General features: G+C 56.1%; 55 protein-coding genes and 2 tRNA genes (2 of these 57 only partly in view). 23 read left to right on the top strand and 34 right to left on the bottom strand.

Translation table 11 applies throughout. The annotated features are described in order from the left end of the window. The 3 genes in view from FS690_RS08645 to FS690_RS08635 are tightly spaced (at most 33 nt apart) and all read right to left on the bottom strand, a layout consistent with a single transcriptional unit that may run on beyond the window. Positions 1-1,115 carry the 5' portion of a cytochrome c gene (locus FS690_RS08645; RefSeq protein ID WP_104085579.1) on the bottom strand. Its footprint begins 130 nt before the window's first position, so the window shows 1,115 of its 1,245 coding nt (coding positions 1-1,115); its start codon is at positions 1,113-1,115; the stop codon falls past the left edge of the window. A gap of 4 nt (positions 1,116-1,119) precedes the next feature. Further along, the gene (locus tag FS690_RS08640; protein WP_145339410.1) at positions 1,120-2,889 is read right to left on the bottom strand and encodes a GMC family oxidoreductase; all 1,770 of its coding nucleotides are present in this window, start codon (positions 2,887-2,889) and stop codon (positions 1,120-1,122) included. Between the two features lie 33 nt (positions 2,890-2,922). After that, positions 2,923-3,654: a gluconate 2-dehydrogenase subunit 3 family protein gene (locus FS690_RS08635; protein WP_071669127.1), complete on the bottom strand. Its 732-nt coding sequence runs from the start codon at positions 3,652-3,654 to the stop codon at positions 2,923-2,925. 534 nt (positions 3,655-4,188) lie between these two features. Between FS690_RS08635 and FS690_RS08630 the strand changes: the two genes are divergently transcribed. From FS690_RS08630 to FS690_RS08620, 3 genes are all read left to right on the top strand, one after another. Then, the gene (locus FS690_RS08630; protein WP_145339408.1) at positions 4,189-5,760 is read left to right on the top strand and encodes an ABC transporter substrate-binding protein; all 1,572 of its coding nucleotides are present in this window, start codon (positions 4,189-4,191) and stop codon (positions 5,758-5,760) included. A gap of 121 nt (positions 5,761-5,881) precedes the next feature. Next, positions 5,882-7,384: a helicase HerA-like C-terminal domain-containing protein gene (locus tag FS690_RS08625; protein WP_145339406.1), complete on the top strand. Its 1,503-nt coding sequence runs from the start codon at positions 5,882-5,884 to the stop codon at positions 7,382-7,384. Positions 7,385-7,407: 23 nt separating this feature from the next. Continuing rightward, on the top strand, positions 7,408-8,685 hold the full coding sequence (locus FS690_RS08620) for a DUF445 domain-containing protein (RefSeq protein WP_145339404.1): 1,278 nt from the start codon (positions 7,408-7,410) through the stop codon (positions 8,683-8,685). A gap of 463 nt (positions 8,686-9,148) precedes the next feature. Here FS690_RS08620 and lptG read toward each other — a convergent pair whose 3' ends face one another. Both lptG and lptF read right to left on the bottom strand, forming a co-directional pair. Beyond that, positions 9,149-10,225, bottom strand: coding sequence for an LPS export ABC transporter permease LptG (gene lptG, locus FS690_RS08615; RefSeq protein WP_039382335.1), 1,077 nt, complete (start codon positions 10,223-10,225; stop codon positions 9,149-9,151). Then, positions 10,225-11,325, bottom strand: coding sequence for an LPS export ABC transporter permease LptF (lptF, locus tag FS690_RS08610; protein WP_108570018.1), 1,101 nt, complete (start codon positions 11,323-11,325; stop codon positions 10,225-10,227). The genes lptG and lptF overlap by 1 nt, the downstream gene beginning before the upstream one ends. Before the next feature lie 265 nt (positions 11,326-11,590). Here lptF and pepA point away from each other — a divergent pair, with 265 nt between their 5' ends. From pepA to FS690_RS08585, 5 genes are all read left to right on the top strand, one after another. After that, positions 11,591-13,102: a leucyl aminopeptidase gene (gene pepA, locus FS690_RS08605; RefSeq protein WP_039382329.1), complete on the top strand. Its 1,512-nt coding sequence runs from the start codon at positions 11,591-11,593 to the stop codon at positions 13,100-13,102. A 170-nt stretch (positions 13,103-13,272) separates the two neighbouring features. Then, positions 13,273-13,506, top strand: coding sequence for a hypothetical protein (locus FS690_RS08600; RefSeq protein ID WP_145339402.1), 234 nt, complete (start codon positions 13,273-13,275; stop codon positions 13,504-13,506). After that, the gene (locus FS690_RS08595; protein WP_039382327.1) at positions 13,503-13,961 is read left to right on the top strand and encodes a DNA polymerase III subunit chi; all 459 of its coding nucleotides are present in this window, start codon (positions 13,503-13,505) and stop codon (positions 13,959-13,961) included. The genes FS690_RS08600 and FS690_RS08595 overlap by 4 nt, the downstream gene beginning before the upstream one ends. Positions 13,962-13,966: 5 nt before the next feature. Then, a complete protein-coding gene (locus FS690_RS08590; protein ID WP_071669131.1) occupies positions 13,967-16,822 on the top strand; it encodes a valine--tRNA ligase in 2,856 nt (951 codons plus the stop codon). 67 nt (positions 16,823-16,889) lie between these two features. Then, a complete protein-coding gene (locus FS690_RS08585; RefSeq protein ID WP_039382322.1) occupies positions 16,890-17,396 on the top strand; it encodes a GNAT family N-acetyltransferase in 507 nt (168 codons plus the stop codon). A 10-nt stretch (positions 17,397-17,406) separates the two neighbouring features. Here FS690_RS08585 and FS690_RS08580 read toward each other — a convergent pair whose 3' ends face one another. Together FS690_RS08580 and rraB are read right to left on the bottom strand one after the other, a co-directional pair. Continuing rightward, positions 17,407-18,168 (bottom strand): tRNA-(ms[2]io[6]A)-hydroxylase, encoded by a 762-nt coding sequence (locus FS690_RS08580; protein ID WP_039382319.1) that lies wholly within the window; start codon positions 18,166-18,168, stop codon positions 17,407-17,409. A gap of 55 nt (positions 18,169-18,223) precedes the next feature. Beyond that, entirely contained in the window at positions 18,224-18,649 is a 426-nt protein-coding gene (rraB, locus tag FS690_RS08575) for a ribonuclease E inhibitor RraB (protein ID WP_039382316.1), read from the bottom strand. 163 nt (positions 18,650-18,812) lie between these two features. Between rraB and argF the strand changes: the two genes are divergently transcribed. The 7 genes from argF to FS690_RS08540 all read left to right on the top strand — a co-directional run bounded on the left by argF (position 18,813) and on the right by FS690_RS08540 (position 25,314). Then, positions 18,813-19,820: an ornithine carbamoyltransferase gene (argF, locus tag FS690_RS08570; RefSeq protein WP_145339401.1), complete on the top strand. Its 1,008-nt coding sequence runs from the start codon at positions 18,813-18,815 to the stop codon at positions 19,818-19,820. A gap of 229 nt (positions 19,821-20,049) precedes the next feature. Next, positions 20,050-20,985, top strand: coding sequence for an aspartate carbamoyltransferase (pyrB, locus tag FS690_RS08565; RefSeq protein WP_039382311.1), 936 nt, complete (start codon positions 20,050-20,052; stop codon positions 20,983-20,985). Positions 20,986-20,998: 13 nt separating this feature from the next. After that, on the top strand, positions 20,999-21,463 hold the full coding sequence (gene pyrI, locus FS690_RS08560) for an aspartate carbamoyltransferase regulatory subunit (RefSeq protein WP_039382309.1): 465 nt from the start codon (positions 20,999-21,001) through the stop codon (positions 21,461-21,463). An 80-nt stretch (positions 21,464-21,543) separates the two neighbouring features. Continuing rightward, entirely contained in the window at positions 21,544-21,930 is a 387-nt protein-coding gene (gene ridA, locus FS690_RS08555) for a 2-iminobutanoate/2-iminopropanoate deaminase (RefSeq protein WP_039382308.1), read from the top strand. 142 nt (positions 21,931-22,072) lie between these two features. Beyond that, positions 22,073-24,211: an anaerobic ribonucleoside-triphosphate reductase gene (gene nrdD, locus FS690_RS08550; protein ID WP_145339399.1), complete on the top strand. Its 2,139-nt coding sequence runs from the start codon at positions 22,073-22,075 to the stop codon at positions 24,209-24,211. Next, positions 24,208-24,726: an anaerobic ribonucleoside-triphosphate reductase-activating protein gene (gene nrdG, locus FS690_RS08545; RefSeq protein WP_145339397.1), complete on the top strand. Its 519-nt coding sequence runs from the start codon at positions 24,208-24,210 to the stop codon at positions 24,724-24,726. The genes nrdD and nrdG overlap by 4 nt, the downstream gene beginning before the upstream one ends. 66 nt (positions 24,727-24,792) lie before the next feature. Beyond that, positions 24,793-25,314, top strand: a complete 522-nt coding sequence (locus FS690_RS08540) for a type 1 glutamine amidotransferase domain-containing protein (protein ID WP_039382303.1) — start codon at positions 24,793-24,795, stop codon at positions 25,312-25,314. Between the two features lie 223 nt (positions 25,315-25,537). Here the strand turns inward: FS690_RS08540 and FS690_RS08535 are convergent, their stop codons facing one another. Then, positions 25,538-25,960 carry a YhbP family protein gene (locus FS690_RS08535; RefSeq protein WP_104085588.1) on the bottom strand — a complete coding sequence of 141 codons (423 nt, stop codon included), beginning with the start codon at positions 25,958-25,960 and terminating at the stop codon, positions 25,538-25,540. A gap of 74 nt (positions 25,961-26,034) precedes the next feature. On the opposite strand from FS690_RS08535, the gene FS690_RS08530 reads away from it, so the two are divergent. Continuing rightward, entirely contained in the window at positions 26,035-26,322 is a 288-nt protein-coding gene (locus tag FS690_RS08530; RefSeq protein WP_039382299.1) for a GIY-YIG nuclease family protein, read from the top strand. On the opposite strand, the gene FS690_RS08525 is transcribed toward FS690_RS08530, so the two are convergent. Next, positions 26,306-26,812 carry a GNAT family N-acetyltransferase gene (locus tag FS690_RS08525; RefSeq protein ID WP_039382296.1) on the bottom strand — a complete coding sequence of 169 codons (507 nt, stop codon included), beginning with the start codon at positions 26,810-26,812 and terminating at the stop codon, positions 26,306-26,308. The genes FS690_RS08530 and FS690_RS08525 overlap by 17 nt on opposite strands. A gap of 619 nt (positions 26,813-27,431) precedes the next feature. Here FS690_RS08525 and FS690_RS08520 point away from each other — a divergent pair. Beyond that, positions 27,432-28,442 (top strand): luciferase-like monooxygenase, encoded by a 1,011-nt coding sequence (locus FS690_RS08520; protein ID WP_145339395.1) that lies wholly within the window; start codon positions 27,432-27,434, stop codon positions 28,440-28,442. A 70-nt stretch (positions 28,443-28,512) separates the two neighbouring features. Here FS690_RS08520 and FS690_RS08515 read toward each other — a convergent pair whose 3' ends face one another. The 17 genes from FS690_RS08515 to rlmE all read right to left on the bottom strand — a co-directional run bounded on the left by FS690_RS08515 (position 28,513) and on the right by rlmE (position 46,629). After that, positions 28,513-30,414 carry a DEAD/DEAH family ATP-dependent RNA helicase gene (locus tag FS690_RS08515; protein WP_145339393.1) on the bottom strand — a complete coding sequence of 634 codons (1,902 nt, stop codon included), beginning with the start codon at positions 30,412-30,414 and terminating at the stop codon, positions 28,513-28,515. Positions 30,415-30,430: 16 nt separating this feature from the next. Continuing rightward, positions 30,431-30,487: a protein YrbN gene (gene yrbN / locus FS690_RS18645; RefSeq protein WP_100229640.1), complete on the bottom strand. Its 57-nt coding sequence runs from the start codon at positions 30,485-30,487 to the stop codon at positions 30,431-30,433. A 105-nt stretch (positions 30,488-30,592) separates the two neighbouring features. Next, the gene (nlpI, locus tag FS690_RS08505) at positions 30,593-31,477 is read right to left on the bottom strand and encodes a lipoprotein NlpI (RefSeq protein WP_039382290.1); all 885 of its coding nucleotides are present in this window, start codon (positions 31,475-31,477) and stop codon (positions 30,593-30,595) included. 185 nt (positions 31,478-31,662) lie between these two features. After that, positions 31,663-33,792 carry a polyribonucleotide nucleotidyltransferase gene (gene pnp, locus FS690_RS08500; protein ID WP_108570023.1) on the bottom strand — a complete coding sequence of 710 codons (2,130 nt, stop codon included), beginning with the start codon at positions 33,790-33,792 and terminating at the stop codon, positions 31,663-31,665. A 307-nt stretch (positions 33,793-34,099) separates the two neighbouring features. Next, a complete protein-coding gene (gene rpsO, locus FS690_RS08495) occupies positions 34,100-34,369 on the bottom strand; it encodes a 30S ribosomal protein S15 (RefSeq protein ID WP_010615981.1) in 270 nt (89 codons plus the stop codon). 134 nt (positions 34,370-34,503) lie between these two features. Then, positions 34,504-35,448 carry a tRNA pseudouridine(55) synthase TruB gene (truB, locus tag FS690_RS08490; protein ID WP_039382285.1) on the bottom strand — a complete coding sequence of 315 codons (945 nt, stop codon included), beginning with the start codon at positions 35,446-35,448 and terminating at the stop codon, positions 34,504-34,506. After that, positions 35,448-35,855 carry a 30S ribosome-binding factor RbfA gene (gene rbfA, locus FS690_RS08485; RefSeq protein WP_039382283.1) on the bottom strand — a complete coding sequence of 136 codons (408 nt, stop codon included), beginning with the start codon at positions 35,853-35,855 and terminating at the stop codon, positions 35,448-35,450. Before rbfA ends, truB begins: the two co-directional genes overlap by 1 nt. A 66-nt stretch (positions 35,856-35,921) precedes the next feature. Beyond that, entirely contained in the window at positions 35,922-38,618 is a 2,697-nt protein-coding gene (infB, locus tag FS690_RS08480; RefSeq protein WP_071669136.1) for a translation initiation factor IF-2, read from the bottom strand. Between the two features lie 17 nt (positions 38,619-38,635). Next, positions 38,636-40,123: a transcription termination factor NusA gene (gene nusA, locus FS690_RS08475; protein ID WP_039382278.1), complete on the bottom strand. Its 1,488-nt coding sequence runs from the start codon at positions 40,121-40,123 to the stop codon at positions 38,636-38,638. A 24-nt stretch (positions 40,124-40,147) separates the two neighbouring features. After that, positions 40,148-40,600: a ribosome maturation factor RimP gene (gene rimP / locus FS690_RS08470; RefSeq protein WP_039382276.1), complete on the bottom strand. Its 453-nt coding sequence runs from the start codon at positions 40,598-40,600 to the stop codon at positions 40,148-40,150. Positions 40,601-40,813: 213 nt separating this feature from the next. Continuing rightward, positions 40,814-40,890: transfer RNA gene (locus FS690_RS08465), tRNA-Met, on the bottom strand. Positions 40,891-40,949: 59 nt separating this feature from the next. Further along, positions 40,950-41,036, bottom strand: a tRNA-Leu gene (locus FS690_RS08460). A gap of 53 nt (positions 41,037-41,089) precedes the next feature. Continuing rightward, positions 41,090-41,425, bottom strand: a complete 336-nt coding sequence (secG, locus tag FS690_RS08455) for a preprotein translocase subunit SecG (protein WP_039382274.1) — start codon at positions 41,423-41,425, stop codon at positions 41,090-41,092. Between the two features lie 216 nt (positions 41,426-41,641). Continuing rightward, entirely contained in the window at positions 41,642-42,976 is a 1,335-nt protein-coding gene (glmM, locus tag FS690_RS08450) for a phosphoglucosamine mutase (protein ID WP_071669137.1), read from the bottom strand. 5 nt (positions 42,977-42,981) lie between these two features. Beyond that, positions 42,982-43,815 carry a dihydropteroate synthase gene (gene folP / locus FS690_RS08445; protein WP_039382270.1) on the bottom strand — a complete coding sequence of 278 codons (834 nt, stop codon included), beginning with the start codon at positions 43,813-43,815 and terminating at the stop codon, positions 42,982-42,984. Positions 43,816-43,897: 82 nt separating this feature from the next. Then, the gene (gene ftsH / locus FS690_RS08440) at positions 43,898-45,826 is read right to left on the bottom strand and encodes an ATP-dependent zinc metalloprotease FtsH (protein WP_145339391.1); all 1,929 of its coding nucleotides are present in this window, start codon (positions 45,824-45,826) and stop codon (positions 43,898-43,900) included. Positions 45,827-45,999: 173 nt separating this feature from the next. After that, positions 46,000-46,629, bottom strand: coding sequence for a 23S rRNA (uridine(2552)-2'-O)-methyltransferase RlmE (gene rlmE / locus FS690_RS08435; RefSeq protein WP_039382266.1), 630 nt, complete (start codon positions 46,627-46,629; stop codon positions 46,000-46,002). A gap of 126 nt (positions 46,630-46,755) precedes the next feature. Between rlmE and yhbY the strand changes: the two genes are divergently transcribed. After that, positions 46,756-47,049 carry a ribosome assembly RNA-binding protein YhbY gene (yhbY, locus tag FS690_RS08430; RefSeq protein WP_145339389.1) on the top strand — a complete coding sequence of 98 codons (294 nt, stop codon included), beginning with the start codon at positions 46,756-46,758 and terminating at the stop codon, positions 47,047-47,049. 121 nt (positions 47,050-47,170) lie between these two features. On the opposite strand, the gene greA is transcribed toward yhbY, so the two are convergent. Then, positions 47,171-47,647, bottom strand: coding sequence for a transcription elongation factor GreA (greA, locus tag FS690_RS08425; RefSeq protein WP_039382260.1), 477 nt, complete (start codon positions 47,645-47,647; stop codon positions 47,171-47,173). Positions 47,648-47,893: 246 nt separating this feature from the next. Between greA and dacB the strand changes: the two genes are divergently transcribed. From dacB to pmrB, 3 genes are read left to right on the top strand one after another with little or no spacing between them, the layout of a single operon-like run. After that, positions 47,894-49,327, top strand: coding sequence for a serine-type D-Ala-D-Ala carboxypeptidase (gene dacB / locus FS690_RS08420; protein WP_039382258.1), 1,434 nt, complete (start codon positions 47,894-47,896; stop codon positions 49,325-49,327). Then, positions 49,327-49,989, top strand: coding sequence for a two-component system response regulator PmrA (gene pmrA / locus FS690_RS08415; RefSeq protein ID WP_071669139.1), 663 nt, complete (start codon positions 49,327-49,329; stop codon positions 49,987-49,989). The genes dacB and pmrA overlap by 1 nt, the downstream gene beginning before the upstream one ends. Then, on the top strand, positions 49,986-51,047 hold the full coding sequence (gene pmrB / locus FS690_RS08410; RefSeq protein WP_039382254.1) for a two-component system sensor histidine kinase PmrB: 1,062 nt from the start codon (positions 49,986-49,988) through the stop codon (positions 51,045-51,047). The genes pmrA and pmrB overlap by 4 nt, the downstream gene beginning before the upstream one ends. A gap of 45 nt (positions 51,048-51,092) precedes the next feature. Here pmrB and cgtA read toward each other — a convergent pair whose 3' ends face one another. The 3 genes from cgtA to rplU all read right to left on the bottom strand — a co-directional run bounded on the left by cgtA (position 51,093) and on the right by rplU (position 53,101). After that, positions 51,093-52,268 carry an Obg family GTPase CgtA gene (gene cgtA / locus FS690_RS08405; RefSeq protein WP_039382251.1) on the bottom strand — a complete coding sequence of 392 codons (1,176 nt, stop codon included), beginning with the start codon at positions 52,266-52,268 and terminating at the stop codon, positions 51,093-51,095. Between the two features lie 248 nt (positions 52,269-52,516). Beyond that, positions 52,517-52,774 carry a 50S ribosomal protein L27 gene (gene rpmA / locus FS690_RS08400; RefSeq protein ID WP_039382249.1) on the bottom strand — a complete coding sequence of 86 codons (258 nt, stop codon included), beginning with the start codon at positions 52,772-52,774 and terminating at the stop codon, positions 52,517-52,519. A gap of 15 nt (positions 52,775-52,789) precedes the next feature. After that, positions 52,790-53,101 (bottom strand): 50S ribosomal protein L21, encoded by a 312-nt coding sequence (rplU, locus tag FS690_RS08395; RefSeq protein WP_039382246.1) that lies wholly within the window; start codon positions 53,099-53,101, stop codon positions 52,790-52,792. Between the two features lie 254 nt (positions 53,102-53,355). Between rplU and ispB the strand changes: the two genes are divergently transcribed. Beyond that, positions 53,356-54,327: an octaprenyl diphosphate synthase gene (gene ispB, locus FS690_RS08390; RefSeq protein ID WP_039382243.1), complete on the top strand. Its 972-nt coding sequence runs from the start codon at positions 53,356-53,358 to the stop codon at positions 54,325-54,327. A 226-nt stretch (positions 54,328-54,553) separates the two neighbouring features. After that, a complete protein-coding gene (locus FS690_RS08385; protein WP_039382241.1) occupies positions 54,554-54,847 on the top strand; it encodes a helix-turn-helix transcriptional regulator in 294 nt (97 codons plus the stop codon). Between the two features lie 53 nt (positions 54,848-54,900). On the opposite strand, the gene murA is transcribed toward FS690_RS08385, so the two are convergent. From murA to mlaC, 4 genes are all read right to left on the bottom strand, one after another. Further along, positions 54,901-56,160 (bottom strand): UDP-N-acetylglucosamine 1-carboxyvinyltransferase, encoded by a 1,260-nt coding sequence (gene murA / locus FS690_RS08380; RefSeq protein WP_039382238.1) that lies wholly within the window; start codon positions 56,158-56,160, stop codon positions 54,901-54,903. Between the two features lie 46 nt (positions 56,161-56,206). Further along, positions 56,207-56,464: a BolA family iron metabolism protein IbaG gene (gene ibaG / locus FS690_RS08375; RefSeq protein ID WP_039382236.1), complete on the bottom strand. Its 258-nt coding sequence runs from the start codon at positions 56,462-56,464 to the stop codon at positions 56,207-56,209. Positions 56,465-56,578: 114 nt separating this feature from the next. Next, on the bottom strand, positions 56,579-56,884 hold the full coding sequence (mlaB, locus tag FS690_RS08370) for a lipid asymmetry maintenance protein MlaB (protein ID WP_039382234.1): 306 nt from the start codon (positions 56,882-56,884) through the stop codon (positions 56,579-56,581). Further along, positions 56,884-57,340, bottom strand: the 3' portion of a protein-coding gene (gene mlaC, locus FS690_RS08365) for a phospholipid-binding protein MlaC (protein WP_039382232.1). The gene runs 182 nt beyond the window's last position; the window shows 457 of its 639 coding nt (coding positions 183-639); its start codon lies beyond the right edge, outside the window — the gene reads right to left on this strand; it ends in the stop codon at positions 56,884-56,886. The genes mlaB and mlaC overlap by 1 nt, the downstream gene beginning before the upstream one ends.

The raw sequence follows: 57,340 nt of genomic DNA, 5'->3' as shown, positions 1-57,340 counted from the left end.
GGCATCGCCAGCGTCGACGGCGCTTTAGCCGTTGACGGCTGCTGCGCGCCGACGAGGATCGTGTGGATCAACCCCGTCGGATCGCCTGCGTTCACGATCGTTGCCTGATCCAGCTCGGGGAAGATCCCCGGCGCACCCTTGCCGGTCACGAAGTGGCAGGCGCCGCAGTTGTCCAGATAGAGACGTTCGCCTTCGCTCAGGTTCTTCGCGGCCGTCAGCTTCGCTTCGGTCTGCTGCTGCGCCTGCACGTTGTAGGCCTGCAGCGGCGGATTGCCGCCAAGGAACTTCAGGTAAGCAGCAATCGCTTTCAGATCGGCATCGGTCATGTGGGAGCTGGAGTGCTCAATCACCGACTTCATCTCACCGCCCACGGCAGCTTTATCGTTACGCCCGGTCTGCAGGTAATCGATCACCTCCTGCTCGCTCCAGTGCGGCATGCCGCGCAGCGACGGCACATCCCAGTTATTCAGGCTGCCGCCGGCGAGAAAGGTTTTGTCGCTGCTGTCGAGCGATTTCTCATTCATACCGAGACCGCGCGGCGTGTGGCAGCTGCCGCAGTGGCCAAGACTCTCGACGATATAGGCACCGCGATTCACTTCAGCAGAGGCGCCGCCAATCGGCTGAAATGGCTTGTCGGAGGTAAACGCCCAGTTCCAGAAGCGCATACCCCAGCGCTGGCTGAACGGGAAGCTCAGCTTTGTCTCCTGCGGCTGCTCGCTGCTCGGCTTTACGCCCTTCATAAAGTAGACCCAGAGCGCGTGCATATCAGCATCGCTGATCTTCGCATAGTCCGGGTACGGCATGGCCGGATAGAGGCGTGAACCATCCGGCAGCACCCCTTTACGTACCGCGTCAGAGAACTGCTGTTCGCTGTAGTTACCGATACCGTGTGCTTTGTCCGGCGTGATGTTAGTGGAGTAGATCGTACCCAGGTTCGACTCAATCGCCAGCCCGCCCGCGTAGGCTGCTTTGCCCGCGACGCTGTGGCACGCCATGCAGTCACCCAGCCGCGACAGATACTCACCCTGCTTAATCAGGGCCGCTTCATCTTCCGCCTGCGCCTGCAGCGCCACGCCGCTCAGCGCCAGCGCTACCAGTAATGTTAGTTTTTTCATCTGCTTATGCCTGTACCAGTGGGCCGGGGTTCTTCAGATACTGCTCTTTGATCGCCTGCGCCGCCATCAGGGTGATCGCGCCGATGGTATCGGTCGGGTTCGCCTGGAAGTTTTGCGGGAAGGCGTTGCCGCCCGGCACAAAGACGTTATGCACGTCCCAGCTCTGCAGGTATTTGTTCAGCGCCGAAGTTTTCGGGTTATCGCCCATCACCGCACCGCCCACGTTGTGGGTTGAGACATATTTGGTGAGGTCAAAATCGGCGCCCATCGGCAGGAAGCTCATACTCATGCTGTCCGGGTTCAGCTCTTTGGCAATATCGCCCACGATGCCCTTCAGATGCTGCTGCAGCTTCAGCTCGTTCTCTTTCCAGTTAAAGGTCATACGCAGCAGCGGGTTGCCGCGATGATCGGTGTAGTGCGGATCGAGATCGAGATAGATATCGCGATAGGACTGGCAGGTGGTGGTGATGCTGATCTTCATCGAATGGTTGTACCACTGCTCCAGACCCTCTTTGTAGCCCATACCCCAGGCGGGTGTGCCTTTCGGCAGCGCAGCAGCCATCGGCGTACCGGTTGCCTGCGAGCTGTGGATCTTGGCACCGCCGAGGAAGCCGAGGCGCGGGCCATCGAAGTTGCCTGGCGAGATGTCATTGAACATCTGGCCGGTCGCGCCGGCGGTGGCGTAAGAGTTAAAGTTCTTATCTTTAAAGAACAGCGTGGCGCCGCCGTTGGAGAGAAACGCATAGTTGCGCCCTACCACACCCTCTTCAGTGATCGGGTTATACGGCTTGCCGATGCCGGAGAGCAGCATCAGACGCACGTTGTAGAGCTGGAAGCTGGAGAGCACCACAATTTTGGCTGGCTGGAATACTTCGTTGCCATCCGCGTCGTAATAGATCACGCCTTTTGCGGTTTTGCCATCATCGTGCAGCACGACTTTAGCCACTTCAGCGTTCACTTCGTAGGAGAAGTTCGGCAGTCGCTTCAGCGCATCCATCACCGCCGTCTGCGGTGACGCTTTGGAGTAGTTCAGGCACGGATATTTTGAGCAGTAGCCGCAGTAGTTGCACGGTGCAATCTGGTTGCCGTAAGGGTTTTTCCACGCGCGCGACACGCAGGCTGAAGGGTTCGGGAACGGGTGATAGCCGAGCTTCTTCGCCGCCTCTTTAAACATCACGTTGTTGAGCGTGTCGTCCAGCGCCGGCAGCGGGTAAGGCTCTGAGCGCGGCCCTTCAAACGGATCGCCGCCTTCAAGGATCTGACCACGCAGGTTGCCGGTGGTGCCGGACTGCCCGCAGATCAGCTCAAACTTATAGAAGTAAGGCTCAATCTCTTCCCAGCTGAACGGGAAGTCCATAACGCGCATATCATCCTGCAGAATGCCCGGCTTATACGCCTGATCAACATAGGTTTTCAGTTTGATATCGGTCGGGGTCGGACGGATCAGTACCGCCGTCCAGTGCATGCCTGCGCCGCCCACGCCGGTGCCGGGCGCAAAGGCGCCCCATTTGCGGGTAGGCAGCGCGGTCTGGTCCATATTGTAACGCACCGTCACCGCCACCTCTTTTGGTGTGGCGAAGACTTTATTACGTACGTTGTAAGCGTATTCATCAGCCGGCTTCGGGTAGGCGAAGTCGGGATAGTCGCGCTCGCCGCCGCGCTCCAGCGCGCGCACCTCAAGTCCGGCCAGCGCCAGCTCGATACTCATCAGCGAGCCGGCCCAGCCGAGGCCGCACACAACGACATCGACTTCTTTTTTTGTAATCTGTGCCATGTTAATTCTGTCTCACATACCAAATAGGGAAATTCAGGCGCGCTGGCCCAGCAGGCTGACCGGCCCGAGCGGATACGGCACGTTGTGCTGCTTCACCCATTCGGTAAAGCTGGCGCGGGCACCCGGGAAGCCGATAGCGATCCACGCCTTCATGCCTTTATTACCGCCATACATCGGGTCGGCAAGATAACCATGTTTGGTATCAGCCAGCAGCTGGCTGAAGAACTGTGAGGCTTTCAGCGACGGCTCGCCCAGCGCCGCAAAATCGAGGCCATCATTCTTGTTGATACGGGTCAGCACGGCATCTTTCTCTTCCGTGCTCAGCTCGTGGAAGGCTTTCTGATAGGTCGTCTGCGTCCACTGCTCCACCAGCTTGATGGCGGTGCGGTACATCTGCTGCGGCGTAAACGGGATCTGATAGCCCATGGTCGCCGGCGCGTGTACATCAAACGGCCCCTGCAGATAGATTTCTGCACCGAACTCCGGCGTGTGCAGCTGCTGGTCGATAAAAATCGGTACGTTGGTTTCCAGCGCGCCGGGCGCCTTGCCGCTGCCGCCAGCCGGGATCAGACGGTCGGTTGCCGCCAGGATAAACTGCCATTCACTGGCGCTGAAAAAGATCGGTTTATAATCGGCGAGTTCCGGCGCAGCCATTTCTGCCGCCTGCGCGGCGGTAACGCCTTTTAATAAAAGGTCGCTGACCGGCAAAGCCAGCAGCGCCCCGAGTAAAAATTTACGTCTGGTGGTGGGTTTTTCTAACAGCATGGCGCGACAATTCTCACTAGCTAAGAAAGATAATTTATATTTTTGTTAATGACGTTATAAATCGGCAAACAAGCGGGCAATCTTATGGATACAAATATTTCAGGATGTAAAAATTAAATTTAAAATGTGTTTAAGTGAAGGATGGTTATTTTTTTGCCGTGTTATACGTGTGCAGCAGTGCCACTAATTACCTGAAATTGTGGTTTAAACCTGCCAAAAGCAGGGGTTTTTAGCGCTTTACCTTGATATTTTGCTAAAAGCGCTGCAGCAAAGAAATAATCGCCCGGCGCAACTGTTGAAAATAAATCACGCTTGCGCTGCAGTAACGATCAGCGTAAATATTCAGCTTCATTAAGCCTCAGCCAGCTTTTCATCTCCCTGCGTTTTATTTGCCCATTTAATGCGTAAAAAAGCGGCAAAATAATTAATACCCGGTATTAACCTTATATTCTGACAAAGCTCAGAACAAACCGGCATTTTGACTCTGCCCGCCGCGCGTTAAATTCAGCGTCTCTTCCTCTGAGGATAATAATAATGCGCTTACTGATTTTACTGGCAGCGGTCTGGAGTACTGCCTTTACCCTGCATGCCGCCACGCCAGAGGATACGCTGGTAGTGGCGGTACCGCTGGATGGCATCATCAGCTTTGACCCGGCGGAGAGTTTTGAGACGGTCAGCAACAGCGTGCAACGCAATCTCTATCAGACCCTGACCGAGCCGGACCGCAACGCGCCGCAGCAGCTTGCGCCGCTGCTGGCCAGCGAATGGCAGCCTGGCAGTACGCCGCACAGCCTGCGGTTTACCCTGCGGCCCGACGCGCGCTTTGCCAGCGGTAACGCGGTAACGGCGCAGGATGTGGTGTTCTCTCTGACGCGGGCGGTACAGCTCAACAAAGCGCCGGCGTTTATTCTGGCAGAGTTTGGCTGGACCGCTGCCAACATCGCCAGCCAGTTTCAGGTGCTGAGCGACACACAGCTGGAGATGCGCTGGCCGGCCGCAATCGGACAGGATCTGGCGCTGCGCCTGCTCACCGCGCCGGTGGCGTCGATTGTTGACAGCAAAACGGTACAGCAGCATGCGGTCAATGGTGACAGCGGCAACGGCTGGCTGCACACCCACTCCGCCGGCAGCGGCGCTTTTACGCTGCAGCAGTATGTGCCGCAGCAGGCGGTGGTGCTGAGCGCCAGCCCGCAGGCCAGCCCGGCACCGCAGCTGCGGCGCGTGCTGCTTAAAGGGGTAACGGATGCCGGCGCGCGCCGCCTGCTGATCCAGCAGGGCGATGTCGATGTCGCCTATCAGCTCGGCCCCGATCAGATCGACGCGCTGAAACAGGATAAGCACCTGCGTATTGAAGCATTTCCTTCCAGCCTGATTTACTACCTGGCGTTCAATGCACACAACGCCGCGCAGCCGGCACTGGCTAACCCGGCGCTGTGGCGCGCCGCGCGCTGGCTGGTGGATTATCAGGCTATCTCACAGCAGCTGCTGAAAGGACAATACCGTATCCATCAGAGTTTCCTGCCGCAGGGATTTGACGGCGCACTGGAGGAGACGCCGTTTCACTATGACGTCGCGAAAGCCAAAGCCATTCTGGCGGAGGGCGGCATTCAGCCCGGCACGCGCATTGCGCTGACGGTCATCAACCAGCCACCCTATATTGATGTAGCGCAGGCGCTGCAGGCGAGTTTTGCTAAAGCAGATATCGAGATCGATCTGCAGCCGGTAGCGGAGTCGGCGCTGTGGAGTAAAATGCGCGGCCGCGACTTCCAGTCCATCTTTATCTACTGGGGGGCGGATTATGTTGATCCTAATACCAACGCCAGCGCCTTTGCCTGGAACGTACCGGGCGGGGCTAAAACGCTGGCGTGGCGGGTGGGCTGGGATATTCCGCAGCTCAGCGCGCAGACGCGGGCGGCGGCGGGTGAAAGCGATGCGGTAAAACGCCGGGCGCTCTATACCGCCCTGCAGCAGCGCGTACAGCAGGACTCCCCGTTTGTGGTCACGCTGCAGGGTGCGCAGCAGGTAGCGATCCGGCAAAACGTGACCCACGTCCGGCAGGGTATCGGCGTCAGCCTGCTCTTCTTCGATACGGTCCGTAAAGAGTAGCTCCTCTTCTGCCCTCCGGCATATCCGGAGGGCTTCCTCTTTTCTGCGCAATCAGTTGCGCTACCGCAGGCTGCGCTTGCTATCCTTGGTGTCATAACGCATTGCTGAAGAGCGAGAGATTATGACCACCCCACTGCTGATTGCTCAAACCCACGATATCCGGCTGTCGCTGCTCCCGGCGATGGCCAATCGCCACGGGCTGATCGCTGGCGCCACCGGTACCGGCAAAACCGTTACGCTGCAGAAGCTGGCAGAATCCTTTTCACAGGCCGGCGTGCCGGTATTTATGGCTGACGTCAAAGGGGATTTAAGCGGCATTGCCACTCCCGGCAGCGCCTCTGAGAAGCTGCAGGCGCGGCTGTCACAGATTGGCGTCAGCGACTGGCAGCCGCATGACAACCCGGTGATGCTGTGGGATATCTTCGGTCAGCAGGGCCACCCGGTACGTGCCACCGTTACCGATCTGGGCCCCCTGCTGCTGGCGCGGCTGCTGGGGCTGAATGAGGTGCAGTCGGGCGTATTGCAGATTATTTTCCGCATTGCCGACGATCAGGGGCTGCTGCTGCTCGATTTCAAAGATCTGCGCGCAATGACGCAGTATATCGGCGACAACGCCAAAGCGTTTCAGACGCAGTATGGCAACATCAGCAGCGCATCAGTGGGTGCGATTCAGCGCGGCCTGCTGGCGCTGGAGCAGCAGGGAGTGGAGCATTTTTTTGGTGAGCCGATGCTCGATATCCGCGACTGGATGTGCTGCGATGAGCAGGACCGCGGCTATATCAATATTCTCGCAGCAGAACGGCTCTATCAGATGCCTAAACTCTACGCCACCAGCCTGCTGTGGCTGCTGGCGGAACTCTATGAGCAGCTGCCGGAAGCGGGCGACCTGGATAAGCCGAAAATGGTCTTCTTCTTTGATGAGGCGCATCTGCTGTTCAGTGATGCACCGCCCGTGCTGCTGGAAAAGATCGAGCAGGTCATCCGCCTGATCCGCTCCAAAGGCGTGGGCGTCTGGTTCGTCACGCAGAATCCGTCAGATATTCCGGACAAGGTATTAGGCCAGCTTGGCAATCGCGTGCAGCACGCCCTGCGCGCCTTCACGCCGCGCGATCAGAAAGCGGTAAAAAGTGCCGCTGAGACCCTGCGCGCTAACCCGGCGTTTGATGCCGTGGCGGCGCTTCAGGCGCTCGGCACCGGTGAGGCGCTGATCTCTTTCCTCGATGAGAAAGGCAGTCCATCCATCGTGGAACGCGCTATGGTGATCGCCCCCGGCTCACGCATGGGGCCGCTGACGCAGGATGAGCGCAACGACCTGATCAACCATTCGCCGCTTTATGGCAAATATGATGAGGAGGTCGATCGCGAGTCGGCGTTTGAGCGCCTGCAGCAGGGTGTTGCCGCCGCACCGCAGCAGTCAGCGGCGCCGGACGTTAAAGGCGCCGACGTGAAGGTAGACAGCGGCATTCTTGGCGGTCTGAAAGATATTCTGTTTGGCACCACCGGACCGCGCGGCGGTAAACGCGACGGCGTGGTTCAGAGCGTGGCCCGCAGCGCAGCGCGCCAGGTCACCAGCCAGATCGTGCGCGGCATGCTGGGCAGCCTGCTCGGCGGGCGCCGCCGTTAAGGACTCTCTGCTAAGATCGGATAATGGATAAATATCAACAACTGAAGCGCAGCAAACAGCTGGCGCTGGCGCTGCTGCTGGCGGCAGCGGCAACCTTTATCGTTACGCTGTTTCTGCCACCCAATTTCTGGGTACTGGGCGTTAAAGCGATCGCGGAAGCGGCTATGGTCGGCGCACTCGCCGACTGGTTTGCGGTGGTGGCGCTGTTTCGCCGCGTGCCGCTGCCGCTGATTGCGCGCCATACGGCGATTATTCCGCGTAACAAAGATCGCATCGGCGAAAACCTCGGTCGCTTTGTACAGGAGAAGTTTCTCGATACCGATTCGCTGCTGGCGCTGATCCGCCGCAACAATCCGGCACAGCTGCTGGCGCAGTGGCTGAACGCGCCGGGCAACGCCGATCGCACAGGGCGTCATCTGCTGCAGGTCATGCGCGGTTTTCTCGATCTCACTGACGATGCCCGCATTCAGCAGTTTATGCGGCGCGCCGTGCATCGCGCGCTGGATAAGGTCGATCTGACCCAGTCCAGTGCGATGATCCTCGACAGCCTGACCAAAAATAACCGTCATCAGGCGCTGCTGGATGCGGCGATTGAACAGCTGCTGCAGCTGCTGCATAAGCCCGGCACGCGTGAGTTTATCGCCCTGCAGATTGTGCGCTGGCTGAAGCGTGAACATCCGGTTAAAGCCAAAGTATTGCCGACCGAGTGGCTGGGCGAGCACAGCGCCACGCTGGTGGCTAACGCGGTGGACTCCATTCTCGACGAAGTGGCGCGCGATCAGGGGCATGAGCTGCGTCTCGGCTTTAATCGCGCTGTGCAGCGGCTGATTGACCGGCTGAAAAGCGATCCGGAGATGGCGGCGCGCGCGGAGTCAGTGAAGCAGTGGCTGAAAGAGGATGAGTCGCTGAATCGCTATATCGGTGAGCTGTGGCAGGATCTGCGCGCCTGGCTGAAGCGCGATCTCAGCAGCAACGATTCCCGCGTACAGGAGCGGGTACGGCTGGCGGCGCTGTGGCTGGGAGAGACGCTGCTGGCCGATGAGGCGTTACGCAGTTCAATGAATCAGCATCTGGAGGATGCGGCGCGCAGCGTGGCCCCGGAGTTTGCTGCTTTTCTGACGCGTCATATCAGCGATACGGTAAAAAGCTGGGACGCACGCGATATGTCACAGCAGATTGAGCTGAATATCGGCCGCGATCTGCAGTTTATCCGCATCAACGGCACGCTGGTCGGCGGCACCATCGGCCTGCTGCTCTATCTGCTGTCGCAGTTGCCCGCGCTTCTGCAGACGCTACCCTGACCCGCCGAGGCTGAGCCAGGGCGCCATCATTAACCCAGGGCGCCATAAATGGCGCCCCTACGTTACCCTGTAGGAACCTCATTAATGAGGCCCTGGTCCAGATCGAATACCAAAAAACCAAGGTACCATAAATAACCAGGGCGCCATAAATGGCGCCCCTGTGTTTACCCTGTAGGGGGCGCATTAATGCGCCCCTGGCCCAGGCCGAACACCAGAAAATCGGGGTGCCATCATTAACCCAGGGCGCCATGAATGGCGCCCCTACAGGATAACGTAGGGGGGCGCATTAATGCGCCCCTGGTCCAGGCCGAATACCAGAAAATCGGGGTGCCATCATTAACCCAGGGCGCCATGAATGGCGCCCCTACAGTGCCGCTCGCAGGGGGCGCATTCATGCGCCCCTGGCCCAGGCCGAACACCAAAAAATAAGGGCGCCATAAATGGCACCCTGGATCTCTCCCGCTTAACGTCGTTTCAGCAACAGATAGAGACTGATAGCGAAGAAAGCGCCGCTGGGCAGGATTGCCCCTAATATTGGCGGCAGGCCATAGACCAGGCTCAGCGGACCAAAAATCTGATCCAGCACGTAGAACAGGAAGCCGAAGCTGATACCCGTCACCACGCGCACGCCCATCGATACGCTGCGCAGCGGTCCGAAGATAAAGGAGAGCGCCATCAGCATCATGACCGCTACCGAAAGCGGCTGGAAGATTTTACCCCACATATTGAGCTGATAACGGCCCGACTCCTGCCCGCTCTGCTTCAGATATTTACTGTAGTTATACAGGCCGCTGATGGAGAGCGCGTCCGGATCCAGCGCCACCACGCCCAGCTTGTCTGGCGTCAGGTTGGTTTTCCACTCGCCGTTCAGGCTCTGCGAACCGGTGATCTGTTTTGGATCGGTGAGGTCTGACTCATCCACCTGCGCCAGCTCCCACCGCTTACGCGCCTGATCCCAGGTCGCGGTGGCCGCATAGCGCACGCTCTGCAGACGGCGGGCGTCGTTAAAGCGGTAGATGCTGACCCCATCAATCTCGTTATCGCCCTTAATGCGTTCGATATAGATAAAGTCGTTGCCATCCTTCGCCCAGAGGCCGTTCTGCGTGGAGACCAGCGACCCGCCGTAAAGCTGCTGGGCGCGGAAATTACGCGCCATCTGCTCGCCCTGCGGCGCCACAAACTCGCCGACGGCCATGGTCAGCAGCACCAGCGGGATCGCGGTTTTCATGACGGACAGCGCCACCTGCAGGCGGGTAAAGCCGGACGCCTGCATCACCACCAGCTCGCTGCGCTGAGCCAGCGTGCCGAGGCCAAGCAGCGCGCCAAGCAGCGCCGCCATCGGGAAGAAGATCTCGATATCTTTCGGCACGCTCAGCAGGGTGTAGTAGCCCGCATCCAGTGCGGAATACGCGCCCTGCCCGGTTTTGCGCAGCTGATCGACAAATTTGATAATGCCCGACAGCGACACCAGCATGAACAGCGTCATCATGATGGTGTTAAAAATGGTTTTACCGATATAACGGTCAAGAACCTTAAACATCACACCGACCCTCCGCGGCTGAAACGCGCCCGCAGACGACGCATCGGCACGGTATCCCAGGCATTAAGCGCCACCGCCAGTGCCAGATACGCGATGTTGACGGTCCACATCCAGATCGCCGGATCGAAGCGCCCTTTGGCCGCATTGGAGCGCAGCGAACTCTGCAGCAGGAAGAAGATCAGATAGAGCAGCATCGCAGGCAGCATCGACAATACGCGGCCCTGACGTGGATTGACCACGCTAAGCGGCACCACCATCAGCGCCATAATCAGCACCGAGAAAACCAGCGTCAGACGCCAGTGCAGCTCAGCCTGGAACTGCGGCGTTTTGGTGTTGATCAGCGTAAGCAGATCGGCCTGATCGGCATCGTTAGGATCGAGCGTCGCTTCTTTATAGCCGACTACCGCCTGATAGTTCACAAAGTCAGTGATGCGGAAATCACGCAGCAGCGCGGTACCTTCAAAGCGGGTGCCTTTATCCAGCGTCACCACCTGCGAGCCATCCTTGCGCTGCTCCATATGGCCGCTGTCCGCCAGCACCACCGACGGACGTGCGTTGCCTTTAGGCCGCAGCTGCGCGAGGAACACGTTGCCGAAGGTGTTACCTTTCACATCCTCGACAAACAGCACGGTATTGCCGTCGCTGGAGGTCTGGAACTGGCCTGCGGCCAGCGCAGCAGCGCCCGGGTTCGCTTTGGCATTCTGCGTAACCTCATCCTGGTAACGCGATGACCAGGGGCCGAGCCAGATCACGTTGACCGCCGCCACCAGCGAGGTCATCAGCATCAGGATCATCGCCGCTTTAACCAGTAACCCTTTACCCAGGCCGCAGGCGTGCATCACCGTAATTTCACTTTCGGTGTATAGCCGCCCCAGCGTCATTAAAATCGCCAGAAACAGACTTAAGGGTAAAATAAGTTGCGCCATTTCAGGCACACCGAGTCCTAACAAGGTCAGAACCAGATTTGTGGGGATTTCGCCATCCACCGCCGCCCCTAAGATCCTGACTAACTTCTGACAAAAGAAGATTAGCAGCAGGATAAACAGGATAGCCAGCTGGCTTTTGAGCGTTTCCCGAACCAGATATCTAATAATGATCACGCTTAGTACGCCTGTGAAAACTTGTCTTTTTGCAGGAAAATCGCTAGTTTCAACGCTTATCAGCCATTTTTCTTCATCAATGGCCGTATTGGTCGCTAAAATGGTCTGTTAATGCGTCAGGGTGGTGAAAAAACATCACATTGTCACCCCACTCATTATGACCAGCGGCGTTAAATTGTCATGGCGTCGCGCCAAATAATGGGTGACGAACGCGCTACATTCTAACGACAGCTACGGCCGTTGTCTTTAAGATTCAGGAGAGTGCATGGAGTTCAGTGTAAAAAGCGGCAGCCCGGAAAAACAGCGGAGCGCCTGCATTGTTGTAGGCGTTTTTGAGCCGCGCCGTTTATCGCCCATTGCCGAACAGCTGGATAAAATCAGCGACGGCTATATCAGTGCGCTGCTGCGCCGCGGCGAACTGGAGGGCAAAGTCGGCCAGACGCTGCTGCTGCACCATGTGCCGAATATTCTCTCTGAACGTATTCTGCTGATTGGCTGCGGCAAAGAGCGCGAGCTGGACGAGCGTCAGTATAAGCAGGTGATCCAGAAGACCATTAATACGCTGAATGACACCGGCTCAATGGAAGCGGTCTGCTTCCTGACCGAACTGCATGTTAAAGGCCGCAACACCTACTGGAAAGTGCGCCAGGCTATCGAAACCTCGAAAGAGGCGCTCTACAACTTTGATCAGCTGAAAAGCAATAAAGTTGAGCCGCGTCGTCCGCTGCGCAAGCTGGTGTTCAATGTCCCTACGCGTCGCGAACTCACCAGCGGTGAGCGCGCTATTCAGCATGGCCTTGCCGTGGCAGCCGGCGTGAAAGCGGCAAAAGATCTCAGCAACATGCCGCCAAATATCTGTAACGCGGCCTATCTCGCTTCGCAGGCACGCCAGCTGGCGGACGCTTACAGCAAAAACGTTACGACCCGTGTTATCGGCGAACAGCAGATGAAAGAGCTGGGCATGAATGCCTATCTTGCGGTCGGCGCCGGTTCGCACAATGAGTCGCTGATGTCGGTTATTGAGTACAAAGGTAACAGCGATCCGGACGCGCGTCCCATCGTGCTGGTGGGTAAAGGGCTGACCTTTGACGCCGGCGGCATTTCCATCAAGCCTGCTGAAGGCATGGATGAGATGAAATATGATATGTGCGGCGCGGCCTCGGTCTATGGCGTAATGCGCATGGTGGCGGAACTCAATCTGCCGCTGAACGTCGTGGGCGTTCTGGTGGGCTGTGAAAATATGCCGGATGGCCGCGCAATGCGCCCGGGCGATGTTCTGACCACGATGTCAGGCCAGACGGTGGAAGTGCTGAATACCGATGCTGAAGGTCGTCTGGTGCTGTGCGACGCCCTCACCTACGTTGAACGTTTTGAGCCTGAAGTGGTGATTGACGTGGCGACCCTGACCGGTGCCTGCGTAATTGCGCTGGGCCATCACGTAAGCGGCCTGCTTTCGAATCACAATCCGCTGGCGCATGAGCTGATCAGCGCTTCTGAACAGTCAGGCGACCGCGCGTGGCGGCTGCCGATGGCCGATGAGTATCAGGAGCAGCTGGAGTCGAACTTTGCCGATATGGCGAATATCGGCGGACGTCCGGGCGGTGCGATTACGGCCGCCTGCTTCCTGGCGCGTTTTGCACGCAAATATAACTGGGCGCACCTCGATATCGCCGGCACCGCATGGCGCTCCGGTAAAGCCAAAGGCGCTACCGGTCGTCCGGTACCGATGCTCTCTCAGTTCCTGCTGAACCGTGCGGGTCTGAACGGCGACGATTAACCGGTATTGCGCGTCCTGTGGCGGCATTTCTCCCGTAGGGGCGCCATTCATGGCGCCCGGTTTGATGCGCGTGCGGAACGTGATGACGCCATTCATGGCGCCCGGGGGTGATGCGCGCGCGAGACGTGATAACGTTCAATATGGCGCGGTGTTTGACCAGGGGCGCATAAATGCGCCCCCTGTGGCGGCATTTCCCCTGTAGGGGCGCCATTCATGGCGCCCGGTTTGATACGCGTGCGGAACGTGATGACGCCATTCATGGCGCCCGGGTTGACGCGCGTACGGGACGTGATGACGCCATCAACAACATTCCTGCTGCTGATATCGGCCTTAATGTTGGACGCACGCCGCGCGCTGACGCACAATGCTCTCTGTTGTTACTGATGGAATTTAGCCCGCCATGAAAAACGCCACCTTCTATGTTTTAGAGTCAGAAAGCGCCAGTGATGGCCTTAGCGCTATTGAAGCGCTGGTGTGCGATCTGGCTGCTACCCGCTGGCGTGAAGGCAAACGTATCCTGATCGCCTGTGAAAGCGAAGCGCAGGCGAACCGGCTGGATGAGGCGCTGTGGCAGCGCCCGGCTAACGCCTTTGTGCCACATAATCTGGCGGGTGAAGGCCCGCGTTACGGTGCGCCGGTAGAGCTTGCCTGGCCGCAGCGCCGCAGCAGTGCGCCGCGCGATTTGCTGATCAGCCTGCTGCCGGCATTCGCAGATTTTGCCACCGCTTTCCATGAAGTGATAGACTTCGTACCGTATGAAGAATCCCTGAAACAACCGGCGCGCGATCGCTATAAAGCCTATCGTAGCGTTGGTTTCCAACTGAAAACGGCGCCACCACCCCCGCCGCAAACGACATAGCAGAAATGGACAAGACATATAACCCGCAAGATATCGAGCAGCCGCTCTACGAGCACTGGGAACAGCAGGGCTACTTTAAACCGAATGGCGACACCAGCCAGGAAAGCTTTTGCATCATGATCCCGCCGCCGAACGTTACCGGCAGCTTGCATATGGGTCACGCCTTCCAGCAGACCATTATGGATACCATGATCCGCTACCAGCGCATGCAGGGTAAAAATACCCTGTGGCAGGCGGGCACTGACCATGCCGGTATTGCGACGCAGATGGTTGTAGAGCGTAAGATCGCCGCCGAAGAGGGGAAAACGCGCCAGGATTATGGTCGTGACGCCTTTATCGATAAAATCTGGGAGTGGAAAGCGGAATCAGGCGGCACTATTACCCGCCAGATGCGCCGCCTCGGCAACTCCGTGGACTGGGAGCGCGAGCGCTTCACCATGGATGACGGCCTCTCAAATGCGGTGAAAGAAGTTTTTGTGCGCCTTTATAAAGAGAACCTGATCTACCGTGGCAAACGCCTGGTAAACTGGGACCCTAAACTGCGCACCGCTATCTCCGATCTGGAAGTAGAAAACCGCGAAAGCAAAGGCTCGATGTGGCATATCCGCTATCCGCTGGCGGACGGCGCGACCACGGCAGACGGCAAAGATTATCTGGTTGTCGCCACCACCCGTCCGGAAACCCTGCTGGGCGATACCGGCGTTGCCGTCAATCCGGAAGATCCACGCTATAAAGATCTGATCGGCAAAGAGCTGATCCTGCCGCTGGTAGATCGTCGCATTCCGATCGTGGGTGATGAGCACGCCGATATGGAAAAAGGCACCGGCTGCGTGAAGATCACCCCGGCGCACGATTTCAACGACTATGAAGTGGGTCGTCGTCACAAGCTGCCGATGATCAACATTCTGACCTTTGACGGCGATATCCGCAGCCGTGCCGAGGTGTTTGACACCAACGGTGAAGCGAGCACCGCCTGCTCCGATGAAATTCCGGCGGCGTTTCAGGGTATGGAGCGCTTTGCCGCGCGTAAAGCGATTGTCGCTGCCGTGGATGAAGCGGGCCTGCTGGATGAGATCAAGCCACACGACCTGACGGTGCCGTACGGCGATCGCGGCGGCGTGGTGATTGAGCCGATGCTGACCGATCAGTGGTACGTGCGTACTGCCCCGCTGGCGAAAGTTGCGGTAGAAGCGGTAGAGAACGGCGACATCCAGTTTGTACCGAAGCAGTATGAAAATATGTACTTCTCCTGGATGCGCGATATTCAGGACTGGTGTATTTCACGCCAGCTCTGGTGGGGGCATCGCATTCCGGCGTGGTATGACAACGACGGCAACGTCTATGTCGGCCGCACCGAAGAAGAAGTGCGTCAGGAAAATAATCTGGCTGCAGACGTGGCGCTGCGTCAGGATGATGACGTGCTGGATACCTGGTTCTCCTCCGGCCTGTGGACCTTCTCTACTCTTGGCTGGCCAGAGAACACCGAAGCGCTGCGCACCTTCCACCCCACCAGCGTGCTGGTGAGCGGCTTCGACATTATCTTCTTCTGGATCGCGCGCATGATCATGCTGACCATGCACTTTATCAAAGATGAAAACGGCAAGCCGCAGGTGCCGTTTAAGACCGTCTATATGACCGGTCTGATCCGCGATGAAGAGGGACAGAAGATGTCGAAGTCGAAAGGCAACGTCATCGATCCGCTCGATATGGTTGATGGGATTTCGCTGGAAGCGCTGCTGGAGAAACGTACCGGCAACATGATGCAGCCGCAGCTGGCGGAAAAAATCCGCAAGCGCACCGAGAAGCAGTTCCCGGACGGCATCGTGCCATCAGGCACTGACGCCCTGCGCTTTACGCTGGCCGCGCTGGCCTCAACCGGACGCGATATCAACTGGGATATGAAGCGTCTTGAAGGCTATCGCAACTTCTGTAATAAGCTGTGGAACGCCAGCCGCTTTGTGCTGATGAATACCGAAGATCAGGATTGCGGCCAGCAGGGTGGCGAACTAAAGCTGTCGCTGGCGGATCGCTGGATCCTGAGCGAGTTTAACCGCACGGTGAAAGCGTACCGTGAGGCGCTGGACAGCTATCGCTTCGATATCGCGGCCAATATTCTCTATGACTTCACCTGGAATCAGTTCTGCGACTGGTATCTGGAGCTGACCAAGCCGGTGATGAACAGCGGCAGCGAAGCGGAGCTGCGCGGCACGCGCAACACGCTGGTAACGGTGCTGGAAGCCCTGCTGCGTCTGGCACACCCGATTATTCCGTTTATTACGGAAACTATCTGGCAGCGCGTAAAAGTGCTGAAAAACATCGATCATGACACCATTATGCTGCAGCCGTTCCCGCAGTATGAAGTGGCAAATGAGGATGCACCAGCGCAGGCCGATATCGAGTGGATGAAGCAGGCAATTGTGGCAGTGCGTAATATTCGTGCTGAGATGAACATTGCGCCGAGTAAGCCGCTGGATGTGCTGCTGCGCGACTGCTCCGCTGACGCACAGCGTCGCGTGGAAGAGAACCGCAACTTCCTCTCCCGTCTGGCGCGTCTCGCGAGCCTGACGATCCTGCCGGCGGGCGACAAAGGCCCGGTCTCTGTGACCAAGATCGTCGAGGGCGCAGAGCTGCTGATCCCGATGGCCGATCTGGTCAACAAAGAGGCGGAGCTGGAGCGTCTGGCAAAAGAGCTGCTGAAGCTGGATGTTGAGATTGAGAAGATCCAGACCAAGCTGGCGAACGAAGGCTTTGTGTCGCGCGCTCCGGAAGCGGTGGTCGCGAAAGAGCGCGAGCGCGTGGCGGAGATGGAGCAGTCAAAAGCAAAACTGATTGAACAGCAGGGCGTGATTGCGGCATTGTAAGCGCTTAAGACCTGTTCTTTAACCGAAGCCGGGCTCTGCCCGGCTTTTTTATTACCGGAATTCTGCCATGAGCACCCTCACCTCACTGAATCTGCAGGTCCGCCCGATCTGCGCCGCGGACAACCAGCCGATTGCACAGGTGATCCGCACGGTGTCAGCCGAGTTTGGCCTGACCGCGGATAAAGGCTATACCGTCGCCGATCCCCAGCTTGATAGCCTGTTTGAACTCTACAGTACCCCAGGGAGCGCCTACTGGATTGTGGAGCTGGAAGGCAGCGTCGTGGGCGGCGGCGGCATTGCGCCGCTGGCGTGCAGCGCGCCCGATATCTGCGAACTCCAGAAGATGTATTTTCTGCCGCAGGTGCGCGGGCTCGGCCTGGCGCGTGAACTGGCGCTGCGCGCGCTGGCGTTTGCCCAGGCGCAGGGGTTCCGCCGCTGCTATCTGGAGACCACCGCCAGCCTGACGCGGGCGATTGCGCTTTATGAAGCGCTGGGATTTACGCACATTGACCGCGCCATGGGCTGTACCGGTCACGTCGATTGCGAAGTGCGGATGCTTAAAACGCTGGCGTAGAAGCCCGCACTCAGAACGCGGGCACGCCGCTGTGAAAGCGCAGCTCCGTATCCGGCTCGCCGATCAGGCGCGCTTCCGCTGCGCCGATCGCCTGCACGCGCGGTGTAATATCGCGCGGTGAGATCTGCGCTGCCAGCGCAAGGTAGTCCTGATAGTGACGCGCTTCTGAACGCAGCAGCGAGATATAGAACTTCTCCAGCTGCGCATCCAGATGCGGTGCCAGGCTGGCAAACCGTTCGCAGGAGCGCGCTTCAATATAGGCGCCGCAAATCAGCTTATCCACCAGCGTATCGGGCTCATGGGTGGTGACCTCCCGCAGCAGCCCTTTTGCATAGCGGCTGGCGGTGATTTTGCGGTAAATCAGACCGCGCGCCTGCATGATCTCCCATACCTGATAAAAGTGGTGCAGCTCCTCTTTGATCAGCAGCACCATCTTCTCCACCATCTCATCCGCCCACGGCAGTTCGTTGCGCACGATAACGCTTTTGGTCAGATTTTTATGCGCATTGATGAAGTCGCTGCTGTGCGCTTCGCCAAAGACAAACGCCTCATAAGGTTCGAGCCACGCCAGAATCGCCTCACCGCTCGGTTTATCTGCCACATATTTACGGATCAGCCATACGGCGGTCTGTGCCGCTTTCAGCTCACATACCATGTGATCGGTCAGCAGCAGCGTAAGATTTTCCGGTTTGCGCGCCTCTGCGATCCACGCCTCAGGCGTGCGACAGTGCAGGAACTGGTGGATGGGTGCTAATAGCGGGGCGTAATTCATCGGTGGTCTTTACAGGCAGGTAAGTGAAACGGGCGACAGGCGCCGCCCGGTACAATCAGTGACGGACGCCGTTATCCTCGCCGTCGTCGTCCATCTCTTCATCTTCGTCTTCGTCATCTTCCGCGTTGGGATCTTCGAAGTAGGTACCCCAGCCGTCATAATCGACGTTGTATTTGCCCACCAGGTTCACCAGCTGCTCAACCTGCGCATCGATCAGTTCAGGTTTCAGGGCAGATTCGCTGAGGATATCCACACACATTACCGTGGTGCCATCTTCCAGCTCCAGCTCTTCCGGCTCGGTGACTTCATAGCCCAGCTTAAACGCATCAACTGCCGCTTTTTCCAGCGAGTCGAAGTTGTTGCAGGAGAGATGATGTTCAATGGTGTAGAGCGCGTCCGGATCGCTTCCGTCATCCAGCAGCTCTTCGATGATCAGACGCGTCTCTTCGCGCTGTTCTTCCAGCAATGCTTCGTATGCCATGTGTGAGTCCTCAAAATGGTGGCAGTGAATGCAATTATTTTCCCATACTGCCTCGCGCGCCACTACACAAAACAGAAAGTTTATTTGCGCCGGGGTTGAAAATGAATATTCATACCATTAAATTGAATTTTAATTCATTATTAAGCAGCTTACGGAGCAAAGCATGAGCCAGTTATATTCGAAACATTTCCTGCGGTTGCTGGATTTTACTCCGGCAGAGATCGCCAGCCTGCTGTCGCTGGCCGCTGAATTAAAGCAGGCCAAAAAAAGCGGCAGTGAACCGCGCTACCTTACCGGCAAAAATATTGCGCTCATCTTCGAAAAAGACTCGACCCGTACCCGATGCTCTTTCGAAGTTGCCGCTTACGATCAGGGTGCAAACGTGACCTATCTCGGGCCGGGCGGCAGTCAGATTGGGCATAAAGAGTCGATAAAAGACACCGCCCGGGTGCTGGGACGCTTCTATGACGGTATTCAGTATCGCGGCTATGGTCAGGCGCTGGTGGAAACCCTGGCTGAACACGCCGGTGTGCCGGTGTGGAACGGTCTGACCGATGAGTTTCACCCTACGCAGCTGCTGGCCGATCTGCTCACGATGCAGGAGCAGCTGCCGGGTAAAGCGCTGAGCGACATGACGCTGGTGTATGTGGGCGACGCGCGCAATAACATGGGCAACAGCATGCTGGAGGCCGCCGCGCTGACGGGGCTCGATTTGCGTCTGGTAGCGCCTGAAGCGTGCTGGCCGGAGAGCGGGCTGGTAGAGACGTGCCGGGCAGCGGCGGCGCAAACCGGCGGCAAAATTACGCTGACGGAGAATATCGCCGAAGGCGTGCAGGGTGCAGACTTTATCTATACTGACGTCTGGGTCTCTATGGGCGAGGCGAAATCGGTGTGGGAAGAGCGTATCGCTCTGCTGCGCCCCTATCAGGTTAACAGCGCGATGCTGGCGCTGACCGGTAATCCGCAGGTGAAGTTTCTGCACTGCCTGCCCGCTTTTCACGATGACAAAACCACGCTGGGCCAGCAGCTGGCGGCGCAGTACGGACTGGAAGCCGGAATGGAAGTCAGCGACGAGGTATTTGAGTCGGCGCACAGCGTGGTATTCGATCAGGCGGAAAACCGCATGCACACCATTAAAGCAGTGATGGTGGCCACGCTGGCTCAGCGCTGATTAACGCCAGGCAAACGTTTACTTAGCGCTTGCTGCCCGCCCGCGAATGCGTATAATGCGCCACAATTTGCCGGAGGAAATATGCCACAGCGCCAGCCACATTTTGCCGCTCCCGTCCGCCTGAACGCAGGCGGCACCGCTGTTTCTTTCCGCTATTCACCGATCGTTATAAAGCCCCTGTAAAGGGGCTTTTTTTTGTCCGCTATCCGGCAGCACTGAGGAGAAAGCTATGGCTAACCCGCTATATCGCAAACACATCATTTCCATCAACGATCTTAATCGCGATGAACTGGAGCTGGTGCTGCATACCGCTGCCCGGCTTAAGGCGCAGCCGCAGCCTGAGCTGCTGAAGCATAATGTGATTGCCAGCTGTTTTTTCGAAGCCTCTACCCGGACCCGCCTCTCGTTTGAGACGGCGATGCATCGCCTGGGGGCATCGGTGGTCGGGTTCGCCGACGGCGGTAACACCTCGCTGGGCAAGAAAGGCGAAACGCTGGCCGACACCATTTCCGTCATCGGCACCTACGTTGACGCTATCGTGATGCGCCATCCGCAGGAGGGTGCGGCGCGTCTGGCCACGGAATTTTCCGGCGGCGTACCGATCCTCAACGCCGGCGATGGTGCGAATCAGCATCCGACGCAAACCCTGCTCGATCTCTTTACCATCCGTGAAACGCAGGGGCGGCTTGATAACCTCAGCGTCGCGATGGTCGGCGATCTGAAATATGGCCGTACCGTGCACTCGCTTACGCAGGCGCTGGCAAAATTCACCGGCAACCGTTTTTACTTTATCGCCCCGTCAGCACTTGCCATGCCCGCCTATATTACCGATATGCTGGATGAACAGAACATCGTCTGGACGCGGCACGACAGCATTGAAGAGGTGCTGCCTGAACTCGACATTCTTTATATGACACGGGTGCAGAAAGAGCGTCTCGATCCGTCAGAGTACGCCAATGTTAAGGCACAGTTCATTCTGCGCGCCGCCGATCTGCACGGCGCGCGCGGCAATATGAAGGTGCTGCATCCGCTGCCGCGCGTGGATGAGATCGCCACCGACGTCGACAGCACGCCCCATGCCTGGTATTTCCAGCAGGCGGGGAACGGCATTTTTGCCCGCCAGGCGCTTCTGGCGCTGGTACTGAATAGCGAACTGACAGACTAAGGAGCCGACGATCATGACCCAGGATAATAAACTGCAGGTAGAAGCGATTAAACGCGGCACGGTAATCGATCATATTCCGGCCCAGACGGGATTTACGTTGCTGTCGCTGTTCCGCCTGACGGAAACCGAGCAGCGTATTACCATCGGCCTTAACCTTCCTTCCGGCGAGATGGGACGTAAGGATCTGATCAAAATCGAGAACACTTTTCTTACTGAAGATCAGATCAATCAGCTGGCGTTTTATGCGCCGCACGCTACGGTAAACCGTATCGAAGAGTATGAGGTGGTGGCCAAAATTACCCCAACGCTGCCGGCGCGCATTGAGCAGGTGCTGACCTGCCCGAACAGCAACTGTATCAGCCGCAGCGAGCCGGTTTTCTCCAGCTTTGCGGTAAAGCAGCGTGAAGATGATATCCACCTGCAGTGTAAATATTGCGAGAAGTCGTTTGCCCGCCATGTGGTGCTGGGTCACTGGTAATCATCTGACCGCTCCCTATAATGGGAACCCTTGCTTACGCGGCGAGCGCCCCGCTGGCCGCGCACTTCTGAGGAGAAACGATGTCTCGCGAAATCAGTACGGAACAGGCTCCCGCCGCTATCGGTCCCTATGTGCAGGGCGTGGATCTCGGCAGCATGATTATCACCTCCGGACAGATCCCGGTCGATCCGGCAACCGGCGCGGTCGCCGATGATGTGGCAGCCCAGGCGCGCCAGTCGCTGGAGAATGTCAAAGCGATTGTTGAAGCAGCCGGTCTGCAGGTTGGCGACATTGTCAAAACCACGGTCTTTGTCAAAGACCTCAACGACTTTGCCACGGTTAACGCCACTTACGAGGCGTTTTTTACTGAGCATCAGGCCAGCTTCCCGGCGCGCTCCTGTGTCGAGGTCGCCCGCCTGCCTAAAGATGTCAAAATTGAGATTGAAGCGATCGCCGTACGTCGCTGATCCCCTGCCCCTCTCCCGGCCGGGAGGGGGGACTCACCACTTCCTTGCGGCATATCAAGCCATACGCAATTAATCCCGCCCCGGACACAACATATAGTCATTACACTACCTGAAATATCTATATATAGCTCAGGAGTGGTGAATGGTGACGACGGTTATAAAACGCGACGGCTGCAGAGTCCCCTTTGATATACAGCGTATTGAACAGGCCATTGCGGCGGCGGCAGAGGCAGTGGCGCAGTGCGATCCTGCCTGGTGCCGGGCGCTGGCTGAGCAGATTGGTCAGCAGCTGGCCGCGCGCGCGGAAGTCGATATCCATGAGATCCAGCTGGCGGCTGAAGAGGCGCTGATGCATGCCGGTAAACCGGCGGTGGCGCGCGCGTGGATTGAGTATCGCCACGACCGGGACCGGGCGCGCGAGCAGCGCAGCCGGCTGCATCACGCCATCAGGGGGCTGGTGGAGCAGACCGACACCGCGCTGCTGCATGAGAATGCGAACAAAGACAGTAATGTCATCCCAACCCAGCGCGACCTGCTGGCGGGCATCGTGGCAAAACATTATGCGCAGCGGCATCTGCTGCCGCGCGCGGTGGCCGAGGCGCACGATCGCGGCGAGATCCACTATCACGATCTCGATTACGCCCCCTTTTTCCCGATGTTCAACTGCATGCTGGTCGACCTGCGCGGCATGCTGACCCGGGGCTTCAAAATGGGCAATGCGGAGATCGAGCCGCCGAAATCGATCGCCACCGCCACCGCCGTTACCGCGCAGATCATCGCGCAGGTCGCCAGCCATATTTATGGCGGCACGACGCTTAACCGCATTGATGAAGTGCTGGCGCCGTTTGTGGAATTAAGCATGGCGAAGCATCGGCAGGTCGCGGCGGCGTGGCAGATCGCCCGCGCGGAGGAGTATGCCCGGGAACGCACTGAAAAAGAGTGCTATGACGCGTTTCAGTCGCTGGAATATGAAGTCAATACGCTGCACACCGCCAACGGCCAGACCCCCTTTGTGACCTTTGGCTTCGGGCTTGGCACCTGCGAAGCAGCACGCATGATCCAGCGGGCGATTCTGCACAACCGCATCGCCGGGCTGGGTAAAAACCATAAAACGGCGGTATTTCCCAAGCTGGTTTTTGCCATCCGCGAGGGGATTAACCGTCGACCGGGCGACATTAATTACGATATCAAACAGCTGGCGCTGCGCTGCGCCGCTAAACGCATGTATCCCGACATCCTCAATTATGACCAGGTTGTGGCGGTGACCGGCTCATTTAAAACGCCGATGGGCTGCCGCAGCTTTCTCGACCGCTATGACGTGCAGGGAGAGCCGGTTCATGACGGGCGCTGCAACCTCGGCGTGGTGACGATCAATCTGCCGCGCATTGCGCTGGAGGCACAGGGCAATGATGACCGCTTCTGGCAACTGCTCGATAAGCGGCTGGCGCTGACAAAGCAGGCCCTGATGACGCGCATCGCGCGTCTTGAACGCACCAAAGCGCGCGTGGCGCCGATTCTTTACATGGAGGGAGCGTGCGGCATACGGCTGCAGGCTGATGAAGAGATTGGCGTTCTGTTCCGCAACGGACGCGCGTCGGTTTCGCTTGGCTTTATTGGCCTGCATGAGACGCTGAATGCGCTGAGCGGTAATGCGCAGCACCCTTACGATTCGCCCGCGCTGCAGGCAAAAGGCGTGGCGATTGTTTCCCGCCTGCGCGCGGCGGCCAGCGCGTGGAAAGCGGAGAGCGGCTACGGCTTTAGCCTCTACAGCACGCCGAGTGAAAACCTGTGCGATCGCTTCTGTCGCCTCGATGCAGCGGAATTTGGTGTGGTTCCGGGCGTGACCGATAAAGGCTACTACACCAACAGCTTCCACCTTGATGTAGAGAAGAAGGTGAATCCGTACGATAAAATCGATTTTGAAGCGCCCTATCCGGCCATCAGCAGCGGCGGCTTTATCTGTTACGGCGAATATCCCAGCCTGCAGCACAACCTGAAAGCGCTGGAAGATGTCTGGGACTACAGCTATCACCGCGTGCCCTACTACGGCACCAATACGCCGATCGATGAGTGCTACGCCTGCGGCTTCAGCGGCGAGTTCAGCTGCACCAGCAAAGGCTTTACCTGTCCCGCCTGTGGCAATCGCGACCCTGCCCGGGTCTCCGTGACGCGCCGCGTCTGCGGCTATCTTGGCAGCCCGGACGCCCGCCCCTTCAATGCCGGTAAACAGCAGGAGGTGCAGCGACGCGTGAAGCACATGAGTGGCGGCCTGCCGAAATGATGCGTATTCATGGCTATTATGACGTTGACGTGGTGAACGGGCCGGGCACGCGCTGCACGCTGTTTGTCGCGGGCTGCGAGCATCGGTGCCGGGGCTGCTATAACCCGCGCACCTGGCGCACCGACACGGGCACACCCTTTACGCTGCAGATGGAAGAACAGCTGATTGCCGATCTCAACGATACCCGCGTGCCGCGTCAGGGCTTATCGCTCAGCGGGGGCGATCCGCTGCATCCGCACAACGTACCGCATATTCGCCGGCTGGTGCGGCGCGTGCGGCGCGACTGCCCCGGTAAAGATATCTGGCTCTGGACCGGCTATGAGCTGGCTGAGCTTTCTGCCGCTCAGCGGGTGATACTCGACGCTATCGATGTGCTGATTGATGGCCGCTTTGTTGAGGCTGAAAAGGATGCACGGCTGCAGTGGCGCGGCAGTCGTAATCAAAAGATCTGGTGGTTGCGCCAGCCGCCGCCTGCGGAAGACATTGCGCCGCCGGGCTTGCGTTTCAGTGATTAGCGTCCAGACTTGTCAGGTCACTCATGCAACGAACCCTGGGTTCGTTAACCACATGGAGAAGAGAAGATGGGCAAGAAAATAGCGGTTCTGATCACCGATGATTTTGAGGATTCTGAATTTACCTCACCAGCGGATGCTTACACCCAGGCGGGCCATGAAGTGGTCACCATTGAGATGCAGGCAGGAAAAACGGTGAAAGGTAAACAGGGCAAAGCGGAAGTGAAGATTGATAAAGATATCGATCACGTCAGTGCAGCAGAATTTGATGCACTGCTGCTGCCGGGCGGCCACTCCCCCGACGCGCTGCGCGGTGACGATCGCTTTGTCAATTTCACCAAAGAGTTTGTTGCCAGCGGCAAACCGATTTTCGCTATTTGTCACGGTCCACAGCTGCTGATCAGCGCCAACGGCGTGCGCGGCCGCAAGATGACCTGTGTGAAAGCGATTGCGATCGATTTGCGTAACGCGGGTGCCGATTTTTACGACAAAGAAGTGGTCGTGGATGATGACAAGCTGGTCACCAGCCGCACCCCGGAAGATCTGCCGGCATTTAACCGCGAATCGCTGCGCATACTGAGCGCATCATAATATCCCGGCCGCCCGTAGTATCCAGGGCGGCATGATATATCTGACCCAGGGCGGCATGAATGCCGCCCCTACAATTATACGACCTGTAGGGGGCGCATTCATGCGCCCCTGGTTTTTGCGATATACCCGCCACAGGGGCGGCATGAATGCCGCCCCTACAATTGTACGACCTGTAGGGGGCGCATTAATGCGCCCCTGGTGCATTCATGCGCCCCTGGTTTATTTATGATGCGATACGCTGCCAGCTGATTTTCTTGCCAAAACCCAGTGTGTTATCCGTCATCTTCAGCTCATCTATCGTGAGCTGCCAGAGAGGCGCGGTGACTTTTTTTGCGACCGGAAAACGGCGCTGATAGGCGCTTAACGCCTGCGCATCCTCGCTTAGCCGGATATGTCCGCGATACTGGACGCCTTTAAGCAGCTGAACACTTTTCGGCTGGCCATTAATGGTGCCTGCGACCTGCGGGTTATGCAGCATCATGGCACCGTGACGCGTGGCGGTGTCGCTCATCAGCCAGAATGCCATCTGTGCTTCATCAAACAGATAGTAGCAATTAGCGCACCACAGCTCTTCCGATGCGCTGGCGCAAAGCGAAAGCACATGCTGTTTCTTCAGGTAGCGCAGTAAATGAGACAGATCGGACAAAGGTCGCTCCCTGCACATAGCCGTGAACGCGGCGGCACGTTACACTGCTGGTGCTTTGTTTTGAGGTCTGAGAAATGGAACAGAACTGGCAGCTTTATATGCTGCAAACCGCTGCCGGGATGATCTATACCGGAATTACCACCGATGTGGCGCGCCGGCTGCTGCAGCATCAGCAGGGACGCGGCGCCCGCTCGCTGCGCGGTAAAGGGCCGCTTACGCTGATGTTTCACTGCCCTGCCGGTGACCGCGCTGCGGCTTCACGACTGGAGTATCAGGTCAAACAACTCGCCCGTACCCACAAACTGCTGCTGATAGCGCAACAGCCGGCGTGTCTGACCACCTGGTTTACTCAGCGTGGTTAAAAGGCGCAGCAAATACCACTAACCCTTCTGCGCCGCTGAACGCATCGTCTGCCAGCTTGTAAATCTGGAATGTCGCCTCGCTGTCAGGCCAGCGGCAGTGCAGCCCATGATGGGCCGCCGACTCAAAGCCCAGCGGCTGGTAAAATGCGGGATCGCCCAGCACCACGACCGCGCTGTAGCTGAATTCATTCAGTGAATCGAGCCCCTCATAAACCAGCTGCTTTGCCAGGCCCTGCCCGCGTACCGAACTGTCAACGGCCAGTGGAGCCAGCGCCACCCAGTTACGATCTTCACCCTGCAGCGTTACCGGACTGAAAGCAGCATAGCCCAGCACCTGACCCTCATCATCGGTTGCCACCACGCCCAGCGTGAGCAATCCATCTTCGCGCAGCTGCTGTACCCGTTCAGCTTCAGCTGGGGTCGCAAAACTGCGTTTTAACAGGCTGTCGATGCCGGCAGCATCAACGCCAATCTCAGTACGAATTAACATGGCATCCCCGTGCGTGACGCATAAGCCTGCGCCTTCTGTTCCCTTCTGCCTTAGCCTGAGCAGCTACCAGCAGCAAGTCGTTGGCTTCGCCGCGAAACCCGGCATCTGTTTCGGCATCGCGTGAAACGGTCAGACGCCTCCTGCAGCGTGGCGATGCGGCAAAACTGACTCGCAGCAATCCGATCGCCCAGGCCGCGCCCTTGCAGAAAGTCTAACTCACCTTCAGCAAAAACATGACGAAATTGCGCGTTTAAGAGTTGTTGCAAAAGAGTTTTTTCCATCTCCGTACCCGCTTTGCCCGCAATATACGCCTATTCAGCAGGCTTTTTCCCCTAACCGGCGGCGTACGGTTACGAACGGTGTGGCTCTGCGTATTTATAACAGGTTATCAATTATGCCATCTCTGTCGCGCAGTCCTCCCTGCTGAGATCAACAAGCCTGCTATTACGCGTCAGGAAAATAGCGCAGCGGCAGGGGTATACCTTCCGGAAAAATGGTTAATAAAGGCACAATCCGGCTACATCCCTGCCCTTAATAGCAGTTTTAATATGGGTAATGTTGCGTAATACTTATGGCAGCAGGCTGTTCAACGCCTGCGCCATCATTTGCTGGAGTACTCATGTCTGAGAAAAAACCTGTTCGCCTGTCCGTGCTGGATCTGGCTCCTATTCCGCAAGGCGCGTCTGCGCGCGACGCCTTTCACCATTCACTGGCGCTGGCGCGTCAGGCGGAAGCGCTGGGTTTCCACCGCTACTGGCTCGCTGAGCATCACAACATGACCGGTATTGCCAGCGCGGCGACCTCGGTGCTGATCGGGTATCTCGCGGCAAATACCGAAACCCTGCGGCTTGGATCCGGCGGGATTATGCTGCCTAACCATGCGCCGCTGGTGATTGCCGAGCAGTTCGGTACCCTGGAGTCGCTCTACCCTGGTCGCATCGATCTCGGGCTGGGCCGTGCACCGGGTTCCGATCAGCGCACGATGATGGCGCTGCGCCGTCATCTCTCCAGCGCCCAGGCCGACAGCTTCCCGGAAGATGTCGCTGAGCTGCTGCGCTGGTTTGATGCTGAAGAAGGCGAGCATCATCCGGTACAGCCAGTGCCGGGCCTCGGCCTGAAAATTCCGGTGTGGCTGCTCGGCTCAAGCCTTTACAGCGCTCAGCTGGCGGCGAAGCTCGGGCTGCCGTTTGCCTTTGCCTCGCACTTCGCCCCGGATCTGCTGCTGCAGGCGCTGCATCTGTACCGTGAGAAGTTCCAGCCTTCGGCGCGCCTGGCTAAGCCATACGCTATGGTCTGTGTGAATATTGTGGCGGCAGAGAGTGAGCGCGACGCGCGCTTCCTGTTTACCTCCATGCAGCAGCAGTTTATCAACCTGCGCCGCGGCAAGCCGGGCCCGCTGCCTGCGCCGGTGGAAAATATGGATAGCCTCTGGTCGTCGTCAGAGCAGTATGGCGTGCAGCAGGCGCTGAGCATGTCGATTGTGGGCGATAGCGAAAAGGTGCGTCACGGTCTGGCAGCGTTGCAGCGCGAAACGCAGGCGGATGAGATCATGGTCAACGGTCAGATCTTCGATCCCAAAGCGCGGCTGCGCTCATTTGCGCTGGCGATGGAAGCTGCCGGCACGCTGTAGCAGGTTGAGTAAAAGAGATAAAAAAAGGGACGCCGCATGGCGTCCCTTTTTATTGCTTAACGTTTAGCGATTATGCATCACGACGACGTGAGGTGCCTTCGTCGCGACGTGGGCCACGGCCCGCTTCGCGGCTAAAGCGTCCGCCTTCGCGGCCACCTTCACGACGCTCGGAGAAGCGACGCGGTGCGCCTTCACCACGTGGTGCACTGTCGCCACGCGGTGCGCTGCTGCGACGCTCGCCACCGAAGTCACGACCGCCACTGCGGCGCTCAGTACGCTCGTGCGGCTGTGCATCACCCAGCAGCTGCATATTCATCGGCTTGTTCAGAATACGCGTGCGCGTGAAGTGCTGCAGAACTTCACCCGGCATGCCTTTTGGCAGTTCGATGGTGGAGTGCGTGCCAAACAGCTTGATGTTACCAATGTAGCGGCTGCTGATATCGCCTTCGTTAGCGATAGCACCCACAATGTGGCGAACTTCAACGCCGTCATCGCGACCCACTTCAATGCGGTAAAGCTGCATGTCGCCAACGTCACGACGCTCACGACGTGGACGATCGCCATCACGGCTCTCACCACGGCTGTCGCGGTCACGACGCGGACGGTCAGCGCGGTCATCACGATCGCGGAACTCACGACGCTGCGGACGCGGCGCGTCAGCCGGTACGATCAGTGGACGTTCACCCTGAGCCATTTTCAGCAGGGCAGCCGCCAGCGTTTCGATATCCAGCTCTTCTTCCGGCTGCATTTTGCTCAGCAGCGCGCGATACTGATCCAGATCGCTGCTTTCCAGCTGCTTCTGTACTTTTGCTGCAAATTTGGCCAGACGACGCTCACCCAGCAGCTCTGCGTTTGGCAGTTCTACTTCCGGAATAGTCAGCTTCATGGTGCGTTCAATGTTACGCAGCAGACGACGCTCGCGGTTCTCAACGAACAGCAGCGCACGGCCAGCGCGGCCCGCACGACCGGTACGGCCGATACGGTGAACATAAGACTCCGCATCCATCGGGATATCGTAGTTAACAACCAGGCTGATACGCTCAACGTCCAGACCGCGCGCCGCAACGTCGGTTGCAATCAGGATATCAAGACGGCCATCTTTCAGGCGCTCCAGCGTCTGCTCACGCAGTGCCTGGTTCATGTCGCCGTTCAGCGCGGCACTGTTGTAGCCGCTGCGCTCTAAGGCTTCCGCCACTTCCAGCGTTGCGTTTTTGGTACGCACGAAAATGATGGCTGCATCAAAGTCTTCTGCTTCCAGGAAACGCACCAGCGCTTCAGTTTTACGGCCGTAAGCGGTCCAGTAAGACTGTGAAATATCCGGACGCGTGGTCACGCTTGACTGGATACGCACTTCCTGTGGATCTTTCATGAAGCGTTTGGTAATACGACGAATCGCTTCTGGCATAGTTGCAGAGAACAGTGCGGTCTGATGACCTTCCGGGATCTGCGCCATGATGGTTTCAACGTCTTCGATGAAGCCCATACGCAGCATTTCATCAGCTTCGTCCAGAACCAGACCACGCAGGTTAGAGAGGTCCAGAGTACCACGCTTCAGGTGGTCCAGCAGGCGGCCCGGGGTACCCACAACGATCTGTGGTCCCTGACGCAGGGCGCGCAGCTGTACGTCATAACGCTGGCCGCCATACAGGGCCACGACGTTGACGTTACGCATATGTTTAGAGAATTCTGTCATCGCTTCAGCCACCTGCACCGCCAGTTCGCGGGTCGGTGCCAGCACCAGAATCTGTGGTGCGCGGACAGAAGGATCAACGTTGTTTAACAGCGGCAGTGAGAACGCCGCGGTTTTACCACTACCGGTCTGCGCCATACCCAGAACATCGCGGCCCGCCAGCAGGTGAGGAATACACTCAGCCTGGATTGGGGAAGGCTTAACGTAGCCCATACCGTTCAGAGATTCGAGGATGTCGGCGTTCAGGCCCAGATCAGCAAAAGTGGTTTGAATATCAGTCATGTAGTACACGTGCCTCTTAGATTGCGGCGGCCAGTCTACATAACTCGTCGTGAAAATTTTCAGTCATTTTCATCAAAAAGTGTGAACCGGCTCAAATTAGAAGTTTTGACGAACAGAAAAGCCCTCACCTCTGGAGATGATGACTTTACAGGTACAACAGGCAATAAAAGTTCGTCAGCTATTGCTGGTCAGATTCTGATAAATCGTCTTGTGTCTGGCCGAGTTGCGCCAGTTCCAACAATGCGTATCGGTGTTCAACAAAGTTGTTAACGTTGTTAGACACCGCCAGTTTGAACAACGCTTTCGCGTCGTCCTTCTCCCCCAGACTTAGGTAGTACTTACCTAAATAGAAGTTGGTTTCACTGAGATGTTCAGCGAGCGAGGTGTTATCCGTTGCGTCCGCCTTGAGACGTTCCATCAATGTTTTTTCACTGATGTCGCCCAGGTAGAACTCGACAATATTCCATCCCCATTGGTCCTTAGCCGCTTTGTCATAACGCTGTTTCAGCGCTACTTTAGCCTGGTCTTTGTCTATCTCGCTTTCAGTGAGATAGAGCCAGAGGCTGCGGAACGGATCGTTAGGATCGTCTTGATAAAACGCCAGCAGATCATCTTGCGCTAACCTGTATCGACCACCGTAGTAGAGAGCGATACCGCGGTTTAAATGCGCATAATTGTAAGTTGGATCAAGCTCAAGTACAGAATCAAACGCTTCGTAGGCGGCATCAAAGTTGCCAGCCTGCGTTAAGTATATACCAAGATAGTTAAACACTTCTGGCATATCTGGTCTTATAGACAGCGCTTGCGAGAAATCGTTCCGCGCCAGTGCCCTCAGACCCAAACTATCATACAACACTCCGCGCTCATATAACAGCTGTGCGCGTTCATCGTCGGTCAGGGCCCGACTGGCAAGAATTTGTTCCATTCGCGCCAGAATGACCTCTTGCTGCAGTGTGGGCTGCAAAGGTACTGCCAGAACTTCGTTCTTACGCCAATTGGAGTTGCTGCATCCTGCCAGCGAAATAGCTGTCGCAACAATACACCAGCGCAAAAAAGGCTTCATTTCCCACTCCCGATACAAACATTGGGATAACCATCCTGTCATCCGCCTGCTATGCACAAGGGTTCCCGCCCTCGCGATGATACCCTGGCGGTGTCAACTTATCGGCACAGCGACCGTGAGTTGACGCTACCAGAGTATACAAACACCCCTTTCTGCCGGGCAGAAAGGGGCTAATCAGGACACGCTTATTCAGCGTCAGAAGCGTCCACAGCAGCAGCTTCTGCCGGCTTCTGCTCAGTTGCCTCTTTGATGCTCAGACGTACGCGGCCCTGACGGTCAACTTCCATCACCTTAACCGGTACTTCCTGACCCATCTGCAGGTAGTCGGTCACTTTCTCTACGCGCTTGTCGGCAATCTGAGAAATATGAACCAGACCTTCTTTACCGCCACCGATAGCCACGAACGCACCAAAATCAACGATACGGGTAACTTTGCCGGAGTAGATGCGGCCCACTTCAATCTCAGCGGTGATCTCTTCGATACGACGAATCGCTTCTTTCGCTTTCTGACCGTCGGTCGCAGCGATTTTTACGGTGCCGTCATCTTCGATTTCGATGGTAGTGCCGGTCTCTTCGGTCAGCGCACGGATTACCGAGCCGCCTTTACCAATCACATCTTTGATCTTGTCAGAGCTGATCTTGATGGTGTAAATACGCGGTGCGAATTCAGAGATCTCCTGACGCGGCGTGCTGATAGCCTGTTCCATGACGCTCAGGATATGCAGACGCGCACCCTTAGCCTGGTTCAGCGCAACCTGCATGATTTCGCGGGTGATGCCTTCGATTTTAATGTCCATCTGCAGCGCGGTAATACCTTCACGGCTACCCGCTACTTTGAAGTCCATATCGCCGAGATGATCTTCATCACCCAGGATGTCAGACAGCACGACAAACTTCTCATCTTCCTTCACCAGACCCATAGCAATACCGGCAACGGCTGCTTTGATCGGTACGCCTGCGTCCATCAGTGCCAGTGAAGCACCGCAAACGGAAGCCATAGAAGAAGAACCGTTTGATTCAGTGATTTCTGATACAACGCGTACGGTGTACGGGAACTCTTCCTGCTTAGGCATAACTGCCAGTACGCCACGCTTCGCCAGACGACCGTGACCAATTTCACGACGCTTCGGTGAGCCAACCATGCCGGTTTCGCCCACTGAGTATGGAGGGAAGTTGTAGTGGAACAGGAAGCTGTCGGTACGCTCGCCCATCAGCTCATCCAGGTTCTGCGCATCGCGTGCGGTACCCAGCGTAGCAGCAACCAGCGCCTGCGTTTCACCACGGGTGAACAGCGCAGAGCCGTGCGTACGCGGCAGTACGCCGGTACGAACGTCCAGACCGCGGATCATATCTTTTTCGCGACCGTCGATACGCGGTTCGCCGCTCAGGATGCGGGTACGAACCACATTCTTTTCGAGGCTATGCACGATATCGCCGATTTCTGCATCATCCAGCGCAGCATCTTCAGCCAGCAGGGCAGCGATCGTCTCATCTTTGATCACGCCAACCTGTGCGTAACGCTCCTGCTTATCGGTGATGCGGTAAGCATCAGCGATGCGCGCTTCCGCCAGCACGGCAACACGTGCAATCAGTGCATCGTTAGTCGCTTCTGGCTTCCAGTCCCAGCGCGGTTTACCCGCTTCGGCGACCAGCGCGTTGATGTTTTCGATAACAACCTGCTGCTGGTCGTGGCCAAATACCACGGCGCCGAGCATCTGCTCTTCAGTCAGGATATCGGCTTCCGATTCAACCATCAGTACCGCGTTCTGGGTACCGGCAACCACCAGGTCCAGACGTGACTGTTTGATCTCATCTGCGGTCGGGTTCAGGACATACTGGTCGTTGATGTAACCAACGCGAGCAGAACCGATTGGACCGTTGAACGGAATACCTGACAGTGACAGCGCAGCAGAGGCACCAATCATTGCCACGATGTCCGGGTTAACCTGAGGGTTAACAGAAACGACAGTAGCGATAACCTGCACTTCGTTAACGAAGCCTTCCGGGAACAGCGGACGCACCGGGCGGTCAATCAGACGCGCAATCAGGGTTTCGCCTTCGCTTGGACGGCCTTCGCGACGGAAGAAGCTGCCCGGGATACGACCAGCAGCATAGGTACGCTCCTGATAGTTAACGGTCAGCGGGAAAAAGTCCTGGCCTGGTTTCGCTTTCTTCTGGCCAACAACGGTTACAAATACCGCTGTGTCATCCATGCTTACCATAACAGCCGCGGTAGCCTGACGTGCCATCATGCCGGTTTCCAGCGTGACGGTATGCTGACCATATTGGAATTTGCGTACGATCGGATTCAGCAAAATTAACATCCTTAAATTCAGGGCAGAGCCATTGCGGCTCGCCAGTGATAACCGATCTTTGTCGCATCCTCGCGACTAATGACAACCCTCAACCGCCCCTGCGGCAAAGCCTCTCATTAGCCGCGCGAACCTCTGCAAACAAAGATCACACTCAGCAACAATACATGAGTTTGGTCTGGATTGCTGCGGATTGCTCGAAAAAAGGGGCCTTAAAGGCCCCCTTTTCGCGAAACTCGCACAAATCTGATCGTCAGATGCGTTTTTTTGCATAGTGCATGCGCTACATCCCTGATCAGATTCTTCAGACTTAGCGACGCAGACCCAGGCTCTCGATCAGGCTGGTGTAGCGAGCAACGTCTTTACGCTTCAGATAGTCCAGCAGCTTACGACGCTGGGATACCATGCGCAGCAGACCGCGACGGCTGTGGTGGTCTTTCTTGTGCTCAGAGAAGTGACCCTGCAGGTGGTTAATCTGAGCAGTCAGCAGAGCAACCTGAACTTCAGTTGAACCGCTGTCGTTAGCGCCACGACCATATTTAGCAACGATCTCTGCTTTAGCTTCTACGCTTAGAGACATAATAAACTCCAGTAAAAAAATGAATGTATGGGTGCCGATCTCTAATTCAGCAGCCCGCTTTTAAAGCCGCGCTATTCTACTCTGCGCCCGCAGGCAACGCAAATGCGCTGTTGCAGCAAAGATGAGCAGCACGGTCAGCCAGGAAACTCCACCACCAGCCGGCGTGGCGCTACCCGTCCATCGGCGGCGATTTCAGCCATGCCGATGAATTTTTGTGCCTCACCTTCCGTGACCCTTACCAGACCTGCTGCCGGCGTATCCGCAGCCTGGACCGGCATACCCTGCTTAAAGCTGGCGGCAACCGTAACGGGCAGATTGACCACCGGAAAATCTTCCGCCGGGCTGTCCATTGGCAGCAGCAGCGCATCGAGCGCGCTGTAGTCAGGCGTTTCAGCCGCGGTGGCTTCTGCTGCCACCGCCTGCAGCTGCTCCAGCGTCATCATTCGTGCAATCGGGTAGCGTGCGACCTGCAGACGACGCAGCATAATGACATGCGCGCCACAGCCCAGCTTCTCACCCAGATCGTCGATGATAGTACGAATATAGGTGCCTTTGGAGACGTGGATCTCCAGCTCCAGCTCATCACCTTCATGGCGAATAAACTGCAGCTCAAATACGGTGATGGGTCGGGCTTCACGCGGCACGGTAACGCCTTCGCGCGCATACTCATAGAGCTTGCGACCCTGATATTTCAGCGCCGAGAACATAGTCGGCACCTGCATCGTATCACCGCGAAAACTCTCCAGCGCCGCATCCAGCTCAGGCTGGCTGAAGGTCACCGGGCGGGTTTCCACAATGTTGCCATCTGCGTCTGAAGTATCGGTACGTTCGCCCAGCCGGGCGATAACGCGATAACGCTTATCAGAGTCGAGCAGATACTGCGAAAACTTGGTGGCCTCGCCCAGACAAACCGGCAGCATACCGGTGGCAAGGGGATCCAGCGCACCGGTATGACCCGCTTTGTTAGCATTAAACAGGCGCTTAACTTTTTGCAGCACATCATTGGACGACGCGCCCTGATGCTTATCCAGCAGGAAGACACCGTGTACGTCGCGGCCGCGACGACGAGGACGACTCATCAGTCCTCCTTGTCATCTTCCGCCGGGGTTTCACCGCGCCGTTCTGCATCGTTTCTGATCACGTTAGAGACCAGATTTGACATGCGCATCCCTTCAATCAGTGAGTTGTCATAGAAGAAGGTCAGCTCCGGCACAATGCGCAGACGCATCGCTTTGCCCAGCAGAATGCGGATGTAGCCTGACGCCTCTTTCAGCGCTTTCAGACCATTTTTTACCGCTTCCTCATCCTGATCGTTCAGGAAGGTCACAAATACTTTGGCATAGGCCAGATCGCGCGACACTTCAACGCCAGAGACCGTCACCATCATACCCAGACGCGGATCTTTGATTTCGCGCTGCAGAATAATCGCGATCTCTTTTTGCAGCTCCTGAGAAACCCGCTGCGGGCGACCAAATTCTTTCGCCATAATGATATCTCCCAAATAATTCGGGAGGCCAGTGGCCTCCCAAATTGCAGTACATCGATAAGTGAATTATGCGATGGTGCGTTTAATTTCAATGATTTCGAACACTTCGATCATATCGCCAACGCGAACGTCGTTGTAGTTCTTCACACCGATACCACACTCCATGCCGTTACGCACTTCGTTGACGTCATCTTTGAAGCGACGCAGGGATTCCAGCTCGCCTTCATAGATAACCACGTTGTCGCGCAGGACACGAATTGGGTTGTGACGCTTGATGTTGCCTTCGGTAACCATACAGCCCGCGATCGCGCCAAATTTCGGTGATTTAAACACATCACGTACTTCGGCCAGACCGATGATCTGCTGTTTGAATTCCGGCGCCAGCATACCGCTCATCGCAGCTTTTACTTCGTCAATCAGATTATAGATGACGGAGTAGTAACGCAGGTCGACGTTTTCAGCATCAATCACGCGACGCGCAGAAGCGTCAGCACGGACGTTAAAGCCGAGGATGATCGCATTGGAAGCGGCCGCCAGCGTAGCGTCGGTTTCGGTGATACCGCCCACGCCAGAACCGATAATCTTCACCTTCACTTCGTCGGTGGAGAGTTTCAGCAGCGAATCGGAGATCGCTTCTACCGAGCCCTGTACGTCAGACTTCAGAACGATGTTCAGCTCTGAGACTTCGCCTTCAGTCATGTTCGCAAACATGTTTTCCAGCTTCGACTTCTGCTGACGCGCCAGTTTCACTTCGCGGAATTTACCCTGACGATAGAGAGCAACTTCACGCGCTTTCTTCTCGTCACGGACCACAGTCGCTTCATCACCCGCTGCCGGTACGCCAGAGAGACCCAGGATCTCAACCGGAATCGATGGGCCTGCTTCCTGTACTTCGCGTCCCAGTTCGTCACGCATCGCACGTACGCGGCCATACTCGAAGCCACACAGTACGATATCGCCTTTGTTCAGCGTACCTTCACGTACCAGCACGGTAGCGACCGGACCACGACCTTTATCCAGGAAGGATTCGATAACCACACCGCTTGCCATACCTTCACGAATAGCGGTCAGCTCAAGCACTTCCGCCTGCAGCAGAATAGCGTTCAGCAGATCGTCGATACCGGTACCCGCTTTCGCAGAAACGTTGACGAACATGTTTTCGCCGCCCCACTCTTCCGGAATGATGCCGTACTGAGTCAGCTCGTTCTTCACGCGGTCCGGATCGGCTTCTGGTTTGTCGCACTTGTTCACTGCAACCACAACCGGTACGCCGGCCGCTTTTGCGTGTTGAATCGCTTCGACGGTCTGTGGCATCACGCCATCATCCGCAGCAACGACCAGGATAACGATATCCGTTGCCTGCGCACCGCGAGCACGCATTGCGGTAAACGCGGCGTGTCCCGGGGTATCCAGGAAGGTGACCATGCCGTTTTCGGTTTCAACGTGATAGGCACCGATGTGCTGGGTAATACCACCCGCTTCGCCAGAGGCGACTTTGGTTGAGCGGATGTAATCCAGCAGGGAGGTTTTACCGTGGTCAACGTGACCCATGATGGTCACGACCGGCGCACGGCTCTCCTGCGCTGCATCAGTATCACGATCGTCCATTACCGCTTCTTCCAGCTCGTTCTCGCGGCGCAGGATCACTTTATGACCCATCTCTTCCGCGACCAGCTGTGCAGTTTCCTGGTCGATAACCTGGTTGATAGTCGCCATCGCGCCCATCTTCATCATCGCTTTGATGACCAGTGAACCTTTCACTGCCATCTTGTTCGCCAGTTCAGCTACGGTGATGGTTTCGCCGATAATCACGTCGCGGTTAACGGCCTGCGCTGGCTTGTTAAAGCCCTGCTGCAGTGCGCTAGGTTTGCGATGCTTACCGCCTTTACCACCGCGAACCTGCGCACGCGCTTCTTCACGATCGGTTTTAGCTTCGGAGTGCTTGTTGCCTTTTTTGGCAGGACGCGTGGCTTTAGCCGTGGTGCGTGCACGTGCACGACCCGCTTCAACCTGACGATCGTTTTCGTCTTCTGCCTGACGGGCATGAGTTGAAGTTGTGACGTGATAGTCACCTTTATCTTCTTCCTCAGGTTTGTCCCACTCAGCGCCTTTCTCTTCTGCCAGGCGGCGTGCTTCTTCCGCTACGCGGCGTGCGCTCTCTTCGAGCTTACGACGGGCTTCTTCTTCAGCTTTACGCTTCAGTTCAGCCGCTTCAGCTTCGCGACGGGCTTTATCAGACTGCGCAGCCTTGGTCACTTCATCGGTAGGTTGGTTTGTCACTTTATCTTTTTCCGCTGCTTCACGCTTAGCCTTGTCAGCGGCTTCGCGCCTGGCTTTATCTTCGGCTTCACGTTGCGCTTTTAATTCAGCCTCGCGACGGGCTTGTTCTTCCGCCTCGCGACGCGCCTGCTCTTCCGCTACGCGCTGTGCCTCAGCTTCCGCTTCTGCCTGAGCCTGCTGCTCAGCCTCTGCATCACCCTTCACATATGTGCGCTTTTTGCGAACTTCAATTTGCACCGATTTACTTTTACCCCCGGTGCCCGGAATATTCAAGGTGCTGCGCGTTTTGCGCTGCAACGTCAGTTTACCTGAACTGGTTTGACCGTGCTCACGGTTCAGGTGGGACAGTAAGGTCTCTTTCTCTTGCTGGGACACCGCGTCGTTTTCAGACTTAGGGATCCCCGCATCAGCAAATTGCTGTACCAGGCGATCGACCGGAGTCTGAATTTCGGCGGCCAGCGATTTTACGGTTACATCTGTCATGCTGTTCCTTCCTGTTATTACGCGTCATCGCCGAACCAGCAGATATTACGTGCAGCCATAATCAGCGCACCGGCCTTCTCATCATCCAGCCCTTCAATATCTGTCAGATCGTCAACACCTTGCTCAGCGAGATCTTCCAGCGTGCAAACGCCTTTTGACGCCAGGCGATAGGCCAGCGCACGATCCAGGCCTTCAAGATTCAGCAAGTCCTCAGCGGGCTCCTGATTACCAAGGCTTTCTTCTTTCGCTAATGCCAGGGTGGTTAACGCATTTTTGGCTCGTTCACGCAGGGCTTCAATGGTCTCTTCGTCGAGGCCGTCAATTTCCAGCAGCTCGTTCATTGGCACATAGGCCAGTTCTTCCAGCGAAGAGAAGCCCTCTTCCACCAGTATGGTGGCGAACTCTTCGTCGATGTCGAGATGTTTCGTGAACATATCGATTGCTGCGTGGGCTTCAGCCTGATGCTTAGCCTGCAGATCGTCGACGGTCATCACGTTCAGCTCCCAGCCGCTCAGCTGGGAAGCCAGACGCACGTTTTGGCCATTACGGCCGATCGCCTGAGCCAGATTACCGGCCTCAACAGCGATATCCATGGTGTGATTATCTTCATCCACCACGATTGACGCCACATCGGCAGGCGCCATGGCGTTAATTACAAACTGTGCCGGATTATCATCCCACAGCACGATATCGATACGCTCGCCGCCCAGTTCACTGGAAACAGCCTGCACGCGTGCGCCGCGCATACCGACGCAGGCACCTACCGGATCGATACGTTTATCGTTGGTTTTTACCGCAATTTTAGCGCGTGAACCCGGATCGCGGGCAGCCGCTTTAATTTCGATAACTTCTTCACCGATTTCCGGCACCTCAATGCGGAACAGTTCGATCAGCATTTCAGGTTTGGAACGGGTAACAAACAGCTGAGCACCACGCGCTTCAGGACGCACGGCATACAGCACGCCGCGAATACGGTCGCCCGGACGGAAGTTCTCACGTGGCAGCATATCTTCACGTACGATCACTGCCTCGGCGTTGCTGCCCAGGTCCAGCGTGATGTTGTCGCGATTCACTTTCTTCACCTGACCGGTGATGATGTCGCCTTGCTGCTCGCGGAACTGGTCCACAACCATTGCGCGCTCAGCTTCACGTACTTTCTGAACGATAACCTGCTTCGCAGTCTGTGTAGTGATACGGTCAAAGGTGACAGATTCAATCTGATCTTCAACGTAATCGCCCAGATTGAGCGCTTCATCTTCGAAGCGAGCCGCGTCCAGCGTGATTTCACGCGTAGGCTGAGTAACTTCATCAACGATTACCCAACGACGGAACGTGTCGAAATCGCCGCTGCGACGATCGATACTGACGCGCACGTCGATTTCCTGCTCATACTTCTTTTTGGTCGCAGTGGCCAAAGCGCTCTCCAGCGCTTCGAAGATTTTCTCACGCGGCAGAGCTTTTTCATTAGAAACGGCTTCTACTACAGCTAAGATTTCTTTATTCATCCTGGTTAGCCTCAATCCGGACTTTTAAAAGTGGGGGACCAGGTTCGCTTTCTGAATATTGCTCAGTGCGAACACTTCATCGTTACCCTCGACGGTCACAGTGATCATCTCGCCTTCCACCGACTTGATGATGCCCTGCCATTTGCGACGGTTCTGTACCGCCATCCGCAGGACCAGGCTGACTTCCTCACCCGCAAAGCGCGCATAGTGTTCTGCAGTGAAAAGTGGACGATCGAGACCCGGCGAGGAAACTTCAAGGTTGTAAGCCACCGTAATTGGATCTTCCACATCCATCACAGCGCTCACCTGGTGGCTAACATCGGCGCAATCATCAACATTGATACCCTCTTCGCTATCAATATAGATGCGCAAGGTTGATGTGCGACCACGAACGAATTCAATACCGACCAGTTCGTAGCCAAGCGCTTCTACCGGAGCAGAGATCAACTCTGTCAATTTTTGCTCTAATGTGGACAAGCCCACCCCCAAGACATAAAAAAAGGGCCTAAAGCCCAGTGTTACGATTTCCTGATAACAAAAAACCCCGAAAAATCGGGGCTTTTTATGACTGGACCCTGTATGCCGCAGTGCGGCTTCGGCGCACAATCCAGAAGAATTTTTTTCAAAAACTCACTGATAGTGCGTCCGTCGATGCATACAGTATATTTGAAAAAGAACTCTAAGGGAAAGTGGTTGCGGGGGCCGGATTTGAACCGACGACCTTCGGGTTATGAGCCCGACGAGCTACCAGGCTGCTCCACCCCGCGTCCGAAAACGTGGCGAATATTACGCCGATCTTGCGAAAATAGCAAGTTTTACTGAGAATTGGTACCGAGGACGGGACTTGAACCCGTAAGCCCTTTCGAGCACTACCACCTCAAGGTAGCGTGTCTACCAATTTCACCACCTCGGTACTGCACTGACTGCGACGATAGTATAGTCGCTTAAGCGTTGACGATTTACTGCTTACTGCGGGATATCATTGCCCGGGGTTGCCGGTTTAGCTGGCTGAGTCTGCTGTTCAGACTGAGCTGGCGCAGTGAGGTTTTCCCACTCGCTTCCTTTGGAAGTCTTATTGCTGTTCAGGTTACCCAGAATCAGACTGATAATGAAGAACAGCGAAGCCAGTATCGCGGTCATACGTGTCATAAAGTTACCTGACCCGTTTGAACCAAACAGCGTACCGGAAGCGCCTGCACCGAATGAGGCTCCCATATCAGCGCCTTTGCCTTGCTGCAGCATGATCAGACCAACCAGGCCAATCGCCACAATAAGGAAAACAACTAACAGAGCTTCGTACATAATCAACCTGTTTCCTTGCGCGTAACCGCACAGTTAAAGCTTCAACCAATACAGACGGGTAGTCTCGTCATTACCCATCAGAAGCGGGTGTGAATACTAACCAAAGGCGCCTGGCTCTGCAAGTGCAATTTTAGCCATAAAATTCAATTGCAGAAAAAAGCGCCAGCATGATGATTTACCAGGCGAAAAGGCATCCCGCCTGCCGCCTGGCCGGGTTTAAACTGCTTTTACCGCTGCGGCAATATTATGCGCCAGCGCGGTTACCTGCGCTTCATCTTCGCCTTCCACCATCACGCGGATCAGCGGCTCCGTGCCTGATTTACGCAGCAGTACCCGCCCGCGCCCTGCCAGCGCCTGCTCTGCTTCGGCAGCCGCAGCTTTCACGCTTTCACTCTCCAGCGGATCGTGGCTGCCGGTAAAGCGCACGTTAACCAGGATTTGCGGCAGCATTTTCATACCGCTGCACAGATCGTGCAGACTCATGTGGTTGCGCACTATGGCAGTAAGCACTTGCAAACTGGCTACAATTCCGTCGCCGGTACTGATTTTATCCAGCAGAATAACATGCCCGGAGTTCTCAGCCCCCATGCGCCAGCCTTTCTCCTGCATTTTTTCCAGTACGTAGCGGTCGCCCACTTTGGCACGGGTGAACGGGATGCCCAGCTGTTTCAGGGCCAGCTCCAGCCCCATGTTACTCATCAGCGTCCCGACCACGCCACCGCGCAGCTGTCCCTGACGCAGCGCTTCGCGCGCAATGATATAGAGAATCTGGTCGCCATCCACTTTCTGTCCCAGATGATCCACCATCATGATGCGATCGCCATCTCCGTCATAGGCGAGACCAAGGTTAGCCTGCTCTTCCAGGACGCGCTGCTGCAGCTGACGCAGGTCAGTCGCTCCGCACTCCTTGTTGATGTTCATGCCGTCCGGCTGCACGCCAATCGCGATGACCTGCGCACCCAGCTCACGCAGCACGTTAGGGGCGATGTGATAGGTGGCACCATTCGCGCAATCGACCACAATTTTCAGACCGTTGAGACTCAGCTCGCCGGGGAAAGTGCCTTTACAGAATTCAATATAGCGACCGGCGGCATCCACGATACGGCTGGCACGCCCCAGTTCAGCAGATTCCACGCAGGTCAGCGGTTTTTCCAGCTCGCGCTCAATCGCTTCTTCCACATCATCCGGCAGCTTGGTGCCTTCGGCTGAGAAAAATTTAATGCCGTTATCATCAAACGGATTGTGAGAGGCGGAGATCACGATCCCCGCTTCCGCACGAAACGTTCGCGTCAGGTAGGCAATTGCCGGGGTTGGCATCGGTCCGGTAAAAGCTGCCGAGAGGCCTGCTGCTGCCAGCCCCGCTTCGAGCGCCGACTCCAGCATATAGCCAGAAATGCGCGTGTCTTTGCCAATCAGTACTTTTCTTGAACCTGAACGCGCCAGCACTTTGCCTGCGGCAAAACCCAGCTTCAGTACAAAATCGGGCGTGATCGGCGCTTCGCCTACTTTGCCGCGGATGCCATCTGTACCAAAATATTTACGCTCACTCATGCCTGTTATCCTTTTGCTCTCTGGGTCGCTTCCACGATGCGCATCGCTTCAACTGTCTCTTTCACATCATGCACGCGAATAATCTGGGCGCCCTGCATCGCAGCAATGACTGCGCAGCTCAGGCTGCCGGTAAGACGCTGTGCCGGGCCGACATTAAGCAGCTGACCAATCATCGATTTACGCGACATTCCCACCAGCAGCGGTAAGCCGTAATGATGAAAATGGCTCAGGTGGGCCAGCAGCTCATAGTTATGGCTGAGATTCTTACCGAAACCAAAGCCCGGGTCGAGCAGCAGTTGCGCTTTTTTGATGCCCGCCGCCTCACAGCGCGCAATTTGCGCAGCGAAGTAAGCGTCCACTTCGCTAATCACATTGTTATACGTGGGTGTCTGCTGCATGGTGCGGGGTTCACCCTGCATATGCATCAGACAAACCGGTAAACCGCTCTCTGCCGCCGCATCGAGCGCGCCAGGCTCTGAAAGCGAGCGAATATCATTGATGATGTGAGCACCCGCTCTCGCTGCTTCACGGATGACGTCAGGCTTTGAGGTATCTACTGAGATCCAGACTTCAAACCGCTGTGCAATAGCCTCCACAACCGGGATAACCCGCTCCAGCTCCTCCTCAACGCTGACCTCGTCCGCTCCGGGCCGGGTCGACTCGCCGCCGACATCGATGATTGTCGCGCCGGCATTTACCATCTCATTAGTATGCGTCAGCGCGTTTACCAGAGAGTTATGCGCGCCGCCGTCAGAAAAGGAGTCGGGCGTTACGTTCAGAATACCCATTACATGGGGGAAGGAGAGATCGAGAAAGGAATCACGCGCGTGGAGTTTCATGGCAGGTATGGTCCTGAAGTGGTCAAACGTTAAATGTAAAAAACCCCGGACTGGCCGGGGTTTTTGCTGAGGTGATGGCCTCTTATTTATTGAACTGCTCAGACATGGTATTACCCGGATTCGGCGTACGCGGTTCATCAACCGGACATGGCGCCTTTGGCGTACCGTTGCTGTCAGAGTTGTTGCTGCCGGGATCTTCCCAGCCAGCTGGCGGTCGCACATCGCGGCGCGCCATCAGGTCATCAATCTGCGGAGCATCAATGGTTTCATACTTCATCAGCGCATCTTTCATCGCATGAAGAATATCCATGTTCTCGCCCAGAATACGACGTGCACGCTGATAGTTGCTGTCGATCAGGTGTTTAACTTCCTGATCGATGATGCGCGCAGTCTCATCTGACATATGCTTGGCTTTCGCTACGGAACGGCCAAGGAACACTTCACCCTCTTCTTCCGCATAGAGCAGCGGGCCAAGCTTCTCTGAGAAGCCCCACTGCGTCACCATGTTACGAGCCAGATTGGTCGCCACTTTGATGTCGTTAGATGCACCGGTAGAGACATGTTCTGCGCCGTAGATGATCTCTTCAGCCAGACGACCGCCATAGAGCGTGGAGATCTGACTTTCCAGTTTCTGACGGCTGGCGCTGATAGCATCACCTTCCGGCAGGAAGAACGTCACGCCCAGCGCACGGCCGCGCGGAATGATCGTAACTTTATGTACCGGATCGTGTTCTGGCACCAGACGGCCGATAATCGCATGCCCGGCTTCATGGTAAGCGGTTGACTCTTTCTGCGCTTCCGTCATCACCATGGAGCGGCGTTCTGCACCCATCATGATTTTGTCTTTGGCTTTTTCGAACTCGACCATCGACACTACGCGCTTGTTGCCACGAGCGGCAAAGAGTGCGGCTTCGTTGACCAGGTTTGCCAGGTCAGCTCCCGAGAAGCCCGGTGTACCGCGTGCGATAATAGCCGCATCGATGTCGGTTGCCAGCGGCACACGGCGCATATGCACTTTCAGGATCTGTTCACGACCGCGCACGTCCGGCAGGCCAACGACAACCTGACGGTCAAAACGGCCCGGACGCAGCAGCGCAGGGTCGAGTACATCCGGACGGTTGGTTGCGGCGATAACAATAATGCCTTCATTGCCTTCAAAACCATCCATCTCAACCAGCATCTGGTTCAGCGTCTGCTCACGCTCATCGTGACCACCGCCTAAACCGGCACCACGCTGACGTCCTACCGCATCGATCTCATCGATAAAGATGATGCACGGCGCAGCTTTTTTCGCCTGTTCGAACATGTCACGCACGCGGGATGCGCCCACGCCGACAAACATTTCTACGAAATCGGAACCGGAAATAGTGAAGAAAGGCACTTTCGCTTCGCCGGCGATAGCTTTAGCCAGCAGCGTTTTACCTGTACCCGGCGGGCCCACCATCAGGACGCCTTTCGGGATTTTACCGCCCAGCTTCTGGAAACGGCTTGGTTCACGCAGATACTCTACCAGCTCACCTACCTCTTCTTTCGCTTCATCACAGCCAGCGACGTCGGCAAAGGTGGTCTTGATCTGGTCTTCCGTCAGCATGCGGGCTTTGCTTTTGCCGAAGGACATCGCGCCCTTACCGCCGCCGCCCTGCATCTGACGCATAAAGAAGATCCATACGCCAATCAGCAGCAGCATCGGGAACCAGGAAATGAAGATAGAAGCCAGCAGGCTTGGCTCTTCAGGTGGTTCACCCACTACTTTGACGTTTTTGGTCAGCAGGTTATCGAGTAACTTGGGATCGTTGACAGGAATGTAGGTGGTATATTTATTACTGTCTTTTTTGGTTACGTTAATTTCACGCCCGTTAATACGTGCCTCGCGGACCTGATCCTGGTTCACTTCCGACAGGAAGGTTGAATAATCAACCCTACGGCCATTCGACTCGCTGGGCCCAAAGCTCTGGAATACTGACATCAGCACGACCGCGATGACTAACCAGAGAATCAGGTTTTTCGCCATGTCACTCAAGGGATTAACCTCATATTACAACGGTGTTAACAGACAGCGTAGGGTACTATATATCCTTCATACCTGGAATCGCAGCATGGATGAATTTGCTGGTTTACCCTGAAACTCAGAATCAGGCCGGGATAAACGCACTATTCAGCTTGCTTTGACGCCGGTATTCGGGCCTACAGTTTGCGCCCTGTCGCCACAATATACACTTCACGTGAACGTAACCGCGAAGCGTCTGGCTTACGAATTTTCACTTTCGTAAATAGGGAGCGAATTTCCCGGAGGTATTCATCGAAGCCATCTCCCTGAAACACTTTCACAACAAAACTGCCGCCGGGAGCCAGTACATCCCGACACATTTCCAGCGCCAGTTCAACTAAATACATTGAACGAGGAATATCCACAGCTGGCGTACCGCTCATGTTGGGTGCCATATCTGACATCACCACCTGAACTTTCTGGTCCCCTACCCGCTCAAGCAGCGCTTTCAGCACGGCCTCGTCACGGAAGTCACCCTGCATAAAATCCACGCCGACAATCGGATCCATCGGCAGCAGATCGCAGGCAATCACCCGCCCGCTATTGCCAATCTGCTGTACCACATATTGTGACCAGCCGCCGGGTGCCGCGCCTAAGTCCACCACGGTCATACCGGGTTTAAACAGCTTGTCACCCTGCTGAATTTCATCAAGTTTAAACCAGGCGCGCGAACGCAGCCCTTTTTTCTGTGCCTGAAGCACATATTTATCGCTAAAGTGTTCCTGAAGCCAGCGACTGGAACTGGCCGAACGCTTTTTACCCGTCATAATTTTTCCAGTTAAATCGTCATCGTAGCGATAAATCAGCGCGCAATGGGTAGCGATGATTTGGCGATATACCCGAGATGGCGGTAGAATGACCCGTTTTCAATCCCTGAGTAAGCAAAAAATACGATGAATCTGAGTACCAAACAAAAACAGCACCTGAAAGGCCTGGCCCACCCACTGAAGCCGGTGGTCATGCTGGGCGGCAACGGCCTTACTGAAGGCGTGCTCGCCGAAATCGAACAGGCGCTTGACCATCACGAACTGATTAAGGTGAAAATTGCCTCAGAAGATCGCGAAACCAAGCAGCTGATCGTCGAGGCCATTGTGCGTGAAACCAAGGCCAGCAATGTGCAGGTTATCGGCAATGTGCTGGTGCTGTACCGCCCGGCGCAGGAGCGCAAAATCACGCTGCCTCGTTAAGCTATATACTAAGCACGGCGCGGCGGGCAGAGAAAGTGCCACGCTCACGCATGCGATAAAAGGCCGCCATGCGGCCTTTTTCCTTTCTTTACATTCTGCCCGGCATGACAACAGCGGGTGCTTACAGATATTCAACCTTCAGCACTTCATACTCCACGTCACCGCCCGGCGTTTTCACAATGGCTACGTCATCGGCCTCTTTGCCCACCAGACCACGCGCCATTGGCGAGTTAACCGAGATCAGATTTTGTTTAAAATCTGCTTCATCGTCACCCACAATGCGGTAAGTAAACTCTTCGTCGGTATCTACATTCAGCACAGTTACCGTGGCACCGAAAATGACGCGACCGGTTTTTGGCATAGATGTGATGTCGATCACCTGCGCATTAGAAAGTTTAGCTTCAATCTCCTGAATACGCCCTTCGCAAAACCCCTGCTCTTCACGCGCAGCATGGTACTCGGCGTTCTCTTTCAGGTCGCCATGCTCACGAGCTTCAGCGATGGAGGCGATGATGCGCGGACGCTTTACGGTTTTCAGTTCGTTCAGCTCTTCACGCAGCTTCTCAGCGCCTTGTAACGTCATCGGAATCTGATTCATTTTGGCTCCTCGTCTCTATCCTGGTTAACGGTGTCATCCTGACTGGTGACAGCAGAATAATCGCTTCTGCGGCACACGGCCCCTTTTCAAAAGCAAAAGAACCCTGACCCGGAAAGCTTTCCGGGTCAGGGATCGGTTTTGCATTTTGATACGTATTTTACCCCAGAGTTCCCTGTGGGTCATCGTTTACTTTGCCCTGCCCGGGGACGTAGTATTGACGCCCCATCCGTCAGTTACCGCGAGATTATGCGATTTTCACGACTTGTTACCGGATTAACCTGCGCGGTAATGCTGCAGGCACAAGCGGCCCCCGTTGAAGAATACATGCAGTATTTACCTGACGGCGCGAACCTGGCGCTGATGGTACAGAAAGTGGGCGCATCAACCCCTATTATTGACTATCACGGAAAACAGATGGCTCTACCGGCCAGCACCATGAAAGTGATCACGGCGCTGGCGGCACTTCTGGAGCTGGGACCCGACTTCCGCTTTCAGACCACGCTTGAGACTCGCGGGGCCATTACCGACGGCACGCTGAACGGCGATCTGGTGGCCCGCTTTGGCGGCGATCCTACGCTGAGCAGGCAGAATCTGCGCAATATGGTCGCCGCGCTGAAGCAGCAGGGTATCACTCATATCAAAGGCAACCTGGTGATTGATACCTCCGTATTTGCCAGCCACGATATGGCTCCCGGCTGGCCCTGGAACGATCTGACTCAGTGCTTCAGCGCACCACCCGGCGCGGCGATTGTCGACAAAAACTGCTTCTCGGTTTCGCTTTACAGTGGCAAAACTGCTGGTGAAACCGCCTTTGTGCGTATCGCGTCTTACTATCCGGCCCATATGTTCAGCCAGGTCCGGACGCTTGCCCCTAACAGCGGCGAAGGTCAGTACTGCGAGCTGGATGTGGTGCCTGGTGAGCTTAACCGCTATACGCTGACAGGCTGTATGCGCCAGCGGGCAGAACCGCTGCCGCTCGCCTTTGCGGTTCAGGATGATGCCGCCTGGTCAGGTGAAATCCTGAAAGGGATGCTGCGTGCGGCTGATATTGATTATAGCGGTCATCTGGTACGCCAGACGCAGGTTACGTCGCCGGGTACCGTGCTCGCCTCGACCCAATCCGCGCCGCTGCATACGCTACTGCGCATGATGCTGAAAAAGTCGGACAACATGATTGCGGACACCGTGTTCCGCACCATCGGCCATCACTACTTTAACGTGCCGGGTACGTTTCGTGCCGCCTCTGACGCCGTGCGTCGTATTCTGCGCGAAAAAGCGGGTATTGATATGGGCAACAGCATTCAGGTTGATGGTTCCGGCCTGTCGCGTCACGATTTGATCTCGCCAGAGACAATGATGCAGGTGCTGCAGTACATTGCTAAAAACGACGCCACGCTCGACTATATCTCTATGCTGCCGCTGGCTGGCTACGACGGCACGCTGCAGTATCGTGGCGGGCTCCATGAAGCGGGCCTCGATGGCAAAGTCTCAGCAAAAACCGGTTCTCTGCAGGGCGTCTATAATCTGGCAGGGTTTATTACCACGTCCAGCGGTGCGCGCGTTGCCTTTGTGCAGTTTCTGTCAGGCTATGCCGTGCCCCCGGAAAATCAGAAAACGCGGCGTATTCCGCTGGTTCGCTTTGAAAGCCGCCTCTACACGGACATTAACAAGAACAACTAATGAAATTGTTGATTGTTGAAGATGATGCGCTGCTGCAGTCGGGCCTGGCACAGGCGCTGGGCGCTAAGGGTTATGCAACAGATTGCGCCAGCAGCGCCGCAGAGAGTAATGCGCTATTGCGCAGCGGTCAGTATACGCTGATCGTGCTGGATCTTGGCCTGCCGGATCGCGACGGCGCTTCGCTGCTGCGCCAGTGGCGGCGCGAGGGCGTTGCGATCCCGGTGCTGATCCTTACGGCGCGTGATGCGCTGGAAGATCGCGTGGAGGGCCTGGATGCCGGTGCGGATGATTATCTGATCAAGCCTTTTGCACTGGCAGAACTGCAGGCGCGGGTTCGGGCGCTGATCCGCCGCTATCAGGGGCAGAGCGATAACCAGCTGCAACAGGGCGATCTGACGCTCAATCTCAGCACGCAGCAGGTGCTGCTTGAAAATCAGTCGGTGGATATTACGCCTAAAGAGTTTGCGCTACTGACGCGCCTGCTGATGCGCATCGGACAAAATGTGCATCGCGAAACGCTTCAACAGGATCTCTATAGCTGGAACGACGATCCCGGATCGAACACGCTGGAAGTGCATATTCATAATCTGCGCCGCAAGCTGGGAAAAGATCGGATTAAAACGGTTCGCGGTGTGGGTTACCGGCTGGAACTGCGCGAATGAACAGTATGCGGCAGCGCTTACTGATCATGCTGGCGCTGATCCTGCTTATCTGTCAGGTCATGAGCGTGATCTGGCTCTGGCACGAGAGCCGGGAGCAGATCAGCTTTCTTGTCAATGAGACGCTTTCGGCTCAGGCGCGCAATCAGCGGGTCGAGAATGAGATCCGCGAAGCGATCGCTTCGCTGCTACTGCCCTCACTGGTGATGGTATGCCTGACGCTGCTGCTCTCGTTCTGGGCGATTAACTGGATTATTCGCCCGCTTAAGCTGCTGCAGGATAGCCTGGCGCATCGTTCCGCCGACAACCTCACTCCCCTGCCGGTGTATGCGGATATGGATGAAATTGTTGCCGTCACCGGCGCGATAAATCAGCTGTTTTCCCGTCTGGACCACACGCTGCAGCAGGAGCGGCTTTTTACTGCCGATGCTGCCCATGAACTGCGTACGCCCCTCGCCGGGCTGCGGCTGCATCTGGAACTGCTGCAGCAGCAGCAGGTGCCGCAGAGTGAAATGCTGATTAGCCGTATCGATCAGCTGATGCACACCGTAGAGCAGCTGCTCATGCTGTCACGTGCCGGCCAGGCGCTGGCGGGCGGACACTATCAGCAGCTGTGGTGGCTGCAGGATATCATGCAGCCGCTGAAACCAGAGATGGACGAGCTGCTGCTACAGCGTCAGCAGCGGCTGCGCTGGCCAGAGGGGAGTGATATCCCGCAGCAGGGCGAAGCGGTGCTGTTGCGCCTGATGCTGCGCAATTTGCTGGAGAACGCCTCGCGCTATAGCCCGGAAAACAGCGAGGTGCAGGTTAAGCTATACCGGGATGCGCAGCAGGTAACGGCAGAAGTATGGGATGAAGGGCCGGGTATTGATGCCGGAGCCGCAGAGGAGTTAACCCAGGCCTTTCGCCGTCGCGATCAGCGCTACGGCGGCAGCGGACTGGGTCTGAATATTGTGCTGCGTATTGTACAAATGCACCGCGGTACGCTGACGCTGGAAAACCGTGAAGACCGCAGCGGACTGATTGCCCGCTGTACGCTGCCGTATCAGCTCAACGGCTAGCTCTGCAGATAAAAAAAGCGGCCCGAAGGCCGCTTTTAGCTGCGATTAACGCTGATAGATAATTTCGACGCCTTCGTCGTCTTCATCATCCCAGTCGTCATCCCAGTCATCATCTTCTTCCACTTCCTGAGCGGTCTCCAGCGCTTCACGATGGTAATCATCCCACATGAACGCGACCTTCTCAGGCTGCTTCTCTTCCAGTTCTGCTTCTTTAGGATTAGCAATGATAAAGCTCATCACATCCCAGCAGAGTTCATTCACGCCGGTACGACTGGCGGCAGAGATAAGATAATATTTGTCATCCCAGCCGAGCGCCTCTGCAATCGCTTTAGCGCGGCTTTCAGCTTCTTCCTGACTCAGCAGGTCAGTTTTGTTAAACACCAGCCAGCGCGGCTTCTGATAGAGCTTCTCGCTATATTTTTCCAGCTCGCCAAGAATGATGCGGGCGTTTTCAACCGGATCGGTTTCGTCGATAGGCGCAATGTCGATCAGGTGCAGCAGGACGCGACAGCGCTCAAGATGCTTCAGGAAGCGAATGCCCAGCCCGGCGCCTTCCGCTGCGCCTTCAATCAGCCCCGGGATATCGGCCACGACAAAGCTTTTTTCGCTGTCCATGCGCACAACGCCCAGGCTGGGAACCAGCGTGGTAAACGGATAGTCCGCCACTTTTGGCTTCGCTGCAGAGACGGCGCGAATAAAGGTCGATTTACCCGCATTCGGCAGACCCAGCATGCCGACATCGGCCAGCAGCATCAGCTCCAGCTGCAGATCGCGTTTCTCGCCTGGCGTCCCCATGGTTTTCTGGCGCGGGGTGCGGTTAACCGAGGATTTAAAACGCGTGTTACCAAGACCGTGCCAGCCGCCTTTCGCTACCATCAGCTTCTGCTCATGGCGCGTCATATCGCCCAGCGTTTCACCGGTGCCCTGATCGATTATGCGCGTACCGACCGGCACTTTGATGGTGACATCTTTGCCACGTTTGCCGGTGCAGTCGCGGCTCTGACCATTCTGACCGCGCTCAGCGCGGAACGCTTTTTCAAAGCGATAATCGATCAGGGTATTGAGGTTTTCATCTGCCAGCAGATAGACGTCACCGCCATCACCGCCGTCACCGCCGTCCGGGCCGCCTTTAGGAATATATTTCTCGCGGCGGAAGCTAACGCAACCGTTGCCGCCATCGCCTGCGACCACAAGGATCGTCGCTTCATCAACAAACTTCATTCTATTTCTCCGTCACACTGTCGTCTGTCGCTGCAGAGAGCGGCAGACGGGTCCGCCAGGGTCTTCTGTGCTGACCGGCGGCGGATAATGCAAATCTGGTAATATGATATGTACAGAAAGTGTACAGCAAACCGCGCAGCTCAGTTAGCGGGGAATCGATAACCGGCGGCAGAATGTAAAAAGCCCCGCAAAGCTGCGGGGCCTTTCCTTCGTGTGTTCAGACGATTATCGTCTGCAGCACGACAACCTTACTCAGCAACGATGCTGATATATTTACGGTTGTTCGGGCCTTTCACTTCGAATTTAACTTTGCCGTCTGTGGTAGCAAACAGGGTGTGGTCACGACCACAGCCTACATTGGTACCGGCGTGGAACTTGGTGCCACGCTGACGAACGATGATGCTACCTGCCAGAACAGATTCACCACCGAAACGCTTAACACCCAGACGTTTTGCGTTGGAGTCGCGACCGTTACGGGTCGAACCACCAGCCTTCTTATGTGCCATTTGTCAGATCTCCTCTTACGCGCTGATCGTCGTGATTTTCACATCAGTGAACCACTGACGGTGACCAGCTTGCTTACGGTAGTGTTTACGACGACGAAACTTAACAATCTTGATTTTTTCGCCGCGACCGTGAGCAACAACTTCTGCCTTGATCATTCCGCCTGAAACCAGTGGCGCGCCGATTTTCACGTCTTCGCCATTTGCAATCATCAGAACCTGGTCGAACTCAATGGTTTCGCCGGTTGCGATGTCCAGCTTTTCCAGGCGAACGGTCTGACCTTCGCTTACTCGGTGTTGTTTACCACCACTTTGGAAAACCGCGTACATATAAAACTCCGCTTCTGCGCTTGCCTTTCTGTGTAATCAGGCGGCGCGATAATATTCACAATAGGGCGCGAATTCTACGCAAATATCCAGCAGAAAACAAGCGCACTTTGCACTCTCCTGCAGAAAAAAAGCGCAGAGTGAATGCAACCGTTTCTCATCCTGAATTTTCAAGTACAATCAGTAACAGATTACCTGAACTCACGCTGGGTAAAAGCGCCTACCATGCAAAAAACGAGTCAAAGCTGAACAGACGAATGAACCTAGAACAAATTAACGAACTAACCGCGCAGGACATGGCGGCCGTCAACCAGACCATCCTCGACCAGCTGAATTCAGATGTCTCACTGATCAACCAGTTGGGCTACTACATTGTCAGCGGCGGAGGTAAACGCATTCGTCCGATGATTGCCGTGCTTTCAGCGCGTGCGCTCAACTATCAGGGTTCGCTGCATGTTACGAACGCAGCACTGATTGAATTTATCCACACGGCAACACTGCTGCATGATGATGTGGTGGATGAGTCTGACATGCGTCGCGGCAAAGCGACTGCGAATGCGGCGTTTGGTAATGCCGCCAGCGTGCTGGTAGGTGATTTTATCTATACGCGCGCTTTTCAGATGATGACCAGCCTTGGATCCTTAAAGATCCTCGCGCTGATGTCAGAAGCGGTGAATGTGATCGCAGAAGGCGAAGTGCTGCAGCTGATGAACTGTAACGATCCTGACATCACTGAAGAGAGCTACATGCGCGTGATCTACAGTAAAACGGCGCGTCTGTTTGAGGCTGCTTCTCAGGCCTCAGCGATTCTGGCAGAGGCTTCGCCTGCTCAGGAGAAAGCGCTGCAGGATTATGGTCGCTACCTTGGCACCGCTTTCCAGTTAATTGACGATTTGCTCGACTACAGCGCAGATGGCGAGACGCTGGGTAAAAATACCGGTGACGATCTCAGCGAAGGGAAACCGACGCTGCCCCTGCTGCATGCCATGCATCATGGCACCCCCGAGCAGGCCGCTATGATCCGCAGCGCGATTGAGGAAGGCAACGGACGCCATTTGCTGGAGCCGGTGCTGGCCGCTATGCAGCAGACGGGTTCACTGGAATGGACGCGCAAACGCGCTGAAGAAGAAGCGGATAAAGCGATTGCTGCGCTACAGCTGCTGCCTGAGAGTCCGTGGCGTACTGCGCTTGAAGCGCTGGCGCATATGTCAGTGCAGCGCGACTTTTAATTCCGGACGGAGCCGCCCGGCTCCGTTTTTTATTTTCCCGCCGTTTCCTGCGCCGTTTGCATAAGTTTGCACGCTTTTTGCGAATACCCGCCAGATTTTGCTACCTGGGTGTAACAATTACTGGAAATTAATGGAACCTTTTTGCTATATAGAGCCGTTAATTTCCAGTTTTACCCTTCACTGCCACAGCAGCGATTACGCATTACATGGATATGGAGAACAAGTTATGCAGACAAGGAAAGAGGATTGGCATCCTGCAGATATTATCGCAGCGCTACGCAAACGTGGTACTTCACTGGCGGCTCTGTCACGTGCGTCAGGACTTTGCTCCTCAACGCTCGCCAATGCGCTGTCACGCCCCTGGCCCAAAGGCGAGTGGCTTATCGCTATGGCGCTTGAGGTACATCCGGCAGAAATCTGGCCAAGCCGCTATTACGATCCTGACACCCTGCTTCTGCTGGATCGCAAAAAGCGGATCCGATCGCCCGATAGTCTGAAAAAGATCCCGGAAAAAAAATAAAAAAAAACCAGCCACGCTGCTGTGACTGGTTCTGGTCCATCATACTGACTGGCTTATTCGCCGCTGATACGCTCAATGTTCGCGCCCATCGCTTTGAGCTTATCTTCGATATGCTCATAGCCGCGATCGATATGGTAAATCCGGTCAACAACCGTAGTGCCTTCAGCAATACAGCCTGCCAGTACCAGACTCGCCGAAGCACGTAAATCGGTCGCCATAACCTGTGCACCCGAGAGCGTTTCCACACCGTGACAAATCGCCGTGTTGCTCTCGATTTCCGCATGCGCACCCATACGGATCAGTTCCGGGATGTGCATAAAGCGGTTTTCAAAGATGGTTTCTGTGATCACGCCCGTGCCTTCCGCCAGCAGATTCAGCAGAGTGAACTGCGCCTGCATATCGGTTGGAAAACCCGGATGCGGTGCAGTGCGGATATTCACCGCTTTTGGCCGCTTGCCGTGCATATCAAGACTAATCCAGTCATCACCGGTTTCAATCTCTGCACCCGCGTCGCGCAGTTTAGCCAGTACCGCATCCAGCGTATCCGGCTGTGCATTGCGGCAGATGACTTTGCCGCGCGAGATAGCCGCAGCCACAAGGAAGGTGCCGGTTTCGATACGATCCGGCAGCACGCGATAGACACCGCCACCCAGACGTTCCACACCTTCAATCGTAATTTTGTCCGTGCCTGCGCCAGAAATTTTTGCACCCAGCGTATTGAGGAAGTTTGCCGTATCAACAATCTCCGGCTCGCGCGCCGCGTTCTCGATTACCGTGGTGCCGGTTGCCAGCGTTGCCGCACTCATAATGGTTACGGTAGCGCCGACGCTGACTTTATCCATGACGATGTGCGCGCCTTTCAGGCGGCCATTGACTGAGGCTTTAACATAGCCCTCTTCCAGCTTAATTTCCGCGCCGAGCTGTTCCAGACCAGTGATATGCAGATCGACCGGACGGGCACCAATCGCGCAGCCGCCCGGCAGTGATACCTGACCCTGACCAAATCGTGCCACCAGCGGCCCGAGCGCCCAGATAGAAGCACGCATCGTTTTAACCAGATCGTAAGGAGCGCTGAAGACGTTAACTTCGCGCGCATCAACATGCACCGAACCGTTACGCTCTGTGCGTGCACCCAGCAGGCTCAGCAGCTTCATGGTGGTATCAATATCACGCAGCTGCGGGACATTCTGAATTTCTACCGGCTCTTCTGCCAGCAGCGCGGCAAACAGAATCGGCAGCGCTGCATTTTTTGCGCCGGAAATGGTCACTTCACCACTTAAGCGGGTGGGGCCTTGCACACGAAATTTGTCCATTAACACGGCTCTCAATTATCTATCAACAAAACAACCAGACTGGTACTCAGAATCCGTTAAGTTTACGGTCGCGAGCCCACTCGGCGGGAGTATAAGTCTTGATGGAAACCGCATGAATGCGATTATCCGCAATGTATTCCATCAGCGGCGCATAAACAGCCTGCTGTTTTTTTACCCGGCTCAGTTCGCCAAACATTTCGCCCACGGCGATCACCTGGAAATGGCTGCCGTCGTTGCTCATCACGTGGACTTCATCTAATGACAGCGCCTGCATCAGGACTGCCTGAACTTCACTATTTTCCATGGTTTATAACTTCACTTGATAATAATAAGGCGGATATCTTAGAGGAAAGCGGCTGAGTCTTAAATATGCAAAAGCCCCTGAACGCATCAGGGGCCTGGTTTTTCAGCCGTCAGATCAGACGCTTTTCTCCGCAGAAACAATAATCTGCTGAAGATTATAAAGCGTAATAAGAGAATGGAGTTTATCTGTCACACCCGTGAACAGCGGCGTACTTCCCTGCGCGCGTACCATCTCGCGCAGATGCACCAGCAGCGCCAGCCCGGCCGAATCGACCCGCTCCAGAGCCGCCACATCAATGACATTTATATTCTGCATAACCGTTTCACGCTGCTGCCATAGTGTCAGCAGCGTATCCCGGTCAAGCTTGCCGCTCAGTACCAGCGTATCAGTACTGCGCTGCCAGCGTAACGATTCACTCATTATTGCTGTTTATCCAGTGTAATAGGTTGTGCCGCATAGGTTTTCAGCTGTGCAGTCAGGCCATCAATGCCTTTAGTGCGCAGCAGATCGCTCCACTCATTCTGCTTGGTGGTGATCATACTGATCCCTTCGGCAATCATATCGTAAGCCTGCCATTTTCCGCTCTGGCTGTTTTTACGCCACTGAAAATCGAGACGCACCGGCGGACGGCCGTTAGGATCAACAATGGTGACGCGAATAGCCACAATATTGGCATCGCCCAGCGGTTTTTCCGGCTGAATCTGGTAAGTCTGACCGTGATACAGCGCCAGCGCCTGCCCGTAAGCCTGGGCCAGGTAGTCACCGAATGCGGCAAAGTAGGCGTCGCGCTGTGCCGGCGTCGCTTCACGATAGTAACGGCCTAAAACCAGCGCGCCGGCATATTTAATCTGCACATAGGGCAGCAGCTCCTGGCGC

Source organism: Pantoea sp. PSNIH1, assembly GCF_007680655.1.
Classification (GTDB): Bacteria; Pseudomonadota; Gammaproteobacteria; order Enterobacterales; family Enterobacteriaceae; genus Pantoea; species Pantoea eucrina.
Note: the sequence above shows the minus strand (reverse complement) of the source record. Positions and strands in the feature narration are given on the sequence as shown.

Bases quoted from the DNA above. Each gene is read 5' to 3' on its own strand.
- FS690_RS08640 (WP_145339410.1), bottom strand. From the start codon at position 2,889: ATGGCACAGATTACAAAAAAAGAAGTCGATGTCGTTGTGTGCGGCCTC.
- FS690_RS08635 (WP_071669127.1), bottom strand. From the start codon at position 3,654: ATGCTGTTAGAAAAACCCACCACCAGACGTAAATTTTTACTCGGGGCG.
- FS690_RS08630 (WP_145339408.1), top strand. From the start codon at position 4,189: ATGCGCTTACTGATTTTACTGGCAGCGGTCTGGAGTACTGCCTTTACC.
- FS690_RS08625 (WP_145339406.1), top strand. From the start codon at position 5,882: ATGACCACCCCACTGCTGATTGCTCAAACCCACGATATCCGGCTGTCG.
- FS690_RS08620 (WP_145339404.1), top strand. From the start codon at position 7,408: ATGGATAAATATCAACAACTGAAGCGCAGCAAACAGCTGGCGCTGGCG.
- lptG (WP_039382335.1), bottom strand. From the start codon at position 10,225: ATGTTTAAGGTTCTTGACCGTTATATCGGTAAAACCATTTTTAACACC.
- pepA (WP_039382329.1), top strand. From the start codon at position 11,591: ATGGAGTTCAGTGTAAAAAGCGGCAGCCCGGAAAAACAGCGGAGCGCC.
- FS690_RS08600 (WP_145339402.1), top strand. From the start codon at position 13,273: ATGCGCCCCCTGTGGCGGCATTTCCCCTGTAGGGGCGCCATTCATGGC.
- FS690_RS08595 (WP_039382327.1), top strand. From the start codon at position 13,503: ATGAAAAACGCCACCTTCTATGTTTTAGAGTCAGAAAGCGCCAGTGAT.
- FS690_RS08590 (WP_071669131.1), top strand. From the start codon at position 13,967: ATGGACAAGACATATAACCCGCAAGATATCGAGCAGCCGCTCTACGAG.
- FS690_RS08585 (WP_039382322.1), top strand. From the start codon at position 16,890: ATGAGCACCCTCACCTCACTGAATCTGCAGGTCCGCCCGATCTGCGCC.
- FS690_RS08580 (WP_039382319.1), bottom strand. From the start codon at position 18,168: ATGAATTACGCCCCGCTATTAGCACCCATCCACCAGTTCCTGCACTGT.
- rraB (WP_039382316.1), bottom strand. From the start codon at position 18,649: ATGGCATACGAAGCATTGCTGGAAGAACAGCGCGAAGAGACGCGTCTG.
- argF (WP_145339401.1), top strand. From the start codon at position 18,813: ATGAGCCAGTTATATTCGAAACATTTCCTGCGGTTGCTGGATTTTACT.
- pyrB (WP_039382311.1), top strand. From the start codon at position 20,050: ATGGCTAACCCGCTATATCGCAAACACATCATTTCCATCAACGATCTT.
- pyrI (WP_039382309.1), top strand. From the start codon at position 20,999: ATGACCCAGGATAATAAACTGCAGGTAGAAGCGATTAAACGCGGCACG.
- ridA (WP_039382308.1), top strand. From the start codon at position 21,544: ATGTCTCGCGAAATCAGTACGGAACAGGCTCCCGCCGCTATCGGTCCC.
- nrdD (WP_145339399.1), top strand. From the start codon at position 22,073: ATGGTGACGACGGTTATAAAACGCGACGGCTGCAGAGTCCCCTTTGAT.
- nrdG (WP_145339397.1), top strand. From the start codon at position 24,208: ATGATGCGTATTCATGGCTATTATGACGTTGACGTGGTGAACGGGCCG.
- FS690_RS08540 (WP_039382303.1), top strand. From the start codon at position 24,793: ATGGGCAAGAAAATAGCGGTTCTGATCACCGATGATTTTGAGGATTCT.
- FS690_RS08530 (WP_039382299.1), top strand. From the start codon at position 26,035: ATGGAACAGAACTGGCAGCTTTATATGCTGCAAACCGCTGCCGGGATG.
- FS690_RS08525 (WP_039382296.1), bottom strand. From the start codon at position 26,812: ATGTTAATTCGTACTGAGATTGGCGTTGATGCTGCCGGCATCGACAGC.
- FS690_RS08520 (WP_145339395.1), top strand. From the start codon at position 27,432: ATGTCTGAGAAAAAACCTGTTCGCCTGTCCGTGCTGGATCTGGCTCCT.
- FS690_RS08515 (WP_145339393.1), bottom strand. From the start codon at position 30,414: ATGACTGATATTCAAACCACTTTTGCTGATCTGGGCCTGAACGCCGAC.
- nlpI (WP_039382290.1), bottom strand. From the start codon at position 31,477: ATGAAGCCTTTTTTGCGCTGGTGTATTGTTGCGACAGCTATTTCGCTG.
- rpsO (WP_010615981.1), bottom strand. From the start codon at position 34,369: ATGTCTCTAAGCGTAGAAGCTAAAGCAGAGATCGTTGCTAAATATGGT.
- truB (WP_039382285.1), bottom strand. From the start codon at position 35,448: ATGAGTCGTCCTCGTCGTCGCGGCCGCGACGTACACGGTGTCTTCCTG.
- rbfA (WP_039382283.1), bottom strand. From the start codon at position 35,855: ATGGCGAAAGAATTTGGTCGCCCGCAGCGGGTTTCTCAGGAGCTGCAA.
- infB (WP_071669136.1), bottom strand. From the start codon at position 38,618: ATGACAGATGTAACCGTAAAATCGCTGGCCGCCGAAATTCAGACTCCG.
- nusA (WP_039382278.1), bottom strand. From the start codon at position 40,123: ATGAATAAAGAAATCTTAGCTGTAGTAGAAGCCGTTTCTAATGAAAAA.
- secG (WP_039382274.1), bottom strand. From the start codon at position 41,425: ATGTACGAAGCTCTGTTAGTTGTTTTCCTTATTGTGGCGATTGGCCTG.
- glmM (WP_071669137.1), bottom strand. From the start codon at position 42,976: ATGAGTGAGCGTAAATATTTTGGTACAGATGGCATCCGCGGCAAAGTA.
- folP (WP_039382270.1), bottom strand. From the start codon at position 43,815: ATGAAACTCCACGCGCGTGATTCCTTTCTCGATCTCTCCTTCCCCCAT.
- ftsH (WP_145339391.1), bottom strand. From the start codon at position 45,826: ATGGCGAAAAACCTGATTCTCTGGTTAGTCATCGCGGTCGTGCTGATG.
- rlmE (WP_039382266.1), bottom strand. From the start codon at position 46,629: ATGACGGGTAAAAAGCGTTCGGCCAGTTCCAGTCGCTGGCTTCAGGAA.
- yhbY (WP_145339389.1), top strand. From the start codon at position 46,756: ATGAATCTGAGTACCAAACAAAAACAGCACCTGAAAGGCCTGGCCCAC.
- greA (WP_039382260.1), bottom strand. From the start codon at position 47,647: ATGAATCAGATTCCGATGACGTTACAAGGCGCTGAGAAGCTGCGTGAA.
- dacB (WP_039382258.1), top strand. From the start codon at position 47,894: ATGCGATTTTCACGACTTGTTACCGGATTAACCTGCGCGGTAATGCTG.
- pmrA (WP_071669139.1), top strand. From the start codon at position 49,327: ATGAAATTGTTGATTGTTGAAGATGATGCGCTGCTGCAGTCGGGCCTG.
- pmrB (WP_039382254.1), top strand. From the start codon at position 49,986: ATGAACAGTATGCGGCAGCGCTTACTGATCATGCTGGCGCTGATCCTG.
- cgtA (WP_039382251.1), bottom strand. From the start codon at position 52,268: ATGAAGTTTGTTGATGAAGCGACGATCCTTGTGGTCGCAGGCGATGGC.
- rpmA (WP_039382249.1), bottom strand. From the start codon at position 52,774: ATGGCACATAAGAAGGCTGGTGGTTCGACCCGTAACGGTCGCGACTCC.
- rplU (WP_039382246.1), bottom strand. From the start codon at position 53,101: ATGTACGCGGTTTTCCAAAGTGGTGGTAAACAACACCGAGTAAGCGAA.
- ispB (WP_039382243.1), top strand. From the start codon at position 53,356: ATGAACCTAGAACAAATTAACGAACTAACCGCGCAGGACATGGCGGCC.
- FS690_RS08385 (WP_039382241.1), top strand. From the start codon at position 54,554: ATGCAGACAAGGAAAGAGGATTGGCATCCTGCAGATATTATCGCAGCG.
- murA (WP_039382238.1), bottom strand. From the start codon at position 56,160: ATGGACAAATTTCGTGTGCAAGGCCCCACCCGCTTAAGTGGTGAAGTG.
- ibaG (WP_039382236.1), bottom strand. From the start codon at position 56,464: ATGGAAAATAGTGAAGTTCAGGCAGTCCTGATGCAGGCGCTGTCATTA.
- mlaB (WP_039382234.1), bottom strand. From the start codon at position 56,884: ATGAGTGAATCGTTACGCTGGCAGCGCAGTACTGATACGCTGGTACTG.